Annotated in this window: 28 protein-coding genes (2 of these 28 only partly in view); 16 read left to right on the forward strand and 12 right to left on the reverse strand. The window is 62.0% G+C overall.

Annotated features, from left to right (window positions below):
- The 6 genes from ACOJCM_RS15480 to ACOJCM_RS15505 form a co-directional block, all read right to left on the reverse strand.
- Nucleotides 1-1,783, reverse strand: partial view of a peptidase M50 gene (locus tag ACOJCM_RS15480; protein ID WP_445212965.1) — the 5' portion only. It extends 377 nt beyond the left edge of the window; 1,783 of the gene's 2,160 nt are visible here — the first part of the coding sequence; it begins with the start codon at nucleotides 1,781-1,783; the stop codon falls past the left edge of the window.
- 3 nt (nucleotides 1,784-1,786) lie between these two features.
- Nucleotides 1,787-3,772 carry an HlyD family efflux transporter periplasmic adaptor subunit gene (locus ACOJCM_RS15485; RefSeq protein ID WP_445212966.1) on the reverse strand — a complete coding sequence of 662 codons (1,986 nt, stop codon included), beginning with the start codon at nucleotides 3,770-3,772 and terminating at the stop codon, nucleotides 1,787-1,789.
- A 47-nt stretch (nucleotides 3,773-3,819) separates the two neighbouring features.
- Nucleotides 3,820-29,811 carry an LEPR-XLL domain-containing protein gene (locus ACOJCM_RS15490; protein WP_445212967.1) on the reverse strand — a complete coding sequence of 8,664 codons (25,992 nt, stop codon included), beginning with the start codon at nucleotides 29,809-29,811 and terminating at the stop codon, nucleotides 3,820-3,822.
- Between the two features lie 66 nt (nucleotides 29,812-29,877).
- On the reverse strand, nucleotides 29,878-30,675 hold the full coding sequence (locus ACOJCM_RS15495; protein ID WP_445212968.1) for a SapC family protein: 798 nt from the start codon (nucleotides 30,673-30,675) through the stop codon (nucleotides 29,878-29,880).
- Between the two features lie 99 nt (nucleotides 30,676-30,774).
- Nucleotides 30,775-31,641 (reverse strand): hypothetical protein, encoded by an 867-nt coding sequence (locus ACOJCM_RS15500; protein WP_445212969.1) that lies wholly within the window; start codon nucleotides 31,639-31,641, stop codon nucleotides 30,775-30,777.
- Nucleotides 31,616-32,992: a TolC family outer membrane protein gene (locus tag ACOJCM_RS15505; RefSeq protein WP_445212970.1), complete on the reverse strand. Its 1,377-nt coding sequence runs from the start codon at nucleotides 32,990-32,992 to the stop codon at nucleotides 31,616-31,618. The genes ACOJCM_RS15500 and ACOJCM_RS15505 overlap by 26 nt, the downstream gene beginning before the upstream one ends.
- A 334-nt stretch (nucleotides 32,993-33,326) precedes the next feature.
- Here ACOJCM_RS15505 and ACOJCM_RS15510 point away from each other — a divergent pair, with 334 nt between their 5' ends.
- The 6 genes from ACOJCM_RS15510 to ACOJCM_RS15535 all read left to right on the forward strand — a co-directional run bounded on the left by ACOJCM_RS15510 (nucleotide 33,327) and on the right by ACOJCM_RS15535 (nucleotide 41,619).
- A complete protein-coding gene (locus ACOJCM_RS15510; RefSeq protein WP_445212971.1) occupies nucleotides 33,327-34,337 on the forward strand; it encodes a GSU2403 family nucleotidyltransferase fold protein in 1,011 nt (336 codons plus the stop codon).
- 132 nt (nucleotides 34,338-34,469) lie between these two features.
- The gene (locus tag ACOJCM_RS15515) at nucleotides 34,470-34,994 is read left to right on the forward strand and encodes a DUF1269 domain-containing protein (RefSeq protein WP_445212972.1); all 525 of its coding nucleotides are present in this window, start codon (nucleotides 34,470-34,472) and stop codon (nucleotides 34,992-34,994) included.
- 258 nt (nucleotides 34,995-35,252) lie between these two features.
- Nucleotides 35,253-36,065 (forward strand): alpha/beta fold hydrolase, encoded by an 813-nt coding sequence (locus ACOJCM_RS15520; RefSeq protein ID WP_445212973.1) that lies wholly within the window; start codon nucleotides 35,253-35,255, stop codon nucleotides 36,063-36,065.
- Nucleotides 36,066-36,180: 115 nt separating this feature from the next.
- Entirely contained in the window at nucleotides 36,181-38,769 is a 2,589-nt protein-coding gene (locus ACOJCM_RS15525; RefSeq protein WP_445212974.1) for an autotransporter outer membrane beta-barrel domain-containing protein, read from the forward strand.
- Between the two features lie 197 nt (nucleotides 38,770-38,966).
- Nucleotides 38,967-39,638 carry a hypothetical protein gene (locus ACOJCM_RS15530; protein WP_445212975.1) on the forward strand — a complete coding sequence of 224 codons (672 nt, stop codon included), beginning with the start codon at nucleotides 38,967-38,969 and terminating at the stop codon, nucleotides 39,636-39,638.
- 79 nt (nucleotides 39,639-39,717) lie between these two features.
- Nucleotides 39,718-41,619: an LTA synthase family protein gene (locus ACOJCM_RS15535; protein WP_445212976.1), complete on the forward strand. Its 1,902-nt coding sequence runs from the start codon at nucleotides 39,718-39,720 to the stop codon at nucleotides 41,617-41,619.
- On the opposite strand, the gene ACOJCM_RS15540 is transcribed toward ACOJCM_RS15535, so the two are convergent.
- The gene (locus ACOJCM_RS15540; protein WP_445212977.1) at nucleotides 41,605-42,411 is read right to left on the reverse strand and encodes a glycosyltransferase family 32 protein; all 807 of its coding nucleotides are present in this window, start codon (nucleotides 42,409-42,411) and stop codon (nucleotides 41,605-41,607) included. The two genes, ACOJCM_RS15535 and ACOJCM_RS15540, sit on opposite strands and share 15 nt — an antisense overlap.
- A gap of 193 nt (nucleotides 42,412-42,604) precedes the next feature.
- On the opposite strand from ACOJCM_RS15540, the gene ACOJCM_RS15545 reads away from it, so the two are divergent.
- Nucleotides 42,605-43,174 carry a YrbL family protein gene (locus ACOJCM_RS15545; RefSeq protein ID WP_445212978.1) on the forward strand — a complete coding sequence of 190 codons (570 nt, stop codon included), beginning with the start codon at nucleotides 42,605-42,607 and terminating at the stop codon, nucleotides 43,172-43,174.
- A gap of 27 nt (nucleotides 43,175-43,201) precedes the next feature.
- On the opposite strand, the gene ACOJCM_RS15550 is transcribed toward ACOJCM_RS15545, so the two are convergent.
- Together ACOJCM_RS15550 and ACOJCM_RS15555 are read right to left on the reverse strand one after the other, a co-directional pair.
- Nucleotides 43,202-44,320: a glycosyltransferase gene (locus ACOJCM_RS15550; protein ID WP_445212979.1), complete on the reverse strand. Its 1,119-nt coding sequence runs from the start codon at nucleotides 44,318-44,320 to the stop codon at nucleotides 43,202-43,204.
- A 41-nt stretch (nucleotides 44,321-44,361) separates the two neighbouring features.
- The gene (locus tag ACOJCM_RS15555; protein WP_445212980.1) at nucleotides 44,362-45,582 is read right to left on the reverse strand and encodes an O-antigen ligase family protein; all 1,221 of its coding nucleotides are present in this window, start codon (nucleotides 45,580-45,582) and stop codon (nucleotides 44,362-44,364) included.
- A gap of 386 nt (nucleotides 45,583-45,968) precedes the next feature.
- On the opposite strand from ACOJCM_RS15555, the gene ACOJCM_RS15560 reads away from it, so the two are divergent.
- The 9 genes from ACOJCM_RS15560 (at nucleotide 45,969) to ACOJCM_RS15600 (ending at nucleotide 54,634) form a co-directional block, all read left to right on the forward strand.
- Nucleotides 45,969-47,117: a glycosyltransferase family 4 protein gene (locus ACOJCM_RS15560; protein WP_445212981.1), complete on the forward strand. Its 1,149-nt coding sequence runs from the start codon at nucleotides 45,969-45,971 to the stop codon at nucleotides 47,115-47,117.
- A 378-nt stretch (nucleotides 47,118-47,495) separates the two neighbouring features.
- On the forward strand, nucleotides 47,496-48,494 hold the full coding sequence (locus ACOJCM_RS15565; protein WP_445212982.1) for a TRAP transporter substrate-binding protein: 999 nt from the start codon (nucleotides 47,496-47,498) through the stop codon (nucleotides 48,492-48,494).
- A 59-nt stretch (nucleotides 48,495-48,553) separates the two neighbouring features.
- On the forward strand, nucleotides 48,554-49,066 hold the full coding sequence (locus ACOJCM_RS15570) for a TRAP transporter small permease (RefSeq protein ID WP_445212983.1): 513 nt from the start codon (nucleotides 48,554-48,556) through the stop codon (nucleotides 49,064-49,066).
- Between the two features lie 2 nt (nucleotides 49,067-49,068).
- The gene (locus tag ACOJCM_RS15575; protein WP_445212984.1) at nucleotides 49,069-50,337 is read left to right on the forward strand and encodes a TRAP transporter large permease; all 1,269 of its coding nucleotides are present in this window, start codon (nucleotides 49,069-49,071) and stop codon (nucleotides 50,335-50,337) included.
- Between the two features lie 15 nt (nucleotides 50,338-50,352).
- Entirely contained in the window at nucleotides 50,353-51,126 is a 774-nt protein-coding gene (locus tag ACOJCM_RS15580; RefSeq protein WP_445212985.1) for an SDR family oxidoreductase, read from the forward strand.
- 19 nt (nucleotides 51,127-51,145) lie between these two features.
- Nucleotides 51,146-52,081: a 3-hydroxyacyl-CoA dehydrogenase gene (locus tag ACOJCM_RS15585; protein WP_445212986.1), complete on the forward strand. Its 936-nt coding sequence runs from the start codon at nucleotides 51,146-51,148 to the stop codon at nucleotides 52,079-52,081.
- Nucleotides 52,082-52,111: 30 nt separating this feature from the next.
- The gene (locus ACOJCM_RS15590) at nucleotides 52,112-53,044 is read left to right on the forward strand and encodes a 3-keto-5-aminohexanoate cleavage protein (RefSeq protein ID WP_445212987.1); all 933 of its coding nucleotides are present in this window, start codon (nucleotides 52,112-52,114) and stop codon (nucleotides 53,042-53,044) included.
- 12 nt (nucleotides 53,045-53,056) lie between these two features.
- On the forward strand, nucleotides 53,057-53,587 hold the full coding sequence (locus ACOJCM_RS15595; protein WP_445212988.1) for a gamma carbonic anhydrase family protein: 531 nt from the start codon (nucleotides 53,057-53,059) through the stop codon (nucleotides 53,585-53,587).
- 36 nt (nucleotides 53,588-53,623) lie between these two features.
- Nucleotides 53,624-54,634: a LacI family DNA-binding transcriptional regulator gene (locus tag ACOJCM_RS15600; RefSeq protein ID WP_445212989.1), complete on the forward strand. Its 1,011-nt coding sequence runs from the start codon at nucleotides 53,624-53,626 to the stop codon at nucleotides 54,632-54,634.
- A 71-nt stretch (nucleotides 54,635-54,705) separates the two neighbouring features.
- On the opposite strand, the gene ACOJCM_RS15605 is transcribed toward ACOJCM_RS15600, so the two are convergent.
- From ACOJCM_RS15605 to ACOJCM_RS15615, 3 genes are all read right to left on the reverse strand, one after another.
- On the reverse strand, nucleotides 54,706-56,091 hold the full coding sequence (locus ACOJCM_RS15605; RefSeq protein ID WP_445212990.1) for a sugar transferase: 1,386 nt from the start codon (nucleotides 56,089-56,091) through the stop codon (nucleotides 54,706-54,708).
- On the reverse strand, nucleotides 56,058-56,303 hold the full coding sequence (locus tag ACOJCM_RS15610; RefSeq protein WP_445212991.1) for a hypothetical protein: 246 nt from the start codon (nucleotides 56,301-56,303) through the stop codon (nucleotides 56,058-56,060). The genes ACOJCM_RS15605 and ACOJCM_RS15610 overlap by 34 nt, the downstream gene beginning before the upstream one ends.
- 782 nt (nucleotides 56,304-57,085) lie before the next feature.
- On the reverse strand, nucleotides 57,086-57,671 hold the 3' portion of the coding sequence (locus ACOJCM_RS15615) for a glycosyltransferase (protein WP_445212992.1). The gene runs 224 nt beyond the window's last position; the window shows 586 of its 810 coding nt (coding positions 225-810); its start codon lies beyond the right edge, outside the window; the stop codon is at nucleotides 57,086-57,088.

The following is a 57,671-nucleotide window of genomic DNA, read 5'->3' on the forward strand; positions in this document are numbered from 1 at the left end:
GCAGCAGGGTCCTGATACGCAAGTCCTCGGGGCGCACCACGACGCCCACCGCAGCACCTCGCTGCAGATAGCTGCCCAGCGGCGGCGTGCCCTCGGGCATCAGCAGCAGGCCGGAATGCGGGCTGGTCAAGACCGTGGCGGCCGCCCGCTCGCGGGCATCGTCGAGCTGCCGCACCACCGGCACCAGCGTCTCGCGCAGGATCGCAGCCGCCCGTGTATCGCGTACGCTGGCCACCAGCTCCTGCTCGATCTCGCGCCGACGCGCCTCGAGTAGCTGCACCTCGACATCCAGTTCCGGCGCCGAGATCTGCATCAGCGGGTCTCCCGCCTCGACCGGCTGGCCGTCTTCCACCCACAGCTCGATGAGCTCGCCGCTGACACCGACGCGCACCTGCGCCGGTTCGCGGCTGTCGATGACACCTTGCACGTAGGTGGCGTAGGGCAGCGGAACCAGGAACAACAGCAGTGCGCCCAGCGCAAGGCCAGCAAGCAACCCGCCCCAGGCACGCGCACGCGAGCCTTGCAGGGAATCCTCCACGGTCATCGCCTTCAGCAGCTTGAAAAGGGGCAACACCAGCGTCATCGACACCGACCACAGGGCCAGGATGACGCCAAAGAACAAGTACTTGGTCGCCACGAACACGGCGATGGTCACCATGATCACCAGGCGATAGCCGAACGAGGCCAATGCATAACCGGTCAGCCAGCAGGCCTCGCGTCTGGAGCGTGCCTGGCTCGTCACGTCGCGCCGGCCCAGCAGGTAGCGCTTTACCGTATAGGTGAGCTGCTGGTTGGCACGATTGAACAGGTTGGGAATTTCGAGGTAATCCGCCAGCACGTAATAGGCGTCGAAGCGCAGCAGCGGGTTGCCGTTGAACAGCAGCGTCGAGACACCGGCGATCAGCATGACATTGAATGCTGCCGCTCGCAGCAGGCCCGGCTCGGCCATCGCCCATACCAACATGGCCAGCGAAGCCAGGAACAGCTCTACCAGGATACCTGCCGCCCCCACCAGCATGCGCTGGCCCTTGTCGGGGCAGGCCGCTGCGGCGCTGGCATCCACATAGGGCACCGGGAAGAACACCAACAGCATGACGCCGACCTCGTGCACTTCGCCACCGGCATCCTTGGTCGCCCAGGCGTGCCCCAGCTCATGCAGCGCCTTTATCACGGGATAGACCAGCGCCAGCATGAGCAGGTTGCCGACCCCGAACACGCGATCGGCCAGGTTGTCGGTCAGCGGCTGCCAATGCACGCCGGCGACCACCAGTGCCAGCAGCAGGGTGGCCAGCCAGATCGCCCCGCCGAGCGGGCTGAAGAAAGGGCGTACCAAGGGGTAGCTCGCCGCGACGAAGCGCTCCGGATCGAGCAGCGGCAGGCGAATACCCAGCGGGGAGCGAATCAACTGCAGCCACTTGCCACGCTTCTGCCGTGCCTGGCGACGGGAGAGTTCGTCAATGTCGATATCCCCGTACCCCGAGAGCACGTTGGCGCCATGCAGGCGGCCGATCAAGGCGATCAGTTCCTGCTGGGTCGGCATGGCATCGCCCAGCGAAGCGCTGACCTGATCCCAGATGTCTCGCAGCGTGCGCTTGCCGTCCAGGCGCCCGATGACCTGGTACGCCTCCGGTGTGAAACGGTGCACCTGCCCAGTCAGGGTATCGTGCAACACGTACCAGGGCTCGCCACGGTATTCATGTCGATGCAGGTTGGCGTGATGGCGCAGCCGCAGACGCAAGTCGGCCACCCGGTGCCAATGCTGGCTGAAGAGAGGTCCCGCCATGCGTTACCCCCACCAGCGCCATAACGTGAGACGTAGCCAATCCACGAGTTCCCGCGTCCAGATGCCGATCAGCCTGCCCTCCCCGGCTTCGATCCTGCCTACCCCCTGCAGGCCCGGGCGCAGCGCCTGGCGCGTCTCGGCGTCGATGTCTCCGGCGTCTCGCGCCAGGTTGGCCTCGACGACGAAACGACTGCTTCCGTCGCCGCTGCGTGTCTGCGGTGTGATCCGCTCGATGACGAACGGCAGTCTCGCCCCGGTCATCGCGGCCAGCACCAACTCACCGCGCTGACCGATGTCAACGTCGTCGATGCGCCCCTCCGGCACCTCCAGTTCGAGGCGAAAGTCGTCCAGCGGCGACACCCGAAACAGCTCCTCACCCTGCTCCACGGCACCACCCAGCCGCTGGGTGAGATCACCGCTGACCACCACGCCGGCAAAAGGCGCCAGCAGCGTGGCGCGCTCCAGCCGCGAATCGACCAACGCCAACCTTGCCTGGGCCTGATCGCGCTGAGCCGCCAGCACGTTGAGCGCGGCACGATCGCCGCGTGCACGCATCTCCTGCTCCTGGCGTTCGAACTTCGCCAGCTCGCTCTGCCACTGCAAGCGCTCCAACAGCAGGTCGCGGCTCTCCATGCTGGCCAGCGGCTGTCCCGCCTCGACCCTGTCGCCGGGTCGTACCAGCGCGTCGTCGATATAGCCGCGAAACGGCGCCGTTATCACGCGCTGCTCGCGGCTCTCGAGCACCGCATCCGCCGAGATGCGGTCGGTTCCCTTGGCAAGCGCCGAAAAGCCCAGCACGCCCGCGAGAAGCAGTGAGGCGAGCTTGTAGCCCAGGTGGCCGGGGCCAACCAGGCGACCGAGCTGCTCACCGCCGGCAATGACGACCTTCAGCGGCAGCGGCCTGTCGTTGCGTCGCTTTTCCTCCAGCGCACGGGCGCAGAGCGCCAACAGACTCTCCAGCGCTGCGACCTCCTGGGCGGCGAACGGCACCTCGCGCTCCAGGGTAACGGCCCCCAACGGCCGAACCCCGTCCAGTAGCGGCACGCTGACTACCGCGGACAGCCCCGTCATCTTGCCCAACGCGGCCTGGGCTCGCGCGACGCGCCGTACGCCTTCCGGCCCCGTAGGAGTCGGCCACACGGCGGTTCCACGCTGATCGAGCGCCTCATCCATCGCCGTTTCGGTGGCCCGGATACGATTCATCTTGCGGTTGAACTGGGCGCTGTGGGAGATCTGTTCGACCCGGGTGCGCGCCCCGCGACGCCAGCCCAGGCTGACCCGCTCTGCCTCGAAATGGCTGGCCAGGCGCGAGACAAGCTGCATGGCAGCGGCTGCAAACCGGGCCTCGGCCAGCACGGCGGCCAGCAGGGTAAGGTGCTGAGAAAGGGTTTCCTGACGCTGTCGCCCGGCACGATGGTGACGCTGCAAGGCATCGCGCTCGAGAGCGGCGATTCCGTCTTCGAGCCGACGCATCAGCGGCAACAGCATGGACTGGGTCGCGGTGTGAGCCTTTGACTGCTGCTCGCCCCGCAGCAGCGACGCCGGCAGGCTGGCCCGCAGAGCAGCGGTTTCCAGGTCGAGTCCCTGCAGCGTTTCGGGTACGGATATGCGCAGGGCAACGGCCCCGAGCAGCGCCTGACCCGCAGACTCACTGGCCGAAGAGGAAACGTCAGCCAAATCCCGTACCGGGAAGCCGATCGCCAGGTGGCCGGTATCGAGCTGCATGACCATTCCGCGCCCGGCCTCGCGCACCTCTTCGGCAAGAGAAAGCAGCGCCGCACCATCCGCCTGGCTTGGCCACAGCGCAACGGGCTGCCACTGCTCGCCCCTACGCCACAGCACAATGCCTTGGGTCACGCTGGCCCCTTCCGGCCGCGGCGCTTGCTCACAGTGCCGGACGAGCCAACCCTGAATGCCCAGCCCCTGCTGTTGCCCGGCCTCGCTGGCCAGCCTTTCGCCATCGGCCGTTTCAATACCGCTCAGCTGCATCTGCCCTCACAGCGCCTGCCTGCCCGGCCATGGAACGGTCGGACGCGTCATGCGTTCTCGCCACTGTCATCATCGAATACCTTGTCGCCAGCCAAGTGCTGCCAGTCGGCAGCAGCCAGCTCGCGACGCAGCGTCTGCAGCTGCGCTTCACCCTGCCGCGTACTGCCAGCGTTACGTGCCAGGCCCCAGCCACTGGCACCGGCAAGCATGGCCGTGAGGTCCGAAGTCGCCAACCGCATGTCCGGGCTGACCTCCTCTTCCGGCTCGCCGGCCTCGCTGGGCGCCTGCTCGCCCCCTTCGGCCTCGGCCGCAGGCACCTCTGCCCGCAGGGTCTCTTCAGGTGCCACGCCATCGTCAGGTGCCTCCAGGAACCGCGGTTCCTCGGCCGGAACCTCGTCATCGCCAACGTTCGGCACCACCTCTCCTGAATCGAGGACGGGCGCCGTCGTCCCCTCGGTCACACGGGAAGCCACGCTCGAAGCGATGCTCGAACGCACGCTGGTACCGCCTGCTCCCTGCTGGCGTTCAACCCAGTCGTCGATCAACCGGCGCAGGCCATCCATACCCTCGGCTTCGAATCCCGGCCGGTCGTGGCGAACGAAGAGGTTGCCGTTACCCAGCAGGCCGCCCGGCGTGGCATCGAGCCAACCAATGTTTTCCGACCCTTCAGCGGCATCGTCCTCTTCGTAGAGGTTCTGCTGAGCCTGGCGTATCAGGTCGAGCCGCCCCTGCGCCATGGTCACGATCGAGAGCGTCTGTTCCACTTCCGCCTGGCCGCTGAGGCTCACCCGGATCCGGGCGAAATCGCCAATCAAGGTGTCGTAGCTGAAATCGCCGGCAAAGCTGTCGCGGCCACCGCCGCCGATGGCGATATCGCGACCTAGCCCTGCCAGCAGGGTGTCGTTTCCACCGAGGAAGTGGCCGGTGGTCTGCGCCACGAGCATTTCCTGCGTACGGGTGACACGCCCATAGTCGCCGATGAGAATGTCGTTGCCGGCACCGCCGTCGACATGATCGTCGCCACCACCACCGAGGATGATGTCGCGGTCGCTACCACCCGTCAGGCGATTGTCGCCGTTCAGCACGGTGCTGCCGGTCTCGACATGGACGTAGCGGCCCCCGGCGTCGCTGACGATCCAACCGTTATCGCCAATGATCACCGTCTCGCCCGCCACGTTGCTGACCCGATCGTTGCCGATGCCGGCGATCACCTGGTCATGGCCGATGCCGGCATGGATCTCGTCGCCAGCGCCCGTGGAGGTCGTGACGTCGAGACTCTCCACACGCTGGCGAATGCCGTCACGAGCGAGGATACGGCCGTTATCACCGATCACCACGTTGTCGCCCGCCGTCACCCGGATCGTATCGCTACCGTAGCCGCCCAGGATCCAGTCGTTGCCGGCACCGCTTCGAATGGTATCGCGACCGCCATGGTCGAAATGGCGCGAAGTGAAGGAGACAACGCCACCTTTTTCATCGAAGCTCGCCTCGGCATGGTCGCCGGCGATCAGGTCGTGGCCATTGCCGGTAACGATGGCATCGTCGCCATCGGCCCCGATGACCAGATTGTCGCCGTTGCCGAGCGTGATGACGTCATCGCCGCCGACACCCGGGTGAGTGGAAACGGCCCGAATCAAATGTCCCGCCGCGTTCCAGGTCAGCTCACCGTGATCGCCCAGCACGATGCTGCGCTGGTTGCCGGTATGAACGGAATCGTTGCCGCCGCCGGTGATGATGGCGTTCGAGCCCGCATTGAGCACGAGTCGGTCATCCCCTACAACCTGCGGCGCAAGGCTGATCATGCTACTGAGAACGCCCTGGCTATCCCACCGTAGCCTGCCGTTATCGCCGATGAGCTCATGTCGGCTCTGGCTCGAGGCCGCCCCGATCGTGAGCGAATCGTCGCCGGCTCCGCCGATGAAAACCCCATTGCCGGATTCGATTACGACGCTGTCGTTGCCGCCCACGGTCACATCCTGGCTGTTGGCTTCGCGCAGCACACCGGAGTCGTCCCAACGGACGGTGCCACGATCGCCGAGCACGACATGGCGTGACGCATGGCCTCCTTGCAGGATACGCACCTCGTCGTCGCCTACACCGCCCAGGACGAGGCTGTCCCCACCCTTCAGACGTATGGTGTCGTTTCCGCCCCGGCTCTGCAGTACCGCGTCGCTGGGCGAAGCGGTATCGGCATCGAGCTGCGACGTGGCCCGGACCAATGCGCCGCTCGCTTTCCATACGAGCGTGCCGTGATCGCCCAGCACGACGTTGGCGAGCAGTGCCGGATCGATGCCGGCTGCCACGTGACCGTCGGGGCCGGCGGTCATGAGATCGCCGCCTTCACCCCCCACCAGTACGTTGCGACCGTCGCCTCCGTGCAGGGCATCGCTTCCCCCCCTGGCACTGGGCAGGGTCACCAGTTGGCGCAACTGACCGGCAGCGAAAGTCAGCTTGGCGAAGTCACCCACCAGCACGTCATTGCCGGCGCCGTTGCCCGTCGCAAGGGTGCCGCCGTACAGGATATCGTTGCCACCGCCGCCCAACAGGACATCATTGGCGCCGCCGCCCTCGAGCACATCGTCGCCATCATTGCCTTCGTCGCGAGTCGCAATCGAGAGGATGTTGCCGACATCGTTCACCCGGCCGAAGACGACGTCGCCATGATCGCCAAGCAGGATATCGCCATCGGTTCCTCCCAGCAGGCGATCGCCTCCGCTACCGCCGATCAGGATGTTGCGCCCGCCACTGACGGAAAGCACGTCCTCGCCGAACGCACCGCTATCGGTACTGCGCACTGCGATGACACGTTGGCTGTCGAGCAAGCGCAGCCCGGAGAGACCGTCCTTCGCCTGGAGTTCTATCACCCCATGATCGCCGAGCAGAATGTCGTTGCCGTTGCCGCCGATAAGCGTATCGCTGCCAGCCTCCAGGCGGTCGCCGGTGGCATGGGCCACGTCGCCGGTCGCGGCATGCAGGGTCATGACAGCACCGGCCAACGTCAGGCGGGTCGAGACATCGACATCGATGCTGCCATCACCGTAGAGATGGTTGTTGCCACCCGTGCTGGCATCGAGGGTGTCGCTGCCGCCACCGCCGAACAGCTGGTCGTTGCCGCTGCCGCCGATTAGGGTATCGTTACCGCTACCGCCCACCAGTACCACACCGCCAATCGCGCCGCTGGCGTCGATCACGTTATTGCCCGGGCTGGCGAAAGGCTGGGCCAGGCGTGTCGGCAAGCCGTTGCCACTGGCGGTATAGCGCTCGCCGCTACGCGTGGTATCGCCGAATACGATCAGCGGCATCTGTCCGGCGTAGCCGCCGGTGACGGTGATGCGATCGTCGCCGCCCCCGCCGTGCACCACGGTCAGCGGCATCTCGCGCAGCACCGTGAGGTGACCCGCCAGCGCCCGGGGCAATGCCACCAGGTCGCGGTCGAGCAGCATGGCACCGCCCTGGGTGAAGCCAGTGACCAGGTAGCGCTCGCCGCCGATCAGCACGCTGTCGCCGCGGCGTATGCCGGTATCGAACCAGTCGCCGCCATCGGCACGCAGCACGGCGTTGCCCAGGCCATCGAACCGCGCCAGTTCGCCGCCATAGCCCACCGGGTCGGCCTCGATGGTCAGTTCGTCGCTACCGCTGCCGAGCAGCAACTCGACCGCCTCGAAGCCGTGATAATGCACACCGCGCGAGGTGTCCACGGTGCCGCCACCGCCCAGGTCGTCGTCCTGCTGAAGCAGGCCAATCCCCATGCCCAGCCCGGAGAAGTGCGTCGAAGTCAGCTTGCCGACCAGGTCGGCCACGCTGGCATCGGCATGCAGCACCAGGGTATCGGTATCCTCGCTCTCGTCGCCGCTTTCCAAAGCGCCGTCGGCTTCTCCATCGCCATCAACGTCGAGGTATGCCGATGTCTCGCCAGGCAGCATGATCGCCGCATTCAACGTGCGATCGACGTTGCCGACACCGCCCTCGAGAATCAGCGGCCCCTGGATGCGATCGAGCACGTTGGGCTGCGGCGAGAAGCTCATGTCGTAGGCTGAATTGGCCGCCGGCACATAATGGGTATCGGCCACGACGGTGATGTCGACCGGCTGGTACCAGTTGCCGGTATCGAAGATGATGGCCGGTGCGGTGACCCGGGTCAGGCTCAGCTCGGTACCCACCAGCGCATCGAGATCGGCCTCGGCGGTCAGGTGGAGGTTGCCCAGGGTATCGATATGGTTGACCTTGTAGCGGCCTGTGAGCTCGTTGCCATCGCTATCGGACAGGGTCAGGAACATGCCGGCGTTGACACCCAGGTCGTGCCAGCCCCCCTCGGCCAGTCTCAGGATGGGCCCGGCACCGTTGGCGGCAAGCACGTCGAGCGTGAAGTTGCCGGCCAGCACTTCGTCGAGGAAGACCCGCTCATCCGGTACGAAGTCGGTCAAACCGTCGCTGTTCAGGCGCACGGTAACGGGCGCAGTCGGCGCTTGGGTCAGGCGCAGCGTGTAGCTGTCGCTGCCGCCCGAGGTGGTCACGCGAGTACCGCCGTCGCTCTGCTGTACCACCAGCGCCGCGCTGTCGTCATCGTAAACGGTGACCCGCACGCTGCCGGCTTCTGCCTGGGCATAGGCGGATCCGGCACCGCCATCGGTAGAGAACGTGAACGCCACCTTGGCATCCAGCCGGTTCTCACGGCTGGCGTTGTCCACTGCGGTCAGCGTCACGCTCTGCGGCTGGTCCCAATTCGCCGAGGTGAAGCTGAACGTCAGCAAGTCGGCTTCCACGCGACCGCCGAAGGCAGAGAGATCCAGCGTCACGGTGACCGTCTCGCCGGGCTGGGGTGGCGTCGATAGGCGCAGTTTGAAGCTACCCGGCTGCCCCGTGGTAGCGTCGCCCTCGATCAGCTGCAGCCGGCCGTTGGGCACGTCGAGCACCAGGTCGCCCCGATCGTTGTCATAGACACTGATCATGGTGTTGTTGATCGGCTGCGCCTTCAGCACCGCAAGCGATTCCGGCATCGCCTCGCCATCGGGCAGCTGCACCTGTGCCAGGTAGCTGACGGTGACCTGGCGCGTTCCCTCGATCACATCGTCGTCCGGCGCCTTGACGAAGACCTGCTGTGCCGGGGTCCAGGCGCCACCCGTGAAGACGAAGTAGACATTGACCGCCTGAGCATAGTCGCCGTTCGCGTCGAGCGAGAGCAGCACCGTCTCCGCCTGACCGCTGGCCGAGCGGCTGCGGTCGCTGGTCGAGGCCATGGCCGCCGACACGGTCAGGGTCACCAGCGTTCCTTCGGCGATATCGCCGGTGGGAAGGCCCAGCGAGAGCCAATAGGACGTGGCGTCACCGCCCTCCACCACCCGGGTCACACCGCCCGGCTGCTGTACCACCACGGCCCCCTGGCTGGGGTCGGAGACCACCACCGGCAGGCCGTCGGCCAGCAGGTTGTCGTAGGCGGGATCGAGCGAGCCGACGCCATGACCGATCAGGCTGCTCCGCCCCTCGGGATCGGCCGAGACCACGCGACCGGTGACGTTGCCGCCGACGAGGAAGGTATCGCTGCCCACGCCGCCGATCAGCTCGGTGACCACGTCGAAGCGCGTGCTGATGACGTAGAAGGTATCGTCGCCTTCCAGCGCATCGACCCGCACCCGCTGGATGTTGTCGAAGCCGATGTTGAGCCCGGCACCGAACACGCCGTCCTCGGTGATGGCGAAGTTGTCGTTGGCTTCTGTGCCCAGCACCGTCACGGTGTTGTAGCCGGCGCCACCGTCGATGCTCACCGGGGCGTTGATGTTGTACTCGATGTTGTCGTCACCGTCGCCGGCCCGCACCTCGATGGCATCACCGGCGATGAAGGCACGTATGACGAAATCGTCGTTACCTTCCTCGCCCTCCATGCGCAGCAGCGACTTGTTGCTGTAGACGACGAATTCATCATGACCGGCGCCACCGAAGAGCACCATCGCCTCGCTGTTGCCGTAGCTCAGGTAGCCCAGCGTGGTCTGGGACACACGGATCTCGTCGCCAGCCTTCACGCCCGAGGCGTAGACGCCATCGACCGCCGTGCCCTCGGGGTTGGGGTGATTCTCGAACATCTGGCCGATTTGGAAGCGATCGTGGCCAGCCCCGCCATCCAGCGTCATCAGCGCCGAGGTATCGTCGACCACGAAGACGTCGTCGCCGTCATGACCGTTGATCGTCACGCGGCCGTTCATGTTGGCACCGTAGTTGATGCGCTCGACCCGATTGCCGGTCACGCCATCGAGGCCGTTGCCCTCCAGGCGGGCAAGGAAGTTGCGCCGCACCAGGAACAGGTCGTCGGTTTCGCCGCCATGGGCGCCCAGGGAGCGCTCGAGGATGTCGGGATAGTCGTCGAACCCGCGACCTTCGATATGCAGGGTATCGATGCCGTCGTTGATCGCGCCGCTGTCGGCCACGGTAATCTCGTAACTGCCGGTTTCGCCCTGGCGCGTGACGATGCGATAGGCGTCGCTGCCAGTACCGCCGTCCAGCGTCATCAGCGCGTCGCGATCGTTGAGTTCGACCACGGTCAGCGTGTCGCTGCCGGCGCCGCCGAGCATGTCGATCTCGCCGATCAGTGAATCGGCGTGCAGCATTAGGTCGTCGTCGCCCGTGCCGCCAGCGAATTGCATACCCTCGGTGGCGGCGATGACCCCGTGCACGCGCAGGCTGTCATCGCCCGCGCCGAGATCGACCTCGAGCCGACCGAGCGCATGCTCGCCATCGAAGGTGACCCGGTCATCACCCGCCCCGCCGACTACCTCAAGCCGCCCGGCTTCGATGTGACCGCCCAGCACGGCGACGTTGTCGCCTGCGCCTGTAGAGAGATGCACCGTGGGTGCGAGCAGCCGGGCGTCACTGGCGATCCGCCAGTCCTGGCCCTTGTCGTCGCCCCCTGCCAGTTGGATCAGGTTGCCCGCTTCCAGCGTCCCACGCAGCACGCTGGCGGCACGCAGTGCATCGACACCGTGCCAGATAGTGCTGGGCGTCGTTTCGACGTGCAGGAACACGCTGTCTGCCGCCTTGATCGATACGCCGGCATCCTCGATGACGATGCCATCCGCAGCGTAGACGAAGACGCTGCCCTGCTCGGCCTCGACCCGTACACCGTTGGTGAAGGTCACGATATCGCCGTTGTCCTGGTCGTCCTCGGCTTCCATGGCGAGAAAAACGATATGGCCCGATTCGGAGACGACATCGCTCTCCACCGTGAGCGGGCTGTTGGTGGTGATCTCGATATCGCCGGCGGCGGTCAGGCCGTCGCCGTTGATGACCAGGTGCCCGGTGTTGTCGAGATAGACCTTCCCTTCACGGGATTGTCCTTGGAGGATCCCGGTCCGGCTGGTGATCACCTTGTCCTGGCGGCCGATATCGTTCAGCGCGATCAGGCGTACACCCAGGGTCAGGATATTGAAGGCCTCGTCGGGCTCCAGCGCGCTGTAGATGGCGCCTTCCGAGAAGATGAAGGCAAGGTCGCTGTCGCTGCCGGCCGAGATCTGTCCCAGGCGCAGGTCGCCCTGCACTTCACGCACGAAGACGGTATCGGCGCTATCGATGTCGAGCCGGCCCACCGCGTCGTCGGTGGCGATGGCCAGCAGGCGGTTCGCCTGACCCACGCCGCCGATATCAGTGACCAGACGCAGCGTGGTCGCCTGCACGTCGCCGGCGAAATCATTGGCATTCGAGCCCACGATCGAACCTTCTGCCTTCAACTCGACGTGCCCGCCACCGATGATATGGCCGACGCGCATCGTGCCGTCCACCGCATCGAGATAGACATCGCCAACGGCGCTTGCCGTGAGTACACCCTGGCCGCGCGTCGCCAGTTCGATGGCGCCGTTAGCCTGGCCGATATCGGCGCCCGCGATCAAGGTGACGTTGTTGGCCAGCACCTTGAGGAAGCCGTGGTTGAGACCGTCGAGAATGCTGCCCTCGGCCTTGAGCCAAAGGTCGCCCTGCTGCGAGAACATCGTCGCGACACGCAGGTTGCCGGCGATCTCGTGCAGATGGATGCTGCCCTGGGCGCGCGCGGTCACCGTCGCCCCGTCCTTGAGTTGCAGCAGCAGCGAGTCCTGGGCACTGGTTCCGATGCGGCCCGCGGAGGCTTCCAGGGTGAGGTCGTCGGTGCGAATCACCATGCCGCTCTGGGCGGCCAGGATTTCCCCTCCCACCTTGACCCGGGCATCCGCTCCGGCGTCCAGGGTGGCCAGGTGCAAAGAGCCTTCGGAGCCGAGATAGGCCGAGCTGCCCGCATTGATCGAGATCGAACCGCCTACCGCGACGTCGATGTCCTCGGTAAGGTTGATGGCGATATAGCGAATGGTCGCGTTCGGATCCTGCGGATCGAGCAGCACGGTCGCCACTTCGATGTCGCGGCCGGCCTCGGCTACCACGTCGAGACTCGTCGTCAACGTCAGGGTACCGCCGTCGACGGCGGTCACGGTGTAGTACTGGCCGCCCTCGGTCACGTTGAGCGTCTTGCCGGCCAGGTCGAGCACGCTGCCCACCTGGTAGGTCTCACCATTCCAGCCCAGGCCATCGGTGCGCACCAGCTGCAGCGTGGTGGTACCGCCGACCCGCTCGATGTTGCCGAAGCTCGCCTTGACCGCCTCCGGCGCGGTGAGCAGGTAGGAAACGTCGACCCGCTCCGCGGCCGAGAGCAGCACGCGCTGCGCTTCGCCGAGCCCCATGAAGCCGTTGCTGAGATCGAGCACCTCGCGGCCGTTGCCCACGCCGATACTGCCACCGGCGATCAGCGTGACGCTGCCCGCGGCCAGGACGTTCTCGTCTTCGATATCCACCGTGGTATCGGCGGTTTCCTGCAGCAGGCCCGCGCCGATCAGGCTGAGCAGCTCGGACTCCTTCCACACCTTGATCGAACCGCGCACCTGCTGGGCCTCGTCGGCGGTGAGCGTGTAGCGATAGCCCTGCTCACGATACTCGCCGCCACCGTAGACCTCATGCAGGGCATGGAAGACGTCGGTGCGATCGAGCGCGATGCGATCCAGGCGTGCCTCGATCTCATCCGCCGTCTCGCCGGGGTACTGCTCGGCAAGGATGGCCCGGTACTCATTACGCTCGGTGGCATTGAGCGCTAGTTGGGCATTCTCGTCATAGCTCACCAAGCGGCGATAGGTCAGGCTCTGGCCTTGGGCGAGACCGGCCCCCAGCGCCAGCAGCTGCCCTTCGGCGCTCACTTCCGTCAGGCTGTCCACCGTGAAGTAGTCCGTCGCCGAGGTATAGAAACGATGCTCGGCACGCACCTCGTCCGGTCCCAGCTGCGGCGGCCGCACCACGACCGAGCGCACCACGCCGTCCTTCTCGACACCCAGGGTGACGTTGCCATCCGCATCGATCCCGACCACCTCGTAGGCAGCACCGTCAGCCAGGCCCACGAGCCAGTCGTCGCTGGTACCCTGCAGGTAGTTCCAGTAGGTCTCGTACTCCAGCGTCTTGCGTGCTTCGAGGTCGGCAATGGCCTCGGCGATCTTGTCTTCGGCGGCGCTGCCGACCAGCCGCAACTGCGACCACACGCCATTCTTCAACTCGTCGTAGGTGCGCTGGTCGATCACCTTGCTGTCGTTGCGGTCGACCAGGTCGCCGTCGACCTTGAGCCACACGTCGCCGGTGATCGATTCGACACGCTCGACGCCAAGGCTGCCGCTGACCTCCTCCAGTGCGATATCGGTGCGCGCCAGGGCATTGAGTCGACCGCCTTCGGACAGGTCCAGCGAGAGTGCCGCACCTGCGCCGTTGCCGATGGCACCGCCGGCCTCCATGGTGATGTTCCGGCCGGCGACATGCGCGGTACCGATCGTACTGCCGGCCAGCAACGAGCCCTTGGCGGTAAGGTTGACATCGCCGCCGTACGAGATGGCACGATGGACGATCAGGTTGCCGCTGACCTGCTCGATCGTCAGCGGCCCGCTGCGGGTAAAGGCATTGAGGCTCATGGTCAGCGCCGGCTGACCATCGCTTCCTGCCAGGCTGGCCAGTTCGATGCCGTCACCGCGACCGATGCCGTTCTCGGCGGCTAGCACCACCTCCTTGCCGGACACCAGTACGCTGCGGGTCGGGTCGTCGTGACGCACGATCTCCCCACCGGCCGTGATCGAGGTGGTGCCGTTGTAGTTGGCGATATTGCCGATGATCTCGACATCGCCCCAGGAGGTGATGGTGATGGTTCCTGTCTGCTGACCAATGAACGAAAGGTTCACCGGCCGATCCGCCGCCAGGCTGTGAGTGTGCAGGGTCTGGTTCTGTTTCTCCTGCACGTACTCGGCGTAGTGGGTCTTCTTGCCGTACCAGGTGCTTTCGGTCCACTTCCTTACCAGGTTGGGTTTGGACCAGTCCCCCTTGCTGGTGGTATCAGAACCATAGCTATAGGCCGGCTCGCTATCCGAGCCCTGATAGTAATAGGAGAGCGCATCGAGCAGCCTGCCGGGCTCGTACTCGGAGCTTCCCCAGTTCAGCGTGGCCGGATCCGGGGCAAAGACATCGATACCCGCCCACGAGCTGGTACCTTCCTGCGCATGGCGCCGCTCGGTGGAATCCTGCGCCACGCTGAAGGCGTAACGCATGCCGGCATTGGGCGTGAACACCTGGTTAGCGCCGTCTTCCGCCGAATAGGTGAAGGTCTCGTTGCGCACCTTGTCGAACAGCGTCAGTACGCCGCTGCCCTGGCGCGTCACGTCGATGTCGCCCACGGCCAGGGTGTACTCGGTCTGGTTATCGATAGTGATCGAACCATAGCCCGACAGCACCTCGATCAAGCCGTTGCCGGTGTTGACCAGGTGTCCGCGAATCTCGACGTTGCCACCGGTGATCTCGATCTGTTCGATCTCGATACGGTCGGTACGCGGGTTGTAGTAGGCCAGCGCCGTGCCGCTCGAAGCGTCCAGCATAATGCGTGAACTGCTGCCACTGAGCTTGTGCAGGCGAATACGCTCGGCGTCGGCATCGCCGATCACGATGTGGTAGCTCTCGATGCCGGAGCGAATGTAACCGTTGAGATTGACGTACTCGGCATCGATGAAGACATTGGCCGCATCGATGTTGGGCGTGCTGCCGAGGCTGTTGCGCACTGCGTTCTGAGCCGACTCGCTGAGCGCCGAGGTACCGTTGTTGCCCGAAGCGCCGACGGCCACCCCGGCAGCGTCGGACCCGACCACGTGCTGCACGGCGTCGCGCACGGTGAACGTACCGGCCGTGCCCATCACCACGCTCAGGCCGCGCACCTCGCCCTCGACGGTAAGCCCACCCTTGGCATAACTCAGCACCCCACCGTTGAGGTTGCGCACCTTGCCCTCGATGACGATCTCCGAGCTGGGAACGCTGCCGGAGATCTCGGTATCGTAGAGCTGGCTGGTGTGGGTATAACCCAGGCTGCTCATCAGCGCATTGCGATACTCGTCCCCAAGACTGACGCCGAAGCTGTTGATGACGGCGATGCGCGGCTGGGACGTCACCGCATCGGGATCGGTCAGGCCCGAGAAGGCCACCACGCCGCCGCCCGGCTGGTTGATGCCGGCGATGTCGGCATTGCTACCCACTTGGTTGAGGTTGTAATAGACCCCGCCCACGCCGTCGGGAATGATGATGTCGCCCACCACCATGGTGGAGGGCGCCTTGTTGAGGATGGTCACGCTGGCATCGGTGGGCGCCACGATATCACCGCTGCCGGTCAGCCGGTCGGCATAGATGAAGATCGCGCCGGCCTGGGCCCAGACGTCGTCGAGATAGACGGTCAGCACTTCTTGCTCGATGGGCATGAAGACCCCATCGACATGCGCCGCCAGCCCACGGGCCAATAGCTCCTGCTCGATGCGGGCGATCTCGCCCTCGTAAAAGCTGACCAGCTGCGTATTGCCGCTGTCGCGGTAGTAGGCGTACTTGGTCTGGATATCGGCCAGCTCACCGAACAGCTCGCTCGACGCGCGGCCGTAGCCCACCGAGAAACCGATGTCGTCGTAGCCCGCCTCGGCCACGATGAGCTGGTGAGGCAGCGCGGTAGCCGGGTCGGCGTCGTGGTTGAAGGTCAGCACCAGGCGCTGGTGGCGCCCTAGCCCCGTCTCGACCTTGCCGTTGACGATCACTTCGCCCCACGAGCTGGTGTCGACGTCGCCGTCGATCATCTCGCTGCCGCCGCCGCCCAGCGCCTTGTCGATGGCGCCTGCCGCCGCCGACATCCAATTGACGCCCTTGGCGCGGGCCAGCATGTCACCGTAACCGAAGCGCTCGGTGAACAGCAGGATGTCCCGCGCCCCGACGATCTCGGCATTGGCCTGCACCTCGATGCGGTTGGCCTGGTGAACCTCGGCCAAAGCGTTCAGGTCATCGATGGGGATCAGGCTGCCGGCGAAGCTGTCCAGGGTAGCGTGGATGGCATAGGCGTCACGCTGGCCGCCACGGCTGGCCCCGGCAACGATATCGACATCGCCCAGGCCGTGCAGCGAGGCGCCTTGCTGGATCAGGATGCGATTGGCCGGGCTCAGCGAGACCTCGCTGCGTCCCACGCCCACCGTGGCGGCACCGTAGGTGTCCATCAGCAGTTCGGCATGAATGCTCGCCCCGCCGCGTGCGGAGAGCAGCATGTCTCCGGCGCTGGTGAGCTGGGCATTGCGCCCGACGGTCACCTCGGCATCCATGCGGTTGTCGCGAATATTGGCCGTGATACCGGCGCCCGACGCCAGACCGCCCGCGGTGATGTTGATTCGCTCATGGAAGGTGATGCGGTTACGCGCTTCCAGGCGCATCTCGCCCGCCGTCGAGGTGAGCACGGCACGCTCGCCCACCGTGACCCGCGTCAGCAAGTCGAAGCGTGCCTGGCTCGAGGCGCCGGCACCGGCCACGGCGCCACCCGCCACGCCACGGATGTTGTCGTCGTTCTTCAGGCGATCCTTGACCACCCGTGTGTCGGCGAAGATGTCGACGCTGCCCGCCGATACACGTGCATCGTTCTCGAGCCCAGCTTGGGTATTCGCTGTCAGGTGGTAACGTGCTTCGGCACCGCTGCCGGCCAGCACACCGCCAGCCACGGTATGGATCTTGGCATCGAAGTCGAACAGCTGGTCGGCCTTGAGCGTGAACAGCGAATTCGCACCGGCCCCGGTCACGGTCAGTTCCGCTGCGCCCACCAGTGCCTCGGTGGTGGCGTTCTGGGTCAGCCGGTTGGCCGCCCCCGCGCCGGCGGCCACCCCGCCGCTACCCGCCAGGGTGTCGAGCAGAGCGACGTGCCGTCCCAGCGCCTCGACGTCGATTGTCTTGGCATGTACTCCGACCCCATCGCCTATGCGAGCACGGTTGACGGTATTCTGGTTGACCTTGGTCACCGCCGCGCCGGCCGCGACGAGGCCACCCACCACGCTCCAGGCTTCGCCGGAGAGCCGCGATGTCAGCTGGCTCGAAAGCGTCAGTCCTTCGCTCAGCAGTAGGTCCTGGCGCTCGACGAACCCATTCGTGCCGTCCTGTCGCGTACCGTTGGCGATCAGCGCCTGCGCGCGCGTGGTATCGGTCAGTGTCACCAGTGTGGCGTTTACACCGATCAGGGCACCGCCCGCCGAGCCGACGGAGCGGGCAATCACGCCCCAGCCGTCGCCTTCTGGCGCTGCCATAGCCTTCACCGTCAGTGCACGCGCCGTGATGCGTACATCCCCTGCGGCGCCCGTATCCGGCGTGCCTAACTGCGCCAATACGTCGGCGCCCAGCGTCACGCGGGTTTCGGAGACGCCGATGGAGACAGCCGACACCGCTACACCCAGGGATTCAGCGACGATCTTCGGCGTTAGTCGTGCTTCGACGCGCACGTCGCCCGTCGCTTGCACGCTGGTGTTGTTGCCCAGCCAGGCGTGGACGTCCTGGGTCAGCGTCACCACGCTGACGTTGGCCGTGCCGGCGCCGATACCGGCCGCCACGGCGTTGACGCTCAACGTCACGCTGTCGAGGCTAAATGCCTGGACGCTCAGGCTGCCCGCGCGGTTGCCCGCACTGCCTACCTGGGCGTAGCCACCCAGCCAGGCTTGAGTGGCGCCGCTGATCTCGACGATGCCAATCGAAGCGCCGGCCCCCACCATGCCGATGGCGCCGCCAGCCACCATCAGGTCGTAGTCGCGCTCGGCACCGGCCAGGATCGATACCGCACCCGGCGCGAGGATTCGCGTGCCGGTAGCCGCGCTATTGGCGGCCTGGAAATAGGCCTGCTGCACGCTGCGGTCGAGCAGCGTGGCCACCTGGCCGCTGGCGGCCAACCCCTGCAGGCTGGCGGCACCGCCATAGGCGCCGAGCTTGGCAGTGCCGTCGAAATGGCTGGAGAGCGTGACGTCGCCACCCGAGGTGAGCGAGCTCGCCGCACCGACGCTCGCCGTCACCGCCCCGTTGAGCTCCAGCACGGCAATCGATGCGCCGATGCTGACGATGCCCAGCGTGACCGACGCCGAACCGGTAATCAGCTCGGCGTCCAGGATCTCACCGGCCTCGAGGCGTATGTCGCCACCGGCCTGGAGCACGACCCCCTGGCCCACATTGACGGCGGTGTCGCCCACGCCGCTGGCCGGCGGCAGGGAAACATCGAAGCTTAGCCGGTCGATGGCCTGGTTGGTGCGAACGCGATTGGCCTGGTTCTGGCTACCGGCGTTGGCCGGCGCTTCGAGTTCATCCTCGAGTGCCTCGTCCGGCGTCGAATCGTTTTCGCCTGCTTCTTCCTGCATCTTGAAATCGAGGGCGAAAGTAGCGCTCAACAGCGAATCGAGGTTCGCGATCTGGTCCTGGCTCTCGTCGCTCAGACCGGCGCCCAGACTCACCACCGACACCGCGCCGCTGAAGGCCATGCCCAGCGAGCCGGCGAAGGCCACCACGGTGGAGTTCACCTCGCGGGTGAGATCGGCCTCAATGGTAATATCGCCGCCGGCGTAGAGCCGGCTGCCGCCTTCGATGGTGGCGCGGGTCGCCTCGCGCAATACCATCACGTCCACCGACGCCCCCGCCCCGACGCCGCCGATCGCCACCGCGCCCACCCCCAGCAGATAGTCGCCGGCATGGTCACGAGGATTCATACGGGTATGGGTAAAGGCGCCGATGGAGAGATCGTTGCCGGCATCCAGCACGCTGGCACGCCCCTCGTACCCGGCGATTCGCGCCTCGGTCACAGCATTGGAGGTCATTACCGATACGGCCCCGGCCACCGCACCAGCGCCTGCCGCACCGGTAGCGGCGGTCACGCGAAGGGCCATGTCCTGGCTGGCGGTAACGTCGATAACGTTGCCCGCGTTGAGCGTACCGCCCACCACCATGGCACGTGCCACCGGATCGAGCAGGCCCACGGCCACGGCGGCACCGATCCCGACGCCACCACCGGCGGCGGTGCCGACCACAAAGCGCGTCTCGATGTCGTTGCGCGCCGTCACACGGATGTCGCCGCCGGCATCGATGCGTGCATTGCGCACGAAGGCCTCGGTGGCGATGGAGAGCTTGAGCGCACCGGCGGTGCCGGCCGCGGCATTATTGCCTACCGCAACACCGATGGTAACGGTCACGATATCAAGGCTGGCCCGTGCCTCAACGGCTACGCTGCCCTTGGCGTCGATCCCCGGCGTGGCGACGCCGCTACCCTCGACCCAGGCTCGCGTGACATGAGAGAGCAGCGAGGTGTCGATGGTGGCGACACCGGCAAACTGACCGCTGATACCCAGCGAACCTCCACCGCTGTCGGCGTTGCTACGATGCAGGGCGCGCACCACCACGTCGTGATCGCTATTGACCCGGGCCTTGTCGATATAGGCCTGAGTACTGCCGGCCACGCCATCCACGGTAACGTTGGCCGCCAGGCTGCCGCCGGCCGACCCGGCCACGGCGGCTCCGACGCTCAGGTAATCCATGCGGCTGGTGGCCAGCACCACCACGCCGCGGCGACTTTCACTCTCTAATGTATTGCCGTTCCAGTCACGGCTCAGGTTCTGAGCGCTACCCAGGCCGCGCGCCGTGACCACGGCACCGCCGCCGATCCAGGCCTTGGTCGCGGTACTCATCAGGTCGACCGCCACGCTGCCGCCGATGCCAACGGCGCCCGCGGCCACCGTGCCAAGCGTCAGCCGATTGGTATCGTGGCTGTGGGCCCGCACCAGCACGTTGCCGTCGGCGGTAACGGTGCCACCGCTGATGCGCGCCTCGACCTCGTTGCCCAGCAGCGCGCTACCCGCACTGCCGGCCCCGGCACCGAAGGTGCCGTAGGCGGCGCCGACCACGGCGATCAGGCTGTTGGCACTCGAGGTCGCTTGAACCTTGACGTCACCCGCTTCGGTCGTGGTGACATGACTGGCGTCGATGCGTGCCAGTACGGTATTGGCGATGTCGTTGTAAGCCACGGTGGCGCCGGCGGCGCCGCCCTTGACGGCCACGGTGAGCTGCGCCGAACCGGCGACGACCGAACTGTCGTCGGTGGCCTTGACCTGCACGTTGCCGGCAGCGGTCACCGTGGAATCGTTAATGCCGGCCTCGACGTGCTTACGGGTGAAATTGAGCGTGGCGGAGCCGCTGACGGCGGCGAAACCCGCCACCGAGGCGCCCAGCACGTAGGAGTTGATGGCGGAGGCGGAATCCGCCCCCAGCAGCACGTTCCGTGCCGACACGTCGGCACCGCCCACGATGGTCGCCGAGACGCGATTCGCCGCCTGGTCGGTGGGATCGTCGGGGTTGCCGCCGATGTAGTTGTAGGCGAAGTAGCCGCTCATGGCGAAGGCGATGGCCCCGCCGCCCGCCACGGTGAAGGCGTTGAGCCCCAGGTCGTCGCTGGCGGTGACCTGTACGTCGCCCATCTCGGCCTCGACCGTGGCGCCGTCTATCACCGCCACCACGTCGCTGCGCAGCCAGTTGAGCGACAGGGCACCGGCGATGGCCACCTTGCCGGCCCCGGCGCCGCTCAGCGCGAAGCTCCAGATCTGGTCGCCCTGGCTGGGCGGCGTCGGGCCGTTGTCGTCCTCGGGGATCTCGCCGTCGGCGAAGCTCACCTGTTGTACGTCGGTGATCTTGCGCATCTCGGCATCGACCAGCACATTGCCGCTGGTCGCGGTCACTGTCGTCGTGCTGCCGCCGATCTCGGCGCGCACGCTGGAGTTCAGGTCGTTGGTCGACGACGCCGCGGCCACCGCCACTGCACCGGCACCGCTGCCGGCCCCGGCGATGTTGATCATGATGGGTGCTACGCCGGCCAGCACGCTGACATTGGCGCCGGTCACGTCGGCAGCGCCGACGATACCGGCGTTGACGTCGTGCTTGACGAAGTTGATGCCGATGGAGCCCGCCAGGGCCACCGCGCCGGCCCCGGCACCGCCCGCGGTCAGGCTGAACAGCATGCTCTCGGCCTGGGCGTCGACGCTCACGTCGCCGTCGGCGATGACGCTCGAGCCGGAAATCAGCGCCGTGACTTCACCGCTGCGCGGCCCGGTTACGCCGCTGTCAACGAGGTAGAGATCCTGGGAGGCGTCGACGCCGTCGTCCGAGGCGATATTGCGTGAGGGATTGGAAGGGTCGCCGCCGATATAGTTGAACGCCACGGCCGCACCGGCCGCCGCCTTGCCGGCACCAGCCAGGCCGAAGGCGAAGTTGAACAGCGCCGACTTGTCGCGAGCGATGACGCTGACGTCTCCGTCGGACTCGATGCGCGAGCCATCGACGACTTCGGCCCGCACGGTGTTGCGCAGCCAGTTGAGCGACACCGCCGCGCTGCCTGCCGCGGCGCCCGCCCCCGCACCGGCGAAGGCGATGGTCACCACGCCCGCGGTCATGTCGAGGTTGCTCAGGTCGCGCTTGTCGTCGTCGCTGACGTTGCCTTCATCGTCTTCCATGCCGTAGCTGGCCAGGTCGACCTTGACGCCATAGTCCTCCAGCGCCAGCGCGCCGCGCGCGTCCTGGTCGGCCAGCCCCGCCAGCAAGTTGACCTCACCGCCGATCAGGGTCGCCCCGTCCACGCTGGCAAGAATCAGGTTGTCGACCTGGGTGGTCGCCGCCGAAGCGCCACCTGCCACCTTGCCGGCACCCGCGGCGCCCAGCGCCACCACGACCATGCGCGTGCGATCCTGTGCCTGCACGCCGATGGTCTGGCTCGACTCGAGTCGCGCCCCTTCTCCCACGCGGGCGATGGTGGAGCCCGCCACCTGGTTGACGGTCACCGCACCGCCCAAGGCCACGGCACCGGCGCCGGCACCGCCCAGGGCCACCGACACCAGCAATGTTTCGGAGATGGCTTCCACCAGCGCGGGGCCGGCGGCGACAAGCTCGCCACCGCTGATCTGCGCCAGCGTCGCATTGGTCACGAAATTGGCACTGACGCTGCCCGCCGCCGCCACCTTGCCGGAGCCGGCGAAGCCGCCGGTCAGCACGATCAGCTGCGCCTTGTCCTCGGCGCTGACGACAACCGCGCCGCCGAGCGACGTCGCCTCGAGATCGTCGATGCGGGCGAGCAGCGAATTGTCGAGCATGTTGACCGACACGCTGCCGGCTCCCGCCACCTTGTTGCTGGCCCCCACGCCCAGCGCCAGCGAGCGAATCAACCCGGCATTGCGCGCCGCCGCGGCGAGGTCATTGCCACCCTCGATGCGGCCACCCGTGATGGCCGCCTCGGTGGTATTGGCGATGCGATTGACCGCCACCGCCCCGCCCAGGCCCACGGTGCCGCCCACGCCGACCGCGCCGGAAACGGCCCAACTATCGCTGCGGTCCAAGGCGCTGACACTGAAGTCGTCGCTATCGCCCTGGGTGAGATAGACCTCCTTGGCCAGTGCACGGGTCTCGTTGGCGACCAGGTTGATCGCCACGGTACCGGCCAGGCCGACGCTCTTGGCCGAGGTCCCGATACCGGCAGAGCCGGCCACGCCAATCACCAGCGCCTGGCTGCGCGCCGCCACGTCGACACTGCCGGCAGTCACGCCGCCAGCTGCGGCTGACGAGCCGATACCGCCCAGGTAGGCGATGGTATCGTGCCGCAGCTCGCTGTAGGCCACCGCCCCGCCGATGCCCGCCTTGCCGCCGGCACCGGCCGAGCCGGCCAGCAGCACGGTATTGGCGGCGTCGCGCGCCAGGATCGAAACGTCGCCCAGCGCGCCTTCCTCAATATTCATCACCTTGGCATCGACCGTACGCAGCGAGCGCATCACCGCCGCCGAGCCTGCCACCCCGAAGCCCTTCTGGCCCGGCGCCAGCGCCAAGCCCACGGCCGCCAGTACCGTCCAGCCCTCCCGCAGGGCGGTGACGTCGAGCGCCGACGCCGTGAGCGAGCCGATCTCCTCCACCCGCGCCTGGGTCAAGCCATTCTGCAGCGCCACCACAGCGGCGCCGGCCACCCCCACGCTGACACTGCTCTCACCCGCCTGGGCAAAGCTCGCCCCACCGGCCAGCAGGCCGAGATGAGTGGCGTCGTTGGCCGTCACGCTTACCTTGCCCTCAGCCTCGAGCGCCTCGAGGCCGCGAACAAGCGCCACGGTGTCATCATTGCCGTAGTGCACCACCACCGAGCCGGAGACACCGACGCCGAACGAACCCTTGCCGCCCTGGCTCTTGTTCTCGCCGCCGCCGTCGCCCTGGCCGAGCTTGCCGGTCAGCTCGGCCAGCACCTTGTCGTAGTTGGTCTGGTTGTTGGGCCACTTGCCCGGGTCGTCGGGCTTGTCGCCGCTTTCGCCACTCGACGAGGTTCCCGAAGCGCCGCCACCGGCTTCGGTGGCCTTGGGCTTGCCGCTGGCCGTGGCGCCGGCCACCGCCAGGTCGATCACCACGCCGCTGCTGCGCGCCTCGACACTGAGGTCGCCGCCCACGATCAAACGCCCCGCGGGCGTGGCCAGGGAATCGGAAAGGGTGCCGACCAGCGCCTGGGTGTCGCGATCCACCACGGAAACGGCCACCGAGGCACCCACGCCCACCGGCCCGCCACCGGCGAAACCGCCGGCGATGCCGATCAGATAGACCCCATCGTTGGCGCTGACGCGCATCGCCGGGCCGCTGCCATCGTCAGTCACGCTGCCGCTGCCCACCCGGATCTGCGAGCCCTCGGCCACCTGCGCCACGGTCTTGGCGTTGACCACGTTGGCAATGGCCGCGGCATTGAAGGCCACCTTGCCGGCCTGGCCGCCCGAAGCGCCGATGTTGAGCAGCACGGTCTCGCCATCGGCGCGTACATCGAGGCTACCCGCCTGCATGGCCACGCCGGATTCGATCAGCGAAGTGGCATGGGTGGTGAAAATCTGCACGCCCACCGAAGCGCCCACCGCACTGCCCTTGTCGGAACTCAGGCCCGCGCCCTTGCTCTTCACCGCATCGACGCTGCTGGTCAGGCCGTCTTTCCACTTCTTGGCATTGAACTCACTGCCACCGCCGATGCCCGGCAGCGAGATGTTGCCCACCAGGCCGAGCAGATGATTCTTGCTTCCGGAAAGCACCGAGACGCGCTGTTCGTCGTCGACCGCAGCGGCGTCGTCGAACGCCTGCCCGCCGAGGTTGATCGTGGCACCGCTCTTGATCCGCGCGTCGGAGTCCTGCCGATTGACCAGCACGTTGGCGGCACCGGCCAGGGCGAGCTTTTCGCCCTCTGCTGTGGCCTGGGTCCAGGCATCGAAGCTCTTGCTGAAACCGAACTCGCTGCCAAGATAACTCTGCAGGGTATTGAGGTAGTCGAGAATGGCCCCTTTCAGTGGCGTGCCCTTGGCTTTCCACTGGCTTTCGTCGCTGTAGTCGACCCGGGAGAGATCGACATCGCTCCAGTCGTCCGCGCCCACGTATTCATAGAGCTGCCCCGCCTCGCCACCCGCGGTGTGACCTTTTTGCACCAGCACCACATCGCCACCCGTAATGTCCTGGGTCTCGGTGCTAAGATAGGCATCGCCCTGAAGGTCGCCGCTGAATATATCGATCAGCGGCGCGATGGCGTTGGCGCCCCACACGTCCAGCGGATCTACCTCGTTGAGGCTGTAGGCTTCCACGGTAATGGTGCCACCGGGGTTGAGGTCCACCGTGCCCTCGATGGCGGCGTTGGCATCGCTCTCGTAGACACCCACGGCCACCGCCGCCGCACCGCCGAAGGACGCCTTGGATTCTTCGCCGCCTTCAGTGCCGGCGGCCTTGGGCGCCTTGCCCTTCCAGGCGTTGTACTTTTCCTTCAGCTTGTTGCCGACAGGCGTGCCGCTCGGTTTCTGCTGGTTGGGGTCGTCGTTCTCGGCGCTGGCCCCGGCGCCGATCCAGGGGCGGTGCGAGGTGAGTGCACTCACCGTCACGCTGCCGACCACATCGATCTCGCTGCGGGTTGAAACCACGTCGCCTTGGCGGGTCAGCGCCGTGCCCAGGCGGGCCTCGGCCACGTTGACGTCCACCACCACCGCCACCGCCCCGGCCACGTCGAAGGCATTGCTCGGCGCCTTCTTCTGTTTCTCCTCGCCTTCTTCCTTGGAGTTGTCCTCGCCTAGCTTGGAGATCGCCTCGATCGGCACCTTGCGCAGTAGGCTCTTGCCCAGCGATACCACCCCGTCCTTCACGATGCCGGCGCCGAACAGCGCGGCCTCCTTGCCGGCCGATTTCACGGAGGAATCCACACCTTCCAGAATACTGCTCGGCGAGGACGCCGTGGTGCCGGCATCCGCCGTCACGCCGTCGAGCACCTTGGGCACCACGAAGAGCAGCTTGCCCTCCATCGCTTCCTTGAAACTCACGGCGGTCACGTCGAGATCTCCACCGACGCTGACCTCACCGGCAAGCTGCGCCTCGGTGATGCCATGCTCGACGCTGACTGACACGGCCAGGGCGACCTTGCCGTCATCCATCGCCGCCTGCGTCATGATGCGAGCACGGTCAATGGTGGTGGCGGCGACATTCAGGTCACGTTCCACGCTGAGCACAGCGTCGTCCCACACCATGGCGCGCGACTCGGTCTTGAGCACCGATACCGCCACGGCGGCGGCCACGCCGGCCACGCCGTCGGGGGCCATGACGATATTCTGCGAGGTGCGCACATAGCTCGTGATATCGAGATCCTGCTCGACCTGAAGCGTGCCGTGAATATCGATGTTGGATTTGGCGATCAAGGTGCTCACGCCGACGCCGAGGCCAAGGGCCTTGAGCGGTAGCATGCTTACCGCAGCATCGACATGCGAGGCGATGTCGAGGTTGCGCGCATGGACGTAGGCGTCGCGGCCAATGTCGATCCTCGCATCGATCAGCAGCACGCTGACCGAGCCGAACAGGTTCACACCCTGGAGGAAATTCAATCCGGCCTGCAGGGCGCTGTCGAGCGTGGCCAGGCCGGTATTCACCTTGGCCCAGTCGCGGTCGCTGTCGACGAAGCGCGCCTGCACGCTGACGTCTCCGCCGATCAAGCGGGAGTCACCCAAGGTGATGGAGAGATCGACGATGCCCACGTCGACGAAGCCGTTGGTCGGCGTGCCGCGCCAGGCCACCGGCTCTGCGCGCAACGCCAGCTTGCCGGCGCCCTCCAGATCGGTCGATTCGGTCGTTGTCGTGCCGTTCAGGGTGGTCTCGAGGCGGCTGCCGCCATCGATTCCAATCGACGCGGCAATGACCGTCAACTCGCCGCCACGGGTCACCAGCACGGAACCGCCGCCGATGGCCACCTCGGCCGCCCGCAGCAGCAGGTCGTTGCCCTGCGAATCGAGCGAAACGCCGCTCAAGGTCAACTTTCCGCCTGCCTGCAACTCCAGGTCGCGGTCGATGCTGATGCCGACATCCGTCAGCGTGACATCGCCGGAAGCGGAAAGGGTCGTGACGATGCCACTGGCATGCGGCCCCGAAAGATCGACCACGGCCAGTTCGCTGAGGTTGAATGCCTTGTCGCCATCGAACTCCATGATCAGCCGGCTATCGGCGCCATTGACCGTGACCTTGACGTCGCCGGCCGAAAGCCCGTCGGCCCGGACGCGAAACTCGGTGGCAACCTCTCCGCCCGCGCCGACCAGGGTATCCTTGCCGCCGCCGGTCGCCAGCAGCAACGACTCGCCGTCGAAGTCTTCGGCATCCAGAGTATTGTCGCCGGCACCGCCGTAGAGCTCGACGCGTTCGATACCGCTGAAAACGGTTACAACGTTCGTCTCAGGTTCGGCATCGGGGTCGATATCGAAACCCAGCGTGCCGCTGCCAAGCGTCATATCGCCATCATGCTCGGCAACGATCACGTCATGCCCGCTGCCGCCCGCAACGCTGTGACTGCCCTTGCCGATCACGAAGGCATTGCTGCCGGCGCTGCCGCGCAGGGTGTTGTTGCCGGCCATGCCGCGCAGCGTCACGCTGCCGATAGCAAGCGCCTGGCTGGTCCACTGGGCATCGCCGCTGCGTGCCAGCCCCAGCGCCGTGAACAGCGTCTCGGCGCCGCCGATGGCGGTCAACGACAGTTGGCCTTCACCGCCGCTGGAATCGCTGAGCACCACGCGTCCGCTCGCCGTGTCGAAGCTCGCTTCGAGGTGTTCGCTGACATCGCCGAGCAACAGCAGAAGATCCGCCAGCGAGCGGGCGTCGCTGAGGTCGAGCGTAAAGCGGCTGCCGTCGGCCAGCTCGATCTCGACGGCAAAGCCCCCCGCATCGCCCAGCCCATCGAGGGCACCCAGATCGTTGAGCGCCAGGTCGACGCTCGCCCCATGGAAGCCCGCGGCGTCCAGAATGTTGTCGCGCCCGTTGCCCTCGAGCGTGACCTGCTCGATGCCGCGGAAGCTCGAAGCGACGGAAGCACTGCCCGCCGTGACAACGAAGCCGTCGCCGCCGACCACGATGGCATCATCGGCCGCACCGGCGCGCACGATCAGGTGATCGTGCTCCGCACCGCCGATCACCACGTTCTCGCCGCTGCCGGCGATCAGCGTATTGCTGCCGGCCACGCCCTGGAAGGTGGTCTTGCCCTGGCCGCCGATCAAGGTATCGTTGCCGCCGCTGCCCTGTAGCAGCACATCGCCGGTGAAGGCACTGGCATCGAGCACGGTATCGCCGTACAGCGCATGCAGCTCTGCCGCCTGGATGTGGCTCAGGATGTCGCGGCCGACCTGGCGCGACGCCAGCCGCTCGGCCGCTACCGGCGAGTTCCTGCCCTCGCTGTCGATGCTCAGCAGGCCGATGGCGCCGCCATCGTCCCTGGCCAGGTCGCCGATGAAGGTGACGGTCCAGACCACCTCGACACCGGTACCCACCTCGGTCAGCTCGCGCTGGACCTGAACGTTGCCCGCCCCGATGGCGTCGATGGCCTCCAGTGCCCGCTGCACCAGGATGGCGTCGGCATCGGCGCGGAATACCAGCGAATCATGGCCGTCGAGGGCCACCACCAACTTGTCGTCACGATTGCCGCTCCAGCTCAGGCGCTGCTGCTCGAAGGCCTCGCCGCGCACCAGCAAGGCATCGCCAAGCGTGAGGAAACTGTCGGTGAAGCCGAGCACGGTGTTGTGTCCGCTGCCACCGTCGATCAGGTTGTCGCCCAGCCCGCCGAGCAGGATGTCGTCGCCACCGTTGCCGTACAGTCTGTCGCTGCCGGTGCCGCCGAGCAGCAGGTCGTCGCCGCTGCCACCGCGCAGCACGTTGCTGCCGGCCACCCCCTCCAGGCGTACGCTGCCGGCATAGCCGCCGGCATCGAGTTCGTTATCGCTCGCGCCACCCACCAGCGTCACCAGATCGAGGTTGCGCAGCGTGTAGTTCAGCTCACTGCTGGCAAGCGTGGCGCCACCGGCCTGGGCCACATCGCCACTCAACGTCATGTCCAGGTTCGCCTCGTAGCGCACCTGGTTGCTGCCCGCGCCGCCATCCACGCTGCCCCCCGTGCCCACGCCGAGCAGGAACACGTCATCGCCGGCACCGCCCTTGAGCGTCAGCCGATTGCCGACGGCATCGAACACCACGCCGCCATGCGTGTAGAGCGAGGCATCGAGGGTGAGGTCGTCGCCGCGAACGGCCAGAATCAGGTCGGCGGGCAAGCCCTCTAGGGTCACGGTTGCCCCGCCCACGGCAACAAGTGCGCTATCGGCATCGCTGCCGTCGCTCACGCTCATGCTCGCATCGCGCTCGATACGGAAGGTGTCGGTACCCTCCCCGGCTCTAAGCGTGTCGCTGCCGGCGGTGGAAACCAGCAGGTTGTTGCCGCCCACGCCGGCCAGCACGTCGTTCCCCGCCCCGCCGCGAAGAATGTTGTCCTCGCCGTCGCCGGTCAGCGTGTCATCGAAGGCGGAGCCGGTCAGCCCGGTGAAGCCACCGGCATAGGCAAAGCCGGTGGCCTCGCCCTCGCCCAGATCGACGCTCACGCCGCTGGCGTAGCGGGAGTAATCCAGGGTCTGGCTGGCGGCGCCGAACAGGTCGTCGATACCGCTGAAGTCGATGCCGAGAAGCTCGACTCGCCCTGTCTCCCGCGCATACCAGGTCGCCCCCTCGATACTGCTCTCCAGGCCGTGGGAAAGCGGTACCTCATCACTCTCCTCGTCGGGCATGACGGTGAAGAAAGCGGCGTCGACGGTGGCGATGCCGCTGAAGGAGACGCGTTCGTTGTAGCGCCCCTCACCTTCTCCCTCGACTTGCCACAGGCCGTTCTCGTCGCCGCCGCGAATCCTGTCGCCGCCTTCGCCCCCCACGAAGTCGATGACCAGGCCCTGGCTGTTGGCCAGATCGAGAGTGTCGTCCCCCTCACCGCCATGGAACGTCACGATCAGGCCGTCGGCATGCTCGAGCAGGCTTTCGTCGAAGCCGAGCCGGTCGCTGCCGTCGCTGCCGTGGATCACCACCCCCTTGGCCTTCGCATCGTCCAGGCTGCCCGAGGCCAGCACCTGCACGTCGCCTTGCTCGTTGCGCTGGGTTACCTGCAGGAGCTGCTGCTCGTTCTCCTGCACCAGGCGCAGCTGCAGCTCGCCCGCTGCCGCCACGCTGGCGGTGAGCGGGTCGGCCGAGAGCAGCACCCGCGGCTCGAGCCCCTCGAAGACGAACTTCGAGGGCTCGGCCATGGCACGCTTGGCGCGACGGCTGCGGCGGGTCAACTGGGCGACCAGCGCGGAGAGAGGCTTCCGGAGGGGGCGGAAGGGACGGTTCATGAGGGGCTCCCTGTTCTTCTATTTTTTCTTGAACGCGCTCACAGCTTTATCGAACCGCAGGTGTACTCAGTGCATCGGCTTCTCGTCGCCCTGACTGACGGCCTCTTCGGCAGGATCGCCCTTGGCCAGCGCGCCCACGCGCGAACCGCCGCGTGCCAGTCGGCTCAGTCGGTTGAAGTTGCGCATCGACTGCAAATGGATGTAGAGCAGCTCCAGCTCATCGGTCGCGAGCATGGTCTTGAGCTGCTCTTCCGGCAGTTCCTTGAGCTTCTGGCGGTTGACTGCCTTGAAGCCGGTCAGGGTGCGCTGGCCACCCTCGGGCAGGCGAATCTGCGCTTCCACGGCCTCGAGCAGCTCCAACTCCGCCAGCCGCGCACAGAAGGTACGGGTGCGCTGGAAGTGGGCCTGGTAGTCCTGCAGGAAATCGAGCACCTTGGCCAGGTACTGGGTCTGCTCGCCATCGCTGTCGAAGAAACGCTCGCCGCGCCCTTCTGCGTTCAATCCTTCGTATTCCTCGTCGACGCAGAGGGTGAAGGTCTTGCCATCAGCGCTGGCGGCAAAGACGAAGGGGTAGCGACGGAAGAACGCCGGCACGTACTCGCCGCGCCACTGGCCCTCGGCGTCGACCATCAGATTGGCGTCGCGCTCGATGCCAAGCACCGCCACCGGCAGTACGCCATCCTCGGTCTCGGTGAAGACAATGGGCAGGTCGCTGGCAGCCGCGGGAAACTCGGCGGCCATCAGCGGCACGGAATTGACCTGGGCGGCAAAGCCGAAATCCTTGCCGACCTTGAGCGAAAGCTCGCCATGCTTGTCTCGGGTGATCGGCTGAACGTTACGGTAGATAAGAAGTTGAGTTGCCATGCCTGGGTTACCTTCGCTCGTCTTGTCGTTCTTCAGTTAGCCTGCCACCGCTGGCGGACAGGCATGTGACATTGCGGGTGCCCGTTCGGGGCGCTCCGCTCATTGTTCCGCCTGCTCGCCACGCGCCGCCCGGGCGCCGTGGTAGCAAGTCAGAAAAGGCAAGCCATCGTTCCCCACACCGAACGACAGATTGCCCAGGGTCTCGTTGCCATGAGCAGCGATCCAGGTGCAGATCGCTTCGCGGTTCGCACCTTGCCACTCTCGCGCCAGTGCCAGCAGCAAGCCGGCGATCGCCCCCAGCGGCAGGCGTGCCTGATGCAGGTGCAGATTCAGCGAATGCCGGGGTGTCTCGCGCCCCTGCTGGCGCTCTTCGATACGCACGGTCAGCGGCGGCCAGGCTGTTTGCGCCAGGGCAAAACCTACCTCGAGCTGCTCGAGCAGGTCCGCCAATAGGGGAGGCAGCGCAGCAAGCTGGGCGGCTATCTCCCGCCTGGCTGCCGGTGCACTTGGCACGAGCACGTAATCCGATTCCGCCGCCGCTTCTCCGGGCACCCACTTCCAGGCGCGATAGAGCACGAAGCGCTCGCTCGTGGGTGGCCTATCGGGCAACGCCGCCTCCCAGTAGGCCTTGCAGCGCTCATCTTCGATGCCGAAATGAAGATAATGCGGCAATATCTCGCCCTGCAGGGGCTCGAGAAAGGCCTGGCTCGCCTGCGGCGCCATGCCCATCGCGTGAAGCCTCCCGGGAAGTTCGCGCAACAGGCGCTCCCGGCCGCAGGCCTGAACCGGCACGCTGAAAAGTTGGCGCCGGGTCGACCAGCGCGCGGGGCGGAATTTCGCCGAACGCTCCTCGCCGAACGGCACGCGCAGCCCTGCCAGGAAGCTGCGCATGATCGAGGCCGGCTCGGTGCCGTCAGCCTGGGCCACCATGCCTGATGCCTCAGAGACGGTTGAGAGCCAGGACATCGACGGGTTCGTCCATCAGGGCATCGATCTCGGCAAGGTCGTCCACGTTGATCACGCCGGCGGCATGCTTGAGACGCAGCACGCTGATCAGGTAGTCGTATCGGGCGCTGGCCAGCTCGCTACGCGCGAAGAACAGGTCACGCTCGGCGTCGAGCAGATCAAGAATGGGCAGCACGCCGGATTCATAGCCCACTTGACGGGTCTCGGCGATGCGTTCGCTGGCCCGCAGCGACTCGCGCAGCGCTCGCTCGCGTGCCAGGGCCGTGACGATGCCTTGATAGCCCGCGCGTACTTCACGGTCGAGCTCCCGGCGCACCTGTTCCTGACGGGCGCGACCGGCCTCGATCAGCTGCGAGCCCTCGCGCACCCGGGAGGAAACCAGGCCGCCGCTGTAGACGGGAATGTCGAGCCCCAGACGAATGGTCTGGGTTTCGACCTGGCTGCCGCCGCCGAAGAGCGAGCCTTCGGTATCGTCGTTGGTATAGTTGACGCTCAGGTCCAGGGTGGGAAAGTGCCCGCCACGCCGCACTTTCACATCCTGCATCGCCACGTCCACTGCCAGGCTGGCCGCCTGCAGGCGCGGGTTGCGCTGCATGGCCAGCTCGGCCCAGGCCTCCGGCGAATCCGGCGAGGGGCGCTGCAGCTGCAGGTTGTCGTCCACCACGCGCAATAAGGAAGGCTGCAGACCGGTCACTTCTTCGAGCGCATTGAGCGCATCGCGCAAGCGATTCTCCACGTCGAGCTCGCGAGCCTCCACCTGCAGATAGCGCGCCTCGGCATCGAGCAAATCGATCTCGCGGGCCAGACCATCCTCGTGGCGCGCCCGTACCTGGTCGAGGTTGGTGCTCACCTGGGCCTTCTCGGCGCGCAGGAAGCTCAAGTTCTCGTGAAGCGCCAGGGCGGTGAAGTAGCGTTCGGCCACGCGCAGGAACAGATCCTGGCGCGCCGCTTCCAGTTCGGAGGCCGCCTGGCGGATCTCCAGCTTGGCCTGGCTGAATGCTGCCCAGCGCGAGTAGTCGTAGAGCGACTGACCGATGGAGAGACCGTAGACGGTGGTGGGATAGGTGGTGGAGCCGCTGTCGAAGACTTCGTTGTCGGAACTGACGATGTCCTGGCTGATCTGGCTGCGGCTGGCATTCAGGCTGACCTGCGGCAGCAGTGCAGAGCGCGCCTGGTAGTGGCGCTCATCCGTCGCCAGCTTGCCGTGAAAATCGGCCTGGAACTGCGGATCGTTGTCCTCGGCCAGGGCATGCAATTCCAGCAGCGAGCTGGCCATGGCCGCAGGTGGAAACAGGACACAACTCAGTACTACAGCCGCACGCCAGCGGCTGCCCAAGCAGCGCACCTTCATCAGGAGTCTCCCGCAGTTCCCTACGGCGCCCTGAGCCTCTGCGCCGTCGTCGTCATGATTTTTATGGTTCTTGCAAGGTCAAAGCTTTGCAGCTTCGCGCATTATAGACCTGACCACGATCAAGTGAACACATTTCGTTACATTATTCTCGTCTATGGCGGAACGTTTCTTATTCCTGAGTGAGAAGGTTGGATAAGGAAACTCGCTATTACCAGCACCGCTTCAGCTACCCTTCCTTGCGGACAATCGCCGTCGACGACACGGGCGCTGTACTTTAACTAATTTTCCTCCATAATTGGCAAAGAATTAGTTAAATCTGACTTGAGGGTAGCCTATGGCTTTCCATCAGCTACAGCCCGAACAGTCCCGGGTTGCCGTCAATGCCGCTCAGCTCTTCGAAGCGCTAGAGCACCAACGTTCACAAGCACACCAGGTCAAAGGATCGATGCACTGGAAGCGCATCAATGGGAAAGAGTATCTCTACCGAGCCTATACCGGGGGGAAAAACCACTCTTTGGGGCCTCGCTCTGCTGAGACGGAAGCCATTCGAAGAACCTTCGAATTTCACAAAAGAGAGTTCCAGGCCCGGGAGCAGTCGCTCAAGGAACAACTTCAAACGCATGCTGCCTATATCCGGGCGAATCGGCTGAACCGATTTCCTGTGGCTGGGGCCAGGGTTGCAAGAGCACTGCAACGCAAGCGCATCCCCTTCCGGGTCATAGGCACCAACGCGCTATACGCCTATGAAGCCCGTGCCGGCGTACAGATCGAACCGGAACATCTGGCAACCGCCGACATCGACGTGCTGATGGATGCTCGCCAAGGCCTACGGATCGTCACCGCCCTGAAGGGGGAAACCCTGTTGTCCGTCATTCAGTCCAGCGACCGCTCGTTCGAGCCGCTTACGCATGCACCCTTCGAGTTTCGAGCCGCGAACGCCCAAGGCTACATGATCGACCTGATTACCCAAGCTTCGGATCCTCTGGCGATGAGCGAATTCGAACGCCACCTGGAGGCTGGCGACCTGAAGCCGGTAGGAATCGATTCCTTGAAGTGGGCGATAGCCTCACCACGCTTCGAAGCTGTCGTTTTTGACGAGCGAGGCATGCCGCTTCGGCTGACGACTGTCGATCCGCGGGCATTCGTGCTGCACAAGTGGCACATCAGTCAACAACCTGATCGAGAGGCCCTCAAGCGCCACCGGGATGAGGCCCAGGCGCGTCTGGTCGCCACATTGCTGCGCGATCAATTACGTGAATTGGCTACGACGCGGGCCGTAGAGCGTGCCTTTCCGCATCTCCTCAGTCAGCGGGCCAGCAGCCAGCTCGACGAGTACGATGTGTAACGCCGGCTACCGAGCCCGGATCGGCTATAGGCATGCTGCCAGCCGCACCTGGCAAGACTCGCCGCCCGCCTGCTACACCTTAAAGGAACGGATGCCGGAATAACCTGAAGCGCAAAGCGCAGGGAGAACGCGATGCAACGTCTTTACTTCCTGATACCCGACAAGGAAACCACTACCGACATCGTTGATGAGCTGAACGCGATGGGCCTGCCCAAGGACCAGCTGCACGTCATGGGAAAGGATTGGAAACCGCTGGAAAAGGAGGGGGTGCCGGTCGCTACGCTGATCCAGACCAGCGACGTGGTCAACGCCTCGATACGCGGCGCCATCGTCGGGGCCGCCCTAGGCCTGGTGCTGGGCCTGATCGCCCACTACGTGCTCATCGACACGAATATCGTCTGGATGGCCATTGGCATGGTGATCTTCGGTGCGCTGTTCGGCGTTTGGGCCAGCACGATGGTTGGCGTTTCCGTGCGCGACGTCAAGGTCAGCAAGTACGACAAGGACATAAAGCGCGGGGCCATGCTGCTGATCATCGATATCCCCGACGAACGCGAAAACGCGTACCGGGAAGTCATCAAGCGCCACCACCCCGAGGTGGTCATCGACAAGGTAAGCGAGCGGAACCGGAAGCAACATGTCGGTGAGGGCCACTGACGCCGCGTTACCGCCTACTCCGCCGGCTCGCGCTTGCGCACCACGTCGATCTTGTGCTGCTCTACCAATGATCCCGTTTCGTACAGGGGCTCAAGCCTGTCCCATTGTGGCCGATAGAGCTTCGATACCTCGCGACAACGCGAGGGCGCCAAGCCCTACTATTGGTCCAGTTCCAACATGCATAGGTACCGTACTCTGCCATGCGCACCCGTCAGCTACCTGCCCTTACTCAGGCCCGTTATCGCCTGGCTTTTGTGCATGAGCTTGACGGCCTGCACCAGCCAGCCTCAGCTCGGCCAGCTTGTGCAATCCGCCCATACAGAACTGAAAAACGCGGGGTTTGAAGCAGCCGAGGCAACTCCCACCCAGCTCATCAAGGCTTGGGTACGCCAAAATTCGTCAGCTTCCCGACCAACAACGCCTTGGCACGTCTATATCGAAGGCGATGGGGCTGCGTGGCAGAGCCAGGGCCGGCCAAGCGTCAACCCGACACCGCGAGACCCTGTCGCCCTCAAGCTGGCGATAGAGGATCGTTCGGCCCGCGTCATCTACTTAGCCAGACCCTGCCAGTTTTTTACCACTGTACCCAAGGAGTGCCACTTCAGTGATTGGACCACCGAGCGCTACTCCTCACAGCAAACCGAACGCATGAGAGAAGCCTTGTCAGCGCTTATCGGCGAGGAAGCGGTTATTCTCATCGGCTTTTCGGGTGGGGCTAACCTAGCCATGCAAATTGCCGAGCACCAGCCTGTCCGAGGGATCGTCTCGGTAGCGGGCAATCTCGATGACCACCTGTTCAGCCGATATCACCGACTGCCGCAGCCCGACACGACACCCCTACGCCCTACCGATCTTCCGATCTGGAGCGTAAGTGGCGCTAATGATCCCATCATTCCTCCCCGCCTGGCCGACACCATGCTGAAGCAGGTCTCAGGGAAAGAGCTCTGCCGACACCATGAAACCATCAACGAGGCCAATCATACCGGCCCTTGGCGGCTGGACTGGTATGCCATCAGCATTTTTCAAGAGCACTGCCTGTCGAGCCCGCCACAAGGTAAAACCACATATTAGAAACATTGAAAAAACTCTTAATTTCTCTTTGGCCCTGCCGATAACCCTTGCCGTATCCGGAAGGGGTACCGCACACCTCGTTCCAACGAGGGAAAAAAGATCAAGGAGAATCGGAATGATCGTACGCAGGACGCCGCTGGCAGCTGCCGTTTCACTGGCCATGGGGGCCACGCTTCCCGCCTTAGCGGCTGAATACGAGGGCGAAGATTATGGTTATGTGCCCAAGTACCAATACGTCAACCTGGACCAGTGGAGCCATCACCGCGAAGAGGGTGAATATCTGCATTGCACAGGGGATTGCTTCACGGTAGATGCTAGCCAATATCCCATCACTGACCCTATCTTTCTGCTGGTAGGGCTGCAACGTGATGATCATTACGAACGGCAAAATCCAGAATCCATCGTCACCCTGGATCGTGATGCCGTGCAGATCATGGGGGGAGAATGGCCCTCAGCGATAATCGCGAACACCAGTACGATTTCTGCGTCCGGCCATGTTGAAGAGCCTGGGTATGAACCGATCGAAGCCACTGCCATCGTATTCGACTCAACACGAGTAACCGGCCTCGCCGCATCAGACCAAGACGCCAGCATTCTCAACGAGCTTCCGGTCTTCGCTAATGGCGACGCCCGTGTCGTTATCTTCAATGCGGGAACGATCAGCTCGGAACATAACGCTTTCGTTATCATGGGAGAAGATTATGAAGGCGATGATTTTCCCACCTTTATCGAAGGTAGCATTATCAACCGAGCGGGTAGCGGTGCTGAAAGCGCTATTATCAGCGCAGAAAATGGCAACGCCTTGTCAATCACCTACACCAGGCTGAATGGCAATATCGTGAACGGCCTGGTCGGTGACACAGGAACCGCCACGATTAGCGGCGGCGAGCATGCCATCTTCCTGTCAGAGCGTACGATTATGCAGGGCGACATCATCAACCGCGGGTTGATTGAGGCCCACTCGGGTAGCGCTATCAATATTGAAGACAGCCAGCTTCAAGGCAACATCGTCAACACTGGCACGCTCCGTACCGGAAGCGGCGAACCTGCCATTCGTATACACAACACCACCGGCGATATCGTCATCGACCAACGCGGCACGCTAACCGGCCTGCGAGAAACAGATCTGGGTACTGAACTCGGCCAGGCGATGGATCTGAGTGGTCAAAACATTCACGTTCGCCTGTCCGACGGCCGGGTGCGTGGCGATATCCGTTTCGTCGACGCCACCGTCACCCTGCGCGGCGGCGAGTATGAAGGCACCATCACCAATGAGGGCGGCTTGTTCGTCGTGGAAGGTCTGCAGCGTATCGACGGTGCCTACGAGCAGGACGCGGCAGCAACGCTGGCGCTCAGCAGCGATCAAGTCAGCCGTCTTTCGGCGAATCGCATCATGCTGGCAGACGGTTCCACGCTGGTGGTAGGCAATGGCGAAGCCTATCGCGACTATGTTGATGGCCGTGAAGCGGTGCTGCTGGAGGGCTCGCTGGATTTCGATCTGGATACGATCGAGATACTGGCCGGCAGCGGGCTGCTCAGGATACAGGAATACGGGACCATCGCCACAGGCGAATCCGAACGGTTCTATGTCATTTATTCCGGCCTGGATGGACAAACCATTGCCCGCGAGTCCAGCCAGCGCAGCGGCGCCACCGGCGCCAAAGCCAAACAGCTTCGCGGCCTGGGCCGAGCCCTGGACAATGTCCTGCTGCGCAACGATCAGGCCGCCCAAGTGATTGGTCAGAACATCGAGCGCCTGGAAGAGCTGTTACCCGATACCAGCGGCGCCGTATCCTCTGCCACCGGCACAGCTACACAGGCAGGGACCAGCGCTGTGTCAACGCGTGCTCGTGGCGTGGCGGCAGGCGATACGCTGGCGGGCCAGGGCGTCTGGATCAAAGGTCTTTACGGCGAAGTAGGCCAGCGCCAGCGCGATGGTATCGAAGGTTTTGACAGCGACACACAGGGTTTCGTACTGGGTGGCGATGCGGAGTTGACCAATGGCACCGTGTTGGGTCTGGCCTGGGCGCGCACCAATACCGATGTGACTGGCAGAAACGGCCTCACTGAGAGCGAAGTCGAATTCGATCAACTCTCCGCTTATACGAGCCGCGCCTATGGCAATTGGCTATTCGACGCCCAGCTCTCTTACGGCCACGGCACAAACGATATTTCACGCCGTGTCATGGGGAGCACTGCTCACGCCAGCTTCGATAGCAATCAAATGGGTGCTCAAGCTGCAGCTGGCTACGAATGGCAGTTTGACACAGCCACACGCCTGACACCGAGGGTTTCGCTCAACTATGCCAATCTCGAATTGGACGCTTATGAGGAGAGCGGTGCCGGCGCGCTCAACCTGCGCAATGAAGAGCAACGCATCGAGCGCCTCGAACTCGGCCTGGAAGGCGAATTCGCACACCTGACTCAACTAGGCGGTCTGATGGTGGAGCCGCGCTTCACCCTTGGTGCCTATCATGATTTCCAGGGCGACGCGCATAGCAGCATCAGCAGCTTTGCCTTCGCCCCGGAGGAGACCCGCTTCGTGGTAGAAGGCCCCGAGGCCGACAAGACCCGTTACAACGCTGGCCTGGGCCTCGATGTCTACAGCGCAGGCGGATTCACCACCTCGCTCGACTACGGCTATGGCTGGACCAGCAATATGAGTACCCACGCCGGCTCATTGCAGCTGCGTTACGACTTCTAAACGCCGGTAGCTAGGGCGGGTGCCATAAGTCACCCGCTCTAACTGCTTACCCTTGGGACGGCGATACTTCAGTTCCGAAAATTCCATTCAAGTTGCTCCGCTTACGGCCGATACCTACCCACGGTACGGCAATCGGTACCGGCCTGAACGCCAGGTAGGGCGCAGGCCAACGTCAAGGGAACACAAGGAAACGATCGATGAAAAGAATGCTGGCCGCCAGCCTTACCGGCGCCCTGCTCACACTGAGCGCAACCCAGGTTCAGGCTTTCGACAACCACGTGACTGCGGCCGCAATTGCCGGTACTACCGGACTAGGTGCCGACCTTTCCTGGCGCTTTCATGAGCGCGTGGGTCTCTCGGCCCGCTACACCGGCGGACTCGACTGGAATGGCGATTTCGATACCGATGAGGTCGATTACAACGGTGATGTCAGCCTTTCCGCCGGGGCCCTAAAGCTGGATTATTACCCCTTCGCCGGCCGCTTCTTCCTCAGCATCGGCGCCATGCTACCGGACATGGAAGCCAACGTGACCGGTCGCGCCAAGGAGAATGGTGAGTTCGAGTTCAACGGCACCACCTACACCGCCAACGATGTCGGCACCCTGCAGGGCAAGTTGACCATTGCCGATGGCGTACAGCCCTATGCCGGGCTTGGCTGGCGCAGCTCCCACCAGCGCGGGTTCGGCTTCTTCTCGGAACTCGGTGTGATGGCAACGAATGTCGATGTCTCGCTCAGTGCCACTGGCCCAGCCGCCAATAACAACGACTTCCAGCGCGATCTTCGGCGCGAAGAACAACGCCTCGAAGACGATGCCAAGAAGCTCGAGGTCTATCCCGTGGCCGTGCTCGGGATCAGTTACACCTTCTAAAACCTAGCTCGAAAAAAAGAGCCGGAACTGTTCGGTTCCGGCTCTCCCGTTTTCACGTTATGCCAAGCGAACTCTCACGATGCCCAGCAAGCAGCCACCCCTGACACGCTACCCTTCACTCTTTAGAACCTGGCTGGCCTTTACCCTTGCACTGACACTGACCACCTGGGGAATCCGGTTGCTCTCTGCTGACATGCTAGTGCCGGAAGGGTTATGGCAGCGTGCATGGTGGTGGGGGCTACGCTTCGACCTGGCTATCGCGGCGCTACTTGCCGGGCTCACAGTGCTCGTCATGTGGATTCTCACCCGCCTTTCATGGAACCTGCCGCGAAAAGGCTGGCTGGTGCCCGCCATGGCCATACTCCTCAGCGCGCATCTCGGCGATTGGCTGTACTGGCAGGAAACCGGGCGACATCTTGGCTATGAGGCTTCGGAAATCTTCAACTCGGCCGGAAGCCTGCTGAACATGCTGCTGACGCATTGGCCGTGGGTGCTGGCGATCATTGCCCTACTACTCCTGTCCTACCCCCTCTCCTGGTGGCCGAGCAAACGCCGCCAGCGCAGCTTACGCCTTGAGCTGAATCTCGTCATAACCATCCTCGTTACCGTCCTGCTAGTACGAGGCAGCATAAGTGGCCTGCCCCTGGGCCCGGATGATGCCTTGCGTCTCGGCAACAGCACTGAGGCCACTGCCGCACTCAACGGTGCCTATGCGGCGTTATATGGCCTGCAGAGCAGCAGCAAGAACGTCATCGAACCCATGGCCCTCGATTGGATGGATGACAGCGAAGCCATGCAGCGCGTCCGAACGCTTTATCAACGCACAGGCCAGCCTTCTCACGGCACGAGCCAGGTCAGTCCCATCAATGTCGTTTTCGTCATGCTAGAAAGCTGGTCGAGCTACCACAGCCAGGCCGATGTGCCGGAGGGCCCCATTACCCCTAACTTCGATGCCTTGGCAGCACAATCGCTCAGCACGTATCGCATGGTCTCCAGTGGCCTTCGTACCAGTGAAGGATTATTTAGCTTATTCTGCAGCTTCCAGAATCCGCTGGGCCGAAGCGTAGCCGAGACGAGGCTGGCCATGAACGAGTACCACTGCCTTCCGGAGCTTCTCAAGGAACAAGGCTGGCAGACGGCTTTTTTCCAAGGCTCGCACGAAAATACCAGCGGTGTCGGCTCATTTGCCCAGGCGCTGGGCTTTGAAGAGAGCTATGGCAAGGCCGACATCACGACACGTGACCATCCGGAAAATGGCTGGGGCGTCTACGATCACGACCTCTATCGCTTCGTTCTAAACCAAATGGATCAGCTTGACGAACCCTTCCTGGTGGGAATCAACACCAATACCACACACGACAGCCAGCTACGGCCGGATTTCTCGGCACTGCTTGCGGGCAACGATCGCCAATCCGCCATGCGTAACGTCATGCATCTCGCGGACCACGAGCTAGGCGAGTTCGTCGCAGCCCTCGAACAGCGCGAATGGCAGAACCCCTGGATGCTGGTACTGGTGTCCGACCATACTGCACGAGTCGACAGCCATGCCGTCGACCGCTTCCTGTTGCCCTTTTTGATCCACGCGCCGGGCAGAGTTACACCCACCGAACTGGAGCGCGTCGCCCATCATCGTGACGTTGCCCCTACCGTCGCGGACTTGCTTGGCCTGAGTATGCCTGACGCCATGGGCCATTCATTGCTGGACCCAACTGCGCCTCAATTGGCAGAGTTCTATTATACCGGCAACCTTAATTGGTTCCTTAGCGCCGACCAGCTGGTAGAAATCCCTCTCAGTGCCCCAGAGAAGATACGCTGCGTGGAATGGACAAAACAGCAAATAGCGGGTCAACTAGATTTTACGACCTGCACACTCGCTGTACACGAACGGGCGCGCGATGCCTATGCATTAACAAAAACGGCTCAGCGGTGGCTTTTCGAAGGCCGGGTTTCGATGCTCCAGCGTGATTTACTTCTCCGCTGAATCGCGCTTACGCACCACGTCTATCTTGTGCTGCTCCTTGGTCCACTTGCCCTGGGGCTTGTCGATGTACTGAAAGTGCTCGTTAGTGAAACTGCCTTGTGTACAGCTGTATCGGTAGCTGACGGTGGGCACTGAATCACGTTTAAGAATGTAATTGAACACACCTGGTCCCGTCGTATCGAAGACCTTCTTATCACCGGACCCGCTGGAGCTACCGATATTACTATAAATAGCATCCGCCAGCTTTGCCAAGTGTACGTTTTCCGGCTTGCTTGCGATGAAGTAATTACTGAGATCGCCACGCCGGGTGGTAACGTAAAGTTCCTCCAATTCGGGTTTAACAATACTCGACAGTGGCCATACCGCATGGGCATCGATGTCTAGGTAGACACCGCCATGTTTCAGCAGCGCAAGCACCCGCCAATAGTCAGCTTGTGCCGCTCCAATCTGTAATCTGGAATAAGCCTCATAGACTTCCATGGGATAATTTTCGCGAATGAAAGCTGCCCGTGCTTCTGTTACCATAAAACGGTAGTCAAACGCTGGAGCCATCAAGCGGTTAAAGAGATAGTTTAAATAGACAGGCAATGTCACTTTATCAGTGAAATTAGTTTGCCAAATGATCCGCGGCACCTGGCTCGGCATGCCGGAAGGCCACCAAGGAGCGGAATGCTCAGGAATAGTAAAACGCTTCCGGGGAAAAATTGCGTGGAAGCCATAGGAAGCAACCTTGGTTACATTGGCCAACAATTTTATCAACCTGGCCAAGAACAGAATGAAAATTTTTTCCACAATTCGTCCTGGTAGCAACATTCATAAGCCACTGCCCTGATGCCTTTCCAACGCGACCAGTGCCGCGCCAAGAGCGTCCTTCATTCCGTATGAGCTGTCAATCATACGCTCAACGTATTGACACTCGACCTAAGGTGCATTACGTTACAATGTTAGAAATTGTATTTTAAACTTCTGCATAAGCTGGAACAGCATGAAAATAAGTTTGGCATCTGCCACGCTGTTGGGCAAGGGAAACGAGCGGCTCTGCTATATTCACCCACACGACGAAACAAAATGCATCAAAATAGATATAAAAAAAGACGATCGGAAACACCTTCCAGAGCAAAGCTTGGTAGAAGCTGATTATTATGAGTACCTAAAGAAAAAGGATGTTGCGCTGGATCACCTTCCAGACTGCTACGGATGGGTAGAAACAGATTTGGGTGTAGGGTTAGTGTTTGACCGTATCATGAGCACAACAGATGGAAAGAGCATTACCCTGCATGAAGCAATAAGTCAACTGCTTTTAACCAAACAAGAAGTACAGCGCCTGCTTGACGAGCTTTACTTATACTTGATTAGAAACTCCATACTACTATCAGACATAAATTCTGGCAATTTATGCGTTTCTTTTATTGGTAACGAGAAACTATTCCTCGTAGACGGCCTGGGCGCGAGAAACTACGATAAAAAATATTTTCTAAAAAAGAAGATTCCGCTGCTGGCTCGCTACAAAACGATCCGTCAATGGAGGCGCTACCATCACAAGTGCCTTCCGTAAGGCATTAAAACATCAAGTTAACTAACCCTATTCTTTATCACTAGCACCAACATTTTCCAAAAACTTGCTGGCTACTTCTTGTGGTTTAAAATCATCCAACCAACATTCCTTTATACTAGGCTTACTGCCTTTCACAGCCTCATGTATTCCCATTGCAAGACTCCCTTCCTCATGGGGAACGATACACGATGCCAAATCGCCCTTCAAAATTGAGCGTATACCCCCCGGACAATCCACACTTAGCACAGGAGTACCGCAAGCCAGGGACTCGAAGAGTACGATACCCATTCCCTCGAACCGAGAACTAAGCACGAATAAGCGGGCATGATGCATCCACGGGTATGGATTGTCACGCTGGCCAACAAACCATACTCGCTCGGAAATCTTCAACTCATTTGCCAAAGATTCCAACCGATCACGCTCTTGCCCATCACCTACCAAGATTAAAGGCAAATTGACAGCGGATCTCGCATATGCCCTTAATAGCAAGGCTTGGTCCTTGGCCGGCACTAACCTCGCTACATTAACGATAAAATCACCTCCAGGAAGGTCCGACTCAGGCAAAATCATTTGTCGTCTGATACTTTCCACTGGGCATGGGTTATAAATCACCTGCAGAGAAGCTGGACTAAAGTGCCAAACCGTCATAGCTTCTCGTACACTCTCGGCCACTCCTTCAGATACTGCAACGAGATGACGTGTTTGGTAAAGAACTCGAGCAAAGAGACGTGAATGCAAGGATGACTTGTCGGATTTTACTATATTCTCCAATACATAACAGGCCCTTTCATCGCGAAAACTCCATACCATTTCGAACGTTCCCGTCCCACGAAAGACAATGCGATCCACCCTGCCATAGCGGCGCTCAAAGTTTTTTAGCCAAACTCGAAACACCACCCCACCCATGAGGCCGCTACCAAGAAATAGTGACCGCTTGAGTATCGGGTTAACAAATAGGCGAACAAGTAGTTCAAGTATCAAACCCACACCGGTGAGACGCGCCCACCAACGTAGCGAGATCTGGTGCTGTATAACATCTTCACTTTCAGGCGCTAAGGGGTTACCCACGGGCTTGAATGAAAGCAAATGGCTTTCATGGCCCGCCTGTGCGAAGGCATCCGCTAGGTTCACTGCTACACGCTCCATACCACCCATCTTGAGCGAGCGCACTACGACGAGAGTTCTCATTAAAGTTGACTTCTTCGAAATAAGGGAAAAACAGCTTGGCCACTTTCATGTTGCCATCGCCAAATATGCGTTACTAGCCCGCCGGCTATCAGATTCTGGACATAAACTCCCGACCAGAACGAACCATATGCCTCGAACTGGTTGACGATGAAATAGAAACCAAAGAATGCGAAACCGAAGAGCGCCATTCCATCTGGCATTACCCCAGCACGCCAGGCCTTCCAGCTACCCAACCCTATCCAAAAGACCAGAAGAGAAACAACAACCAACCCCAGCAATCCGTAAGCCACCATCACTTCGAGCATGGTGTTATGTATATGACCGAAATGTTGCCGGCTCTGTTCGGGCAACCATTCGGTATGCTTCATGACCAGCGAACGCCCATTCTCTCCCCAGCCCACCAAGGGGCGCTCTGAAAACCATTGCAGTGCGGCACGAAAGGAGTGCACGCGATTGCCGATGCTACTGTAGGGTATATTCTCCCAATCCCCTTCCAATACTTGAGCAATAATTTGTTCTTCCGCTTGTAACCGTCGCTCTATTGTGTCATGAAAAGCGTAATAAAGCATGGCGGATAACAGTGCTAATATTACCGGCAATAGGAAAATAAACCGCTTTTTGGGCAGACCTTCACGACGCTTTCTATAATGATAAAGCACAGCCACTAGCGCCGTTGTAACCAATACCAGCGATAATGCGAGCCAAACGGCCCGTGTTTGCGTTACTGCAACGCCAACCAGACACACCGTTATCGCAACCAGCCAGGCAACTCGCCGCACCCAGATGCCCCTTCCCGCTGCCAGTATACCCTTCGACAAGCAAAGCAGCCCGATCAGCGCCACGCCAAAAAACATAGAAATATGCTGAGAGTTATGGATTCCAAAATCGACCCGCTGCCCCTCCAGCCCTAATCGCCATTGCTGAACGCTGCCCTCAGGGAGCACAACGGACGCTACCAGCCCTGCCACGGCCATCGCCCAGGCCAAATAGGTCAAACGAGTGCTACCTCCGAGCCACCAGGCCATGCCGAGGAAAAGAAACCACTTCGCCAATCGGTCGAGTTTCGGATGGCTCGGCACCCATTCCGGATGATGCCAGTACCCTGCCGTCCACGAAACACCTTGTACGATGAGCACAGCCAACAGCAGCCATAAGGGGGCTGTGTTCCTTAGCCCTTTTCCCCAGATAAGCAGTGCCAAGAGGCCAAGCAGTGCCATCATGGTACCCGCCAGTTCTCCTGCTTGCGGCAAAACCAGGCGGAAGCCCGCATAGGCCAAGGTCGCAGCCAGAGCCATTATCCACAGAGGCTTAGGGCTGCCCCAAGCGGACCGCATTCGGTCAGGGCCGAATAGAGAGCACTTCACAGTACTATTCTCATGCAAAAAAAGGGTCGGTATGATACCAGAAGACAACCCCATACGAAACGAATAAAGCTAGATATGGCATTACACACCTTGCAGCCTTTCCACCCAATCCTAAGTGGTTGCAAAAGGCATGGTCTTGCGGCGATGTGCAACAAAACTTGTACAAAATTGCGAAACCACATGCTTCAGGATAAAATCCAGTGAGGCAAGGATAAGTGAATCCGAATGGCAAGTGACAAAACATGAAAGACATAATTTCCGTCTACAACGGCTCGATGAATAAAGGGTGCTGGCTACGTCTGCTCATGCTTGCGTCACGAATGGCAGAAGAAGGAAACCGTGTCTATTTGGTGGTGCCATCCTCCTTCGTAATTCCAGAGCAACAAAATATCGTAAAGGTCCCTTTTCCTCGTGAGGAAAGTAGGTATCACCTGGGCGGTATCTCAAAAATTCTGGCTGCGATTGTAGCAGCGTATAAGGCCATCAAGCTTTCCCGGAGAGCCTCTAACCCGTTATGGGTCGTATTCGACACCCATAATGCAATGAGTTTCCTGGCGAAAAATTTAACACGCGGCGAGAAAATTCTTTTAATTCGAGGCGAGGCAAGATTTCAAGGAAAGTATAATGAGCCATATTTTTATGGCGTCTTTATCCGTCTCTTGAATCGCCAAATAAAAAGAATCGCCGACATCATCATCTATAACAACAAAGCATCACAGAGCCACGGCGAGCGCACTTTAGGCCAAAAGCACCCCCCTTCCTTTACCGTACCGAACAACACTCGCTTTTCTCTTCTGGAACATGTCAGAGCGAAACACACCCCATTTACTATAGGCTACTGCGGTCAGTTTGCTAAACGTAAAAATGTAGAACTATTGATCAAGGCTTTTACCCTTCTGGAAAGGGGCCCCTATAAATTAGTCCTGAAAGGGGATTGGAACAAGTACAGCTGGGTAAAACCATATTTGTCGAAGCAAAACTATCCTCATATAGAATTCCAACCTTGGTCTAAAGACATAGAACCCTTTTACCAATCCATTGATCTTTTTGTATTGCCTTCAATTTTTGATGATTTTTCAAATGCAGCTCTCGATGCAATTGGCCATGGCATACCAGTCATTCTTTCAAAGACAGGAGGAAGCCCCGAAATGGTCAATCACAATTCTCATTTTTTGTTTGAACTAAATCAGGGCCCAAGCGGATTGGCAGCCAAGATAAAGCATATCCGCCACCATTATAACGCGTCACGAAATGAGATAAAGGAAATATCAAAACAGTATCGATTCGATTGGGGCCAGGAGGTTGCATCCATTATCATGGGCGAAACCGATACAAGTCCAAAAAACAGCCGCGATACCGCAAGTTACAACAACACGGATAAAACAATTTGAACGCGAACGTATCTCGCCCACGTCGAATTGTCTAGTCACCCACTAGGCAACCTACTCAGATCGACCCGCTTCGCGCCTTGAGAATGGCCGCCGACACGGTACCCCATACCTCCAAACTTAGTCCTTCCTCAGCAGCTTCACTTTTCCAGCTTGTTGGCCCTTCCGGAACAGTGCATACGTAACCATGCTTTATACTAAAGTATATTTACTTTAATAACATAGACTTAGCCATCAACACCTGTGCGGCAAAAAGATCAGTGTTTGCATACGTATGCATAGCCACCTAGAAATGGGAGGTGACGTTCGAGTCGCGGTGCTCAAGACGCACTCACAACGACAACACCAGCACACGCGCTGGCACAACATCAGGAGTACAGCATGAAGCGCCCCTCCACTCAGACCTTTACTCTCATCGCCCTTGCCGGCGCCGTTGCCCTGGCAGTTTCCGCAGCGGCACAGGCCGAGCCAGAGCGCGTCATCGACGTCAGCCTCCCGCTGGGCCCTGATTCACAGCAAGGCATCGGCGTACTGAAATTCGGCGAGGAACTCGAGCGCCTATCGGACGGCCGCCTGGCTATCGAGCCGCATTACGACAATGCCCTGGGCGCCGAGCGCGAAGTCATCGAGGGCATGGGCATGGGCATGATCGATGCCGGCATTACTTCGACTGGCCCTATGGGAGGCTTCGTCGACGAATTCATGCTCTTCGATCTCCCCTATGTGTTCGAAAACCATGAGCATGCCTACGCCTTCCTGGACAGCGAGCATGGTGAAGCGCTGGCTCAGCTGGCCGAGGAAGGGATGAACGTCAAGTTCCTTGCGTGGATGGAGAACGGCTTCCGCCACAACACCAACTCGGTGCGTGCGATCGAACACCCTGACGACCTGGAAGGGATCAACCACCGCACCCAGGAGAGCCGCGTTCAGGTCGACACCTGGGAAGCCTTGGGCGCCAACGCTACGCCCATGGCGTGGACCGAGGTCTACACCGCTCTTCAGCAAGGGGTGATGGATAGCCAGGAGAACCCCCTGGCAACCATCTACGACGTCAATTTCTACGAAGTTCAGGATTACCTGAACATGACCCAGCACGTCTATTCGCCCGCACCGCTGATGATGAGCCTGGATCTCTTCAATTCCTTCAGCGAGGAAGACCAGGCGATCATCCTGGAAGCGGCCCAGATCGCCTTGCCCGTCCAGCGTGAAGCCAGTCAGGAACTCGAGCAGCGCTATCTCGGTGAGCTCGAGGAACTGGGCATGACCGTGACCCACCCCGACCTCGAGCCATTCCGCGAGGCAGTCCGTCCCGTCATCGACGAGTGGTCCCCCACTGTCGGCGAGGATCTTGTCGACGCTGCCATCCACTACGAGTACTGAGCCCAAAGGCGCCCGCAGGCGAACCACCTGCGGGTGCCATGCTGACGCATGAGGCAGCCATGAAGACCTACCTATTGCTGGCCAACAGAGCCATCGATCAGTTCAACCGCCTGATTGGCTGGGGACTGGCAGCACTCCTGCTGGTAATGACCGTGCTCATCTTCTGGCAGGTCTTTGCCCGATTCGTAATCGGCAAACCGCTGTTTTTCTCCGATGAAATCGCCCGTTTCGCCATGCTCTGGCTCACCTTCATCGGGGCGGGTTATGCCTACCGCAGGGGCTCGCTGATCTCCGTGGATATCTTGCTGGAGCATGCAGGCAAGAAGCTGGCCCGCCTGCTGCGGATCGCCATCATCCTGTGCTCGGCGCTGTTCGCTTTCATCATGGTCAAGTACGGGCTCGATATCGTGGAACGCGTATCGAGCCAGACCGCCCCCAGCACCCGCATATCCATGATGTGGCCTTATCTCGCCGTACCCGTGGGTGGCGTCGTCATCTTAATCAATAGCCTGGGCCTGCTGATCGATGAAGCTCTCGGCACGCCGCTCAACGCAAAACAGGAGGTGAACTGACCATGGCGCTACTCCTGTTTTTCCTACTGATTTCGCTATTCATCATCGGCGTTCCCATCGCTTTTTCGCTTGGCCTGGCCTCCGCCGTGACCGTATGGCATGGCGACCTGATGCCGATGCTGGTCATTGCCCAGCAGCTCATTGCCTCGGTGAACTCCTTCCCATTGATGGCCATCCCGTTCTTCATCCTGGCGGGCTACCTGATGCAAGGGGGCGGCATCTCCAAGCGGCTGGTCGATTTCTCCAATACCCTGGTCGGCAGCATGACGGGAGGCCTGGCCATGGTGGCCATCGTCACCTCGCTGTTCTTCGCGGCCATCTCCGGTTCGGGGGCGGCTACCACCGCAGCGATCGGCTCCATCCTGATTCCCGCCATGCTGGCCAAGGGCTACCCCGGCGGCTATGCCGCAGCCAATCAGGCCGCTTCCGGTGCCCTCGGTGTGATCATCCCGCCGAGCATTCCGCTGATCCTGTACGGGATTGCTGCCAACGTTTCCGTGGGCGACATGTTCATTGCGGGCATCCTACCAGGCATTCTGGTCACCCTGACCCTGCTACTCTTCGCCTACTTCTTCGCCAAGGCCAACGGCCTAGGGGGCAACGAAAAAAGCTCACTGAAGGACGTCGTGCGCGCCGGACGCAAGGCCATCCTGGCGATCCTCATGCCGGTCATCATCCTGGGTGGGATATACGGCGGTATCTTCACCCCGACCGAAGCCGCCGTCATCGCAGTCGCCTACTCCTTCCTGGTGGGCTTCGTGATCTATCGGGAAATCAAGCTAAGCAGTCTGGTCGAGATTCTCAAGCAGTCGGCGGTCACTACCGCTGTGGTTCTCAGCATCATCGGCGCCGCGGGACTCTATGGTCGCATCCTGCAGCGCCTGAGGGTGACGAACATGATTTCAGATTTCGCCATCTCGGCCATCGACAGCCCATTGCTTTTCATCATCCTGGCCAATCTCCTGCTATTGGTGGCCGGCATGTTCATCGAGGCGGCTGCGGCGATCCTGATCTTCGTGCCGATACTGCTACCCATTGCCATCGGTTTCGGCTTCGATCCGGTCCACTTCGGCATCATCATGGTGGTCAACCTGGCCATGGGGATGTTTACCCCGCCGGTGGGGCTCAACCTCTTCGTGGCCTCGCAGATCGCCAATATCGGCATCGCCCGCCTGACCTGGGCCGTCATGCCTTTCGTCGGCATCGTGCTCATCAACCTGTTGATCATCAGCCTGCTGCCCTTCCTGTCCACCTGGCTGCCTTCGCTGTAGCCCAAGGAGAAACGCATGACCGTTGTAGAAAGCCTGGCACCACGCCAAGGCCTCAGAGTTTTGATCACCGCCGGTGCCAACGGCATCGGCCTTGCCATCGCCAAGGCCTTCCAGGAAGCGGGAGCCCGAGTACACGTATGCGATATCGACACCCAGGCCCTGGCGACGCTGCCCGAAGGCATCACTCACACGCTGGCCGATGTCAGCCAGGAAGCGGACGTTGAACGACTCTTCCAGGATGCCGCCCCCCTGGGCGGGCTCGACGTAGTAATCAACAACGCCGGCATTGCCGGGCCTACCGCCGGTATCGACGAAATCGACCAAGACGCCTGGACCCGCACCATCGACATCAACCTCAACGGCCAGTACCGGGTCGCCCACCGTGCCGCCCCACTGCTGCGCGAGAGCCAGGGAGTGCTGATCAATCTGGCATCGGTCGCCGGTCGACTGGGCTTTGCCTATCGCACCCCCTACGCCGCCAGCAAATGGGCCGTTGTTGGCCTGACCAAGAGCCTGGCCTGCGAGCTCGGACCCGACGGCGTACGCGTAAACGCCATCCTGCCCGGCATCGTGCGCGGGCCACGCATCGAGAAGGTCATCGAGGATCGTGCCGCCAAGCGCGGGATCAGCTACGCCGAGATGGAAAAGGAAAGTCTCTCCAAGATTTCCATGCGCCGCATGGTCGAACCCACCGACATCGCCGCCATGGCGCTGTTCCTGTCCGCGCCGGGCGGCGCCAATATCTCGGGCCAGGCGCTGAGTGTCTGCGGCAACGTCGAAGCGTTATAACCGGCAAGGAAACAACTTCATGACAACACAGATAGGTATCGTCGGTGCCGGCCTGATCGGCCGCGCCTGGGCCATCGTCTTTGCCCGGGCGGGTATGCACGTTTCCCTCTTTGATGTCGATGCCGGCGCCCTGGACAAGGCTCGGGACGCCATCCGCCAATCCTTGATAGACCTCGAGCAGGCCGGCCTGATCGATGACGTGGAAGCCCCGCTGTCGCTGATCGAGACACAGAGCGACCTGGCACGCGCCATGGCAGGCGCCGAGTACGTCCAGGAGTGCGGCCCCGAGAACGTCGAGGCCAAGCGGCGCATCTATTCCGACCTGGAGACGGTGGTGGCCGAGGATACCGTGCTGGCCAGCTCCACGTCCGGCATCGCCGCCTCGCAGTTCACCGGCCACCTGCGCCACCCTGAGCGCTGCCTGGTGGCGCATCCGGTGAACCCGCCCTACCTGATTCCACTGGTCGAGGTCGCCCCGGCCCCGGCCACCTCCGAAGCAGCCGTCGACCGTACCATGCGCCTCATGGAGCAGGCCCGAGAAGCTCCCATCCTGGTGCGCAAGGAAGTCCAGGGATTCATCCTCAACCGCCTGCAAGGTGCCCTGCTCAACGAGGCGCTGCGCCTGTTCCGCGACGGCTACGTCTCCGCCGAGGACCTCGACAAGACCGTCAAGCACGGGCTGGGGCTGCGCTGGTCGTTCATGGGGCCCTTCGAGACCATCGACCTCAACGCTCCCGCCGGGGTGGTCGACTACGGAACGCGTTACGGCCCGCTGTACCGCGACGTTGATCGCCAGCGGGGTGACGACGACCCGTGGGACACCGCAACCCTCGCCGCGCTGGACAAGGAACGTCGCCAGCGGCTTGCCAGCGATGGGCTCACCGAACGGCAAGCCTGGCGCGATCGCCGCCTCATGGCGTTGATGGCCCATCAGCGTGACGTGTCCGCTAACTGACAATAGCAACCCAAATGGAGAGCATTTCCTATGGCTACCCAACGCAAGGTCATCATCACCTGTGCCGTGACCGGCGCCATTCACACCCCTTCCATGTCACCGCACCTGCCGGTCACACCGGAAGAAATCGTCGAGGCAGGCATTGCCGCCGCCGAGGCAGGCGCTTCCATCCTGCACCTGCATGCCCGGGACCCCGACACCGGCAAGCCGACGCAGGACCCCGCGATGTTCGAGCGCTTCCTGCCGCGCATCAAGGCCTCGACCGATGCCGTCATCAATCTCACCACTGGCGGTAGCCCACACATGACCGTGGAAGAGCGCATGCGGCCGGCCATGGAATTCAAGCCGGAACTCGCCTCCATGAACATGGGTTCGATCAACTTCGGCCTGTTCCCGATGCTTAACCGCTACGACAGCTTCCAGCACGAGTGGGAGCGCGCCCACCTGGAGAACAGCCACGACCTGGTGTTCAAGAACACCTTCGCCGATATCGAGACGGCGATGACCCTGGGCGGCAAGAACGGTACGCGCTTCGAGTGCGAGTGCTACGATATCGGCCATCTCTACAGCCTACGGAACGTGATGGACCGAGGCATTGTCGGGGGGCGCATCTTCGTGCAGAGCGTATTCGGCATCCTGGGCGGTATCGGCCCCCATCCGGAAGATGTCATGCACATGCGCCGCACGGCCAATCGGCTGTTTGGCGATGAATATGAATGGTCCGTGCTGGGCGCCGGCAGCAGCCAGATGCGTATCGCAGCCCAGGCGGCGGCCATGGGCGGCCATGTTCGCGTGGGGCTCGAGGATTCCCTGTGGCTCGCCCCGGGCAAGCTGGCCGAAAGCAATGCCAGCCAGGTGCGCAAGGTGCGTGAAATTCTCGAAGGGCTCTCCTTCGAGGTCGCGACCCCCGACGAGGCACGCGAAATGTTGCAACTGAAAGGCGCCGACAAGGTCGGTTTCTAAGGAGAGTTACCCATGCCCCTTTACCGACTCGAGGGCCATGCCCCCGATATCGATCCTGCTGCCATGGTCATGGACGAAGCCACCCTGATCGGGCGGATTCACCTGGAGCGTGAGGTCACCGTTTGGCCGGGTGCGGTGCTACGCGGCGATAATGAACCGATCAGCGTAGGCGAAGGCAGCAACCTGCAGGATGGCTGTATCGTGCATACCGACCCAGGCTATCCAGTGGTCATCGGCCGCCATGTCACGGTCGGGCACTTGGCCATGCTACACGGCTGTCGTATCGGCGATGGCGTGCTGGTCGGCATGAACGCGACGCTACTCAACGGCGCTGATATTGGCGATCACTGCATCATCGGTGCCGGTTCGCTGATCACATCCGGCAAGCGGTTCCCTCCCCGCTCACTAATCGTTGGCGCTCCAGCGAAGGTGGTCAGGGAACTGACCGACGACGAAGTCCAATCGGCAATGGATAATAGCCGCTCCTACGTGAAGAAGATCGACACCTACCGCTCTCTCGAGCGCGTCGAACCCACTTCATAGCCCAGCCCCTCCCAGGGCCCTGACGATTGAGATTCGATGAAACGAAGATCCGTTACTTCACGCGATGTCGCCAAGCTAGCCGGTGTCTCGCAATCTGCCGTTAGCCGTACCTTCTCTCCCAACGCCAATGTCTCGGAGAGTACGCGCAGGAAGGTAATGGAGGCGTCCCGCGAGCTGGGCTATCGCCCCAACACGATCGCCCGCTCGCTCATCACGCGTTCGAGCCGCACCATCGCCGTGGTGACCTACAGCCTGGAAAATCCCTTCTACAGCTTCATGCTGGAGAAAGCCTCACGCTTCTTCCAGGCGCAGGGCTACCACTTGCTGATGTTCTTCGCTCCACCAAGCGGGGATTTCGACGCGGTACTCGACGACATCATCCGCAGCCAGGTCGAAGGGGTATTGCTCTTGGCCATTACCATGACGCAGCGTCAGGCCGGGCTGGTGGACGACTTCGGCATTCCGGTGGTCATCATCAACCGCACGGTGAACTATGCCGGCATCAGCCAGGTAAGTAGCGACAACTTCCAGGGCGGCTATTGGGCCGGTCGTTACCTGGCATCGCTAGGGCATGAGCGCATTGCCTACCTGGGTGGCCTGCCGGATTCCTCAACGCACCAACAGCGTGAGGCCGGCTTTCTCGAAGGGCTGAACTCCGTGGGCAAGCGCTGCCCGGCAAGCGAGATCGGCAACTATCGCTACGAGGACGCCTGCCAGGCCACCCGCCGCCTGTTCAGCTCGCCCACGCCACCAGACGCCCTCTTTGCCGCCAACGACTTGATGGCATTGGCTGCCATGGAAATCCTGCGGCATGAGTTTGCTTACACCGTGCCCGACGACGTCTCGATCATCGGCTTCGATGACGTGCCCATGGCGGCCTGGCCCAGCCACGCGTTGACGACGGTCAGGCAACCCGTCGACATGATGATCCAGAAAGCCACCGAACTTCTGATGAAGCAAGTGGCCCAGGAGAACACGCCACCCGAGCATCATACCCTGCCGGTCACCCCTATGCTGCGCGGTAGCACCCGGACGCCGGCCCGATAGGCTCGATAAAAAAAACCGCCGCGTCGAAGCATCGAGGCGGCGGTTTTAGCTCGGAGCAATTGGCGAAGTGGCTATCTTGCCCCATACCCCGTCACGATGGTCTTGAGCGTCTTGAAAGCGATCAGAATATCCAGCCATAAGGAAAAGTGCTTGATATAGTAGAAGTCGTACTGAAGCTTGGTAGTCATACCATCGACTTCGGCTGCATAGCCCTGCTCCACCTGCGCCCAGCCGGATATCCCCGGCCGCACCACATGGCGATAACTGAAGAACGGCACGTCGCGCTCATACCACTCGGAAAGCTCCATGGATTCGGGGCGGGGCCCGATGAAACTCATCTCCCCCTTGATCACATTGAACAACTGAGGCAACTCATCGAGGCGACACTTGCGAATGAAACGCCCGACCCGAGTGATGCGAGGGTCATCCTCCCCCTCGGTGAAGCCGCTACCTCGCTGGTCCACATACATGCTGCGGAACTTGTACACCAGGAACGGCACGGCACGGAAACCCATGCGCCGTTGAACAAACAGCGCCGGGCCCGGGCTGTCGAGACGAATGGCAACGGCCGTCGCCAACATGACCGGGGCCAGAAATGGCAGCAATATTAACGCGGCCACCAGATCGATGCAGCGCTTCATGCCCTGATAGCTCAGCGATGGCAACAAGCTGCCGTATTCATTCTCTGTCAGGTGCTCGATGCGTACCCGCCCGGTTAAGGACTCTTCAATCTGACGAATGTGATAAACAGGAATATGGTGCAACGTGCAACGTGCCAGGAATCTCTCCCACTCGGGGCCGAGCTGCTCAGAGTGCAGGTCCGCTACCACTCCATCGTAGCGCACGCCGGCCAGGTCGGGCCCATCCAGATGGCGCAGCTCAATATCCGGCGTTGGCCTCAGGCTTCTCGCCCTCGCCAACGGTACCACCGCCAGCTTCATTCGCCGATAACGCCGCCCCAGAAAGAAAGCCAGGTAGAACCAGCCGAGGCTCATCAGGAAGCTGCCGAATAGCACCTGGCGGGTATATTCTTCGCGGGTAAAGAAAAGCACAGCCACTACGAGCAGATAAGCCACCGAAACGGTAGGAGCAATATACGCCGATACCCGCGCCCCTGGAAATCGGTTCATGCGTCGAAGGGTCCAGAGGATACCCACGAAGGCAATGAAGCAAGCGATCACGGTGTTGCTACGAACCGGCGGAAAGTATTCCCAGAATGCCCAACCCCAGCGCTCCCATGCTGGAATTCCAACGGCCAAGAGTGACCCCACAATCAGTTGGAATGGCCAACCTAACAGCAGTGCCTCGTACCATCGGGAGTGGCGTCTCTCATATCGAATTCTTTTTTTCATTTTTACATCCAAAAAAGTTCTATGGCTGCAGCCAAGCAAAAATCTTGTCAAAGGAAGAGAAAAAGAATCCATCAAAGGAATGATTTTTTCAGCCAAAGCGCGCATAACTTCGGCTTCTTAGTAGAAGGGCCAAACTGGCCCTCGATAGACAGTTTGAGCAGCTCGGCTCGCGACTGTAACGCGGCTTTCACTGCGCCTCGATCTTGGCCCTCAATGCCTTCAGGCAGTCGTTTGCTGTCGACGACGACCAGCTTGCGTTGCAGCTGGCTAAGCGTATCGGCAGTATGGAAAGTAGAGTAGGTCTTGTGCGGCTCCATGGCGCTGATAACGTAGCCACACAACAGCAGCTCAATGCTTGCTCAGAGAGGCAGAGCGTGTCGCCGCCCAAACGAGCTAGCCACTTCAAACACACCCCTATTTCCAGCATCTTTTACCCGACGACGAAAACGTTCGTTCCGAGAACAAGATATTCACATTGTCGCGCTGACGATTGCCGAACACAAAAGCGCCTACACGATAGGGTTGGGCTCTGTGGCCTTCTGGAGCAGTAGGGCCAACCCACCGACCTGCTTGGGCTTAGCTACCAGTTTATGGCTCAGATAGAACTAGATCGCCTTACTTGGTCGCATCACGGTGACTATGCAACGGCGACGAAGCACGTCTCGGTTGACGCAGCGGTACCGATACGATATTTCTTCTTAGACGTTTTTCTCACCTTCGGAACGCTGCCCAATCCAGGTGCTGCTCGTCGACATACTCACTCTCTACCAAATTCCTTGATGATGCATGATAAAGATGGTCCAGCCAAAAGGCATGTCTCTTGTTCAGCTCAATCAAGTGTCCACCTCAACATCAGAGGTCACCAGTCTGACCGGAAGCGATCACTTCAAAAGATAAATTTAAGAGCGCGCTTACGTTTTTCTCATACTTAACATTGGCATTCACTTCGCAGACATATGCCGGTCTCTGGTATCTGGACAGACGCGTTAGCCGCACTATATCTGCAGACAATAAGGGTCACTAAAGCCCGGCCGAAAAACCGCTGCGAAACGGTGCGCCCTAAAAAAAGGCGGGGTAAGGATTTTATGGCGTAGCTAACTCAACGAGCGTGTCGATAGGCAAGACGCTTTAAGAAAGCTGGCGAAAGCCGTAACGCACCTTTAAGCAGGAGATTGCGGAGATACAAATGATAAGGCAAAAATCCAATCTGTCTTTGAAAACTTAACAATTTAGCTTCTTGTTTGAAATAGGACCAGTCACGTCGCCCAAAAAAATTGGTCCCAGTCCGCATTATCAATAGCACATCAGGCAGATTTGCCAGCTTGTATCCCTTCGAAAGCAGTACACTCCATAGTCCGTAATCCTGTGCTTTCTGTAAGGCAGGGTACCCCCCAACAGCCAAGACATCAGATTTACGAAAAATAGCAACAGGATGACTCAGCGGACTTCTTGTTAGAGCAAATTTTGCTAACCGCTCAGGGTCTGTCGGCAAAAGACGCTGACCCGTCTGCCGACTCAAATCTTCGTTCCACTCCTCAAGTCCTGCACTTGAAGCAGAGATAACAGGATGTGCACGCATAAAAGCAACTTGCTTCTCAAAGCGTTCAGGTAAAGCGATATCATCGGTATCCATACGAGCCACCAAATCATACCGGCAGTGCTTTATGCCTTCATTCAGAGCAGCC

Source organism: Billgrantia hypersalina (assembly GCF_052584175.1).

Bases quoted from the DNA above. Each gene is read 5' to 3' on its own strand.
- ACOJCM_RS15565 (WP_445212982.1), top strand. From the start codon at position 47,496: ATGAAGCGCCCCTCCACTCAGACCTTTACTCTCATCGCCCTTGCCGGC.
- ACOJCM_RS15600 (WP_445212989.1), top strand. From the start codon at position 53,624: ATGAAACGAAGATCCGTTACTTCACGCGATGTCGCCAAGCTAGCCGGT.
- ACOJCM_RS15545 (WP_445212978.1), top strand. From the start codon at position 42,605: ATGAAAATAAGTTTGGCATCTGCCACGCTGTTGGGCAAGGGAAACGAG.
- ACOJCM_RS15525 (WP_445212974.1), top strand. From the start codon at position 36,181: ATGATCGTACGCAGGACGCCGCTGGCAGCTGCCGTTTCACTGGCCATG.
- ACOJCM_RS15520 (WP_445212973.1), top strand. From the start codon at position 35,253: ATGAGCTTGACGGCCTGCACCAGCCAGCCTCAGCTCGGCCAGCTTGTG.
- ACOJCM_RS15555 (WP_445212980.1), bottom strand. From the start codon at position 45,582: ATGATGGCACTGCTTGGCCTCTTGGCACTGCTTATCTGGGGAAAAGGG.
- ACOJCM_RS15495 (WP_445212968.1), bottom strand. From the start codon at position 30,675: ATGGCAACTCAACTTCTTATCTACCGTAACGTTCAGCCGATCACCCGA.
- ACOJCM_RS15515 (WP_445212972.1), top strand. From the start codon at position 34,470: ATGCAACGTCTTTACTTCCTGATACCCGACAAGGAAACCACTACCGAC.
- ACOJCM_RS15560 (WP_445212981.1), top strand. From the start codon at position 45,969: ATGAAAGACATAATTTCCGTCTACAACGGCTCGATGAATAAAGGGTGC.
- ACOJCM_RS15505 (WP_445212970.1), bottom strand. From the start codon at position 32,992: ATGAAGGTGCGCTGCTTGGGCAGCCGCTGGCGTGCGGCTGTAGTACTG.
- ACOJCM_RS15490 (WP_445212967.1), bottom strand. From the start codon at position 29,811: ATGAACCGTCCCTTCCGCCCCCTCCGGAAGCCTCTCTCCGCGCTGGTC.
- ACOJCM_RS15535 (WP_445212976.1), top strand. From the start codon at position 39,718: ATGCCCAGCAAGCAGCCACCCCTGACACGCTACCCTTCACTCTTTAGA.
- ACOJCM_RS15510 (WP_445212971.1), top strand. From the start codon at position 33,327: ATGGCTTTCCATCAGCTACAGCCCGAACAGTCCCGGGTTGCCGTCAAT.
- ACOJCM_RS15585 (WP_445212986.1), top strand. From the start codon at position 51,146: ATGACAACACAGATAGGTATCGTCGGTGCCGGCCTGATCGGCCGCGCC.
- ACOJCM_RS15550 (WP_445212979.1), bottom strand. From the start codon at position 44,320: ATGGAGCGTGTAGCAGTGAACCTAGCGGATGCCTTCGCACAGGCGGGC.
- ACOJCM_RS15605 (WP_445212990.1), bottom strand. From the start codon at position 56,091: ATGCGCGCTTTGGCTGAAAAAATCATTCCTTTGATGGATTCTTTTTCT.
- ACOJCM_RS15485 (WP_445212966.1), bottom strand. From the start codon at position 3,772: ATGCAGCTGAGCGGTATTGAAACGGCCGATGGCGAAAGGCTGGCCAGC.
- ACOJCM_RS15575 (WP_445212984.1), top strand. From the start codon at position 49,069: ATGGCGCTACTCCTGTTTTTCCTACTGATTTCGCTATTCATCATCGGC.
- ACOJCM_RS15610 (WP_445212991.1), bottom strand. From the start codon at position 56,303: ATGGAGCCGCACAAGACCTACTCTACTTTCCATACTGCCGATACGCTT.
- ACOJCM_RS15530 (WP_445212975.1), top strand. From the start codon at position 38,967: ATGAAAAGAATGCTGGCCGCCAGCCTTACCGGCGCCCTGCTCACACTG.
- ACOJCM_RS15580 (WP_445212985.1), top strand. From the start codon at position 50,353: ATGACCGTTGTAGAAAGCCTGGCACCACGCCAAGGCCTCAGAGTTTTG.
- ACOJCM_RS15595 (WP_445212988.1), top strand. From the start codon at position 53,057: ATGCCCCTTTACCGACTCGAGGGCCATGCCCCCGATATCGATCCTGCT.
- ACOJCM_RS15500 (WP_445212969.1), bottom strand. From the start codon at position 31,641: ATGTCCTGGCTCTCAACCGTCTCTGAGGCATCAGGCATGGTGGCCCAG.
- ACOJCM_RS15570 (WP_445212983.1), top strand. From the start codon at position 48,554: ATGAAGACCTACCTATTGCTGGCCAACAGAGCCATCGATCAGTTCAAC.
- ACOJCM_RS15590 (WP_445212987.1), top strand. From the start codon at position 52,112: ATGGCTACCCAACGCAAGGTCATCATCACCTGTGCCGTGACCGGCGCC.